Raw genomic sequence first — 57,132 nt, forward strand, 5'->3', positions numbered from 1 at the left:
TTTCGACTGCGCCGGAAGTGGGGCGAATTATAGAGATCTGAAATCTGCCGTCAACCATTAATTACGCTTTTCTGGCAGAAATGCCTTTTTAGGCACTAAACGAGGGATTCGCCGCGCTACAGGTGGTAGCCGCAGCACTAATAATAAGGCGCCAATAGCTGCGTAGATTGACCACTCTTTCAAATCGGCCCGCACAATCCAAAGCATGTGCAACAGCCCAAGCCCCAGAACCACATAGACCAGGCGATGAAGCTTCTTCCAGCGCGCCCCCAAACGTCGCTGGCTGTATCGATTGGAAGTCACTGCGAGCGCCAACAAACACAGAAGCCCCAACACGCCGACAATAATGTAGGGACGCTTGCGCAGCTCAACGCCCAGCTGCGACCAGTCGAATCCAAGGATAAATGCGAGATAAGCACTCAGATGCAGGACCACATAGGCAAAACACCACAACCCCAACTGACGCCGGACAGATATCCACCCTGCCCAGCCGCTCAACTTCTGCAGTGGCGTCATGCTTAATGTAATAAGCAACAAAACAAGCGTTCCCAGCCCCAACCGATCAACCAGTACCTTGCCAGGGTCCGGACCCAATGCATCCCCCCAAGCCTGATACAGCCAAAGCAGTGGCCACACCAATGCAGCCGCGAAAACGCCCACGCGCCAGAGCGGATATCGCATCAGTAGTTCTTCCGCAGATCGAGCCCTGCATATAAAGAAGCAACTTCATCCGCATAGCCGTTGAACATTTGCGTATCACGCACGTTCGGCTTGAACAGGCCACTTGGAAGGCGACGCTCGCGGGCCTGCGTCCAGCGTGGATGATCGACCGTCGGGTTCACATTCGCGTAGAAGCCATACTCGTCCGAAGCAATGCTCTGCCACGTGGTTTTAGGCTGCTCACTGACCAGACTGATACGAACGATGGATTTGATGCTTTTAAAACCGTATTTCCACGGCACAACCAAGCGCAGCGGCGCACCGTTCTGATTCGGCAACTCCCGCCCGTACATACCCACTGCCAGGATCGCCAACGGGTTCATCGCCTCGTCCAGTCGTAATCCTTCTACATACGGCCAGTCGATCAAGGCAAAGCCGGAACGCTGACCCGGCATACTCTTGGGATCCTGCAAGGTTTCGAAGCGAATGTACTTGGCGCCGGAGGCGGGCTCAACCTGCTTGAGCAACGCCGATATAGGGAAACCTATCCACGGGATGACCATCGACCAGGCCTCGACACAGCGCAGGCGATAGATGCGTTCCTCCAGCTGATAAGGCTTCATGAAGTCTTCCAGGGCATACCGCCCCGGCTTACCCACCTCACCGTCGATAACCACCGTCCAGGGTTCGGTCTTCAGCGACCCGGCATTGGCAGCCGGGTCGCCCTTGTCGGCACCGAACTCGTAGAAGTTGTTGTAGTGGGTCGCATCCTTGAAGGGCGTGATCGCTTCGTCGCGAACATTGACCGCACCCCATTTGGTCGAGGGAAGCTTTTCGCTGAACCACGACGGCGCCTTGCCAGGCTCCACATCCGCGTAACGTGCAGAATCTTCGGCAACAGCCCACCGAGGCAGTCCGCCAACGGCCAAACCACCAACGGCTGCGCTCAATAAATGGCGCCTGGAAAGATAGAAAGATTCAGGCGTGACATCCGACTCATGGCAGTCGGACGCTTTGGGGACTTTGATCAGCATGGCTACTCCGCAGCATTAGAACAGACGCACCAACAGACTGCGGAGTATGAGGGAAAACTACATCACTCGACGCTTTTGCGCCGACGAAGATGTAACAGATACTGCACCGGACCCGATGCGGCGTAGGCAAGGAAAACCAGCAGCAGAATGCGCGGCGGATCACTGAACACCACCGCGAACACCAGCACCACGGCAAGGATCGCCACGAATGGCACACGGCCCTTCAGGTCCAGCTCCTTGAAGCTGTTGTACTTGATGTTACTGACCATCAGCATACCCGCGGCCGCGACCAGCAGAGCCACCAGGAACGACATCTTGGATCCTTGAATGCCGTAATCGCTGAACGCCCAGACGATACCTGCGACAACGCCAGCGGCTGCCGGGCTCGCCAGACCAATGAAGTAACGTTTGTCAGCCGTACCGACCTGGGTATTGAAGCGCGCCAGGCGCAACGCCGCGCCAGCCACATAAATGAAGGCGACCATCCAGCCGACCTTGCCCATATCACCCAGGGCCCAGCCAAACGCCAACAACGCTGGCGCCACACCAAAGGCGACCATATCCGAGAGCGAGTCGTACTCGGCACCAAACGCACTCTGGGTATTGGTCATGCGGGCAACGCGGCCGTCGAGACCATCGAGCACCATGGCGACAAAGATGGCGATGGCGGCGAAGGCAAAATACTTGCTCGCACCAATCGAATCACCCGCGCTCAAGGCACTTTGGGCACTCATGGAGCTGATGATGGAGTAGAACCCTGCGAACAGGTTCGCAGTGGTGAAAAGATTCGGCAGAAGATAGATACCACGATGCCGGACTTTACGGCCTTCAGCATCATGCCCTTCCTCGACATGTTCATCGATGGGCAGCAGGCTTTCGGCGTCAGAGACCTTGCCTGGCTCTTCGGGACGTTCGCTCATGAACAATACCTTGCAACGGGGTGGAAAGTTTCGACAAGTGCCTGCGACGCCAGTTCGCCTCGCAAACGATGCAGCTTTATACCAGAACCGACCATCCAAACGAAAAAACGCGGCCTAAGCCGCGTTTTTCGTACAAGCGTCAGACTTAGTTTTTGGCTTTGTCGACGATCTTGTTGGCGCTGATCCACGGCATCATGGAGCGCAGTTGCTCACCGATGATTTCGATACCGTGAGCAGCGTTGTTACGACGCTTGGCGGTCATCGAAGGATAGCCGGTAGCACCTTCGCTGATGAACATCTTGGCGTATTCGCCATCCTGAATACGTTTCAGGGCGTTGCGCATGGCCTGACGGGATTCGGCGTTGATCACTTCCGGACCAGTCACGTACTCGCCGTATTCAGCGTTGTTGGAGATCGAGTAGTTCATGTTGGCGATACCGCCTTCGTACATGAGGTCAACGATCAACTTCAGTTCGTGCAGGCATTCGAAGTAGGCCATTTCCGGCGCGTAGCCAGCTTCAACCAGCGTTTCGAAACCGGCCTTGACCAGCTCGACGGTACCGCCGCACAGAACGGCTTGTTCGCCGAACAGGTCGGTTTCAGTCTCGTCCTTGAAGGTGGTTTCGATGATGCCGGTACGACCGCCGCCCACGCCAGCTGCGTAGGACAGAGCTACGTTCTTGGCGTTGCCGGAAGCGTCCTGGTAGATCGCGATCAGGTCAGGGATACCGCCGCCTTTGACGAACTCGGAACGTACGGTGTGACCTGGAGCCTTCGGCGCGATCATGATCACGTCGAGGTCAGCGCGCGGCACAACCTGGTTGTAGTGGATCGAGAAGCCGTGGGAGAAGGCCAGGGTGGCGCCTTTCTTGATGTTCGGCTGGATTTCGTCGCGGTACAGCGCGCCCTGGAATTCGTCCGGGGTCAGGATCATGACCAGGTCGGCAGCAGCAACAGCGGTAGCCACGTCAGCCACTTTCAGGCCATGGGCTTCGGCTTTGGCAACAGTGGCCGAACCTTTACGCAGACCAACGGTAACGTCGACACCGGAGTCTTTCAGGTTGCACGCTTGAGCGTGGCCCTGGGAACCGTAACCGATGATGGCAACTTTCTTGCCCTGGATGATCGACAGGTCGCAGTCTTTATCGTAGAAAACTTTCATGAATTTCCCCTATATATCCAGGCCGTTCAGGCCATTCGCTAATTTGGTTAGATGCTGAGTACTTTGTCGCCGCGAGCAATGCCGGTTACGCCGCTGCGGACGGTTTCCAGAATCGAGGCGGTGCCGATGGACTGAATGAAGCTGTCGAGCTTGTCGCTGGTACCGGTCAATTGAACGGTATACACGCTGGCGCTGACGTCGACGATCTGTCCACGGTAAATATCGGTGGTTCGTTTGATCTCGGCGCGCTGGGCACCGGTGGCCTTGACCTTGACCAGCATCAGTTCGCGCTCGATATGAGCACTTTCCGACAAGTCGACCAATTTGACCACTTCGATCAGTTTGTTCAGGTTCTTGGTGATCTGCTCGATGATCTCATCGTGACCAACGGTGGTCAGCGTCAGACGCGACAGGGTCGGGTCTTCGGTTGGGGCCACGGTCAGGCTTTCGATGTTGTAGTTGCGCTGCGAGAACAGGCCGACTACGCGAGACAAAGCGCCGGGTTCGTTTTCCAGAAGCAAGGAAATAATGTGACGCATGATTAGGTACGCTCCGTCTTGCTCAGCCACATATCGCGCATGGAGCCGTCTTTGATCTGCATCGGATAGACGTGCTCGTTGGCATCGACCTGGATATCGAGGAATACCAGGCGATCCTTCATGGCGAATGCTTTTTCCATCATCGGCTTCAGATCCTTCAAGTCGGTGATGCGCATACCCACGTGACCATAGGCCTCGGCCAATTTGACGAAGTCAGGCAGCGATTCCATATAGGAATGCGAGTGACGCGCGCCGTAGCTCATGTCCTGCCACTGACGAACCATGCCCAATACACCGTTGTTGAGCAGAATGATCTTCAACGGCAAGTCGTGTTGCAGGCAGGTCGACAGTTCCTGGATGTTCATCTGGATGCTGCCTTCACCGGTCACGCAGGCGACGTCGGCATCCGGGAAGCTCATCTTCACGCCCATGGCCGCCGGCAAGCCGAAGCCCATGGTGCCCAGGCCACCGGAGTTGATCCAGCGGTTCGGCTTGTTGAAGCGGTAGTACTGCGCGGCATACATCTGGTGCTGACCTACGTCGGAGGACACATAGGCATCGCCATGGGTCACTTCGCAGAGAGTCTCGATCACGGTCTGAGGCTTGATGATGCTGCCGTCGCCCTTGTTGTAAGGGAACATGTCGCGATCACCGCGCCACTCTTCGATCTGCTTCCACCAGTTGGCAACCGATTCCTTGCCAGGAACTTCACCGATCTCCTTGAAGGTAGCGACCATTTCGGTCAATACGCTTTCCACCGGACCCACGATCGGCACGTCGGCCTTGATGGTCTTGGAGATGGATGCCGGGTCGATGTCGATGTGAATGATCTTGGCGTTCGGGCAGAACTTCGACGGACCGTTGATAACGCGGTCATCGAAACGTGCACCGGCTGCCAGGATCACATCGGCGTTGTGCATGGCCAGGTTGGCGGTGTAGCTGCCGTGCATGCCGAGCATGCCGAGGAACTGGCGGTCAGTGCCCGGATAGGCGCCAAGACCCATCAGAGTGTTGGTAACCGGTGCATTGAGCAACTGAGCCAGTTCGGTCAACGGTGCGGAACCGTTGCCCATGATCACGCCGCCGCCGGCGTAGATGATCGGACGTTTGGCCGCCAGCAGCATTTCCACGGCTTTGCGGATCTGGCCGGAGTGGCCACGGACCGCCGGGCTGTAGGAACGCAGCTTGGCTTTTTTCGGGAAAATGTATTCGAACTTCTCGGCCGGGTTGGTCATGTCTTTCGGGATATCGACAACGACCGGACCTGGACGACCGGATTGAGCCAGATAGAAGGCTTTCTTCATGACTTCCGGGATTTCCGACGGATGCTTGATCATGAAGCTGTGTTTCACGATCGGCCGGGAGATACCGATCATGTCGGTTTCCTGGAATGCATCGGTGCCGACCATGGTGCTCGGCACCTGGGCGGTCAGAATCACCATCGGAATGGAGTCCATGTACGCAGTGGCGATACCGGTAATGACGTTGGTTGCGCCGGGACCGGAGGTCACCAGTACAACGCCGGCCTTGCCGGTGGCACGCGCATAGCCGTCAGCCATGTGAGTGGCTGCCTGCTCATGACGGACGAGAATATGTTGAACGGATTGTTCTTTGAACAGTGCATCGTAGATATGCAATGCGGCACCACCCGGGTACCCATAGATATACTTGACGCCTTCGTCACGCAAGAAGCGGACGATCATTTCACCGCCAGATAAAAGCTCCACGTTGTCCACCTCTAAAACGCCAGAATACCGCCCACGGGAAATGGGACGGGTCTTAATAGGTTTACTTCTCAGCAGAGCATGAGCGACGGTGGTCGCCGACTACGTCAGCACTGACTGAGCAAGTATTGGGATCGTCCCAAGTGTTGCGGGCCTCTCCCACCCAGCGCGAGGTAACGCGTTGCGGGTGTAGCAGGTCGGCGCGGATGTGCGCCTCATGTTCTACCGAGCGGGTCTGCTTCTGGCAGTCCCTCTACAGCGGACTTTGGATTCTTCTGTTTCGTCCCCTGCAAGTCAAGTCGTGTCTGTGCTTTATTGAAGTAAGCGCATGAGAAAGCAAGAAAAAACCGCGAAACCGCAAGTGTGTTAACTTCAATTGCGCATCCGGATATAAGGAAATGACATGCGAGCGCTCTTCCTGACCGCCAGTCTGCTGATTTGCACCAGCCCTTTGAGCATTGCCGCGCCGATTTACAAGTGGGTCGATGCTCAGGGCGTTACCCATTTCGATGCCCAGCCACCCCAGGGCCAGCCATCAACCGTTGTCTCGACGCCCTCCCAACCTGTCCCGCCTCCCCCTCCGAGCAAGAGCGGCGCAGCGATAGGCGATCAACAGGCCATAGACAAGGATGTGAAAAGGCAAGTGGCCGAGCAGCAGGCGGAGCTGAAGGTGTTTTGCGATCAGGCACGAACGAACCTGGCGCAGTTGCAGAACAACCCGCGGCTCAGAGAGGAAGTGGATGGACAGTTGCGTCGCCTGGACGACGCTCAACGGCAGGAACGCCTGAGTGAAACGCAGAAGCAGATCGCAGATAACTGCCAATAGCACCCGCAGGAGCCGAACGGCTCCCCGAGTGCTCGAGGTCAGCGAGAAGCGGTGATCATCTGATCGAACTCTTTGAGCAGCACTTGCAACTGCCGGTCCTTGCCCTGGACGTTGCGGGAAGCGAAGACCATTTCAGCCATCTCCTGAATCCCCGACGCATTTGGCAGAGGCAGATCCTGCTCGAGGATCGCCTTCATGCGCGGCAGGAAGATCCATTGCAGCCATTGCTCGAAGTCCAACGTGTCGACCGAAAAGGGTTCAACACTGGACAGTGCTTCTGCCGAGGGTGCGATTTCATCCCACCAGCCTTGCAGCCGCAGCTCACGCTCGATCAACAGCAAATGATCGGCAATATCCGGAAAACGCGAATCCATCACGAAGTAACCTTGGCTTTCTGACGAGCCAAAGCCGCGCCCGCAGAATCACCCTGCTTTTCGCGGGCCTGGGCGATCAACTCCCACAGGCTGGCCTGAAGCGCCGGGCGACCGTTGGCGAAGGTCAGGCCGCGACGGGCGAACTGCTCGGCCTGCGGCGCATCGCCTTGGGCCATGCGCACTTGCGCCAGGCGATAAAGCACTTGCGGCTCGCGCGGAGCGACACGCTGGGCACGCTCAAGACTGGAAGATGCACCATTGAGATCGCCGCTGGATTGCTGCTGTTGAGCCGTGGTCAATAGCGCCAGTACCGGACCGTCCAGTTGTTCGTCGGCGGACAGGCCACCGGCGCTGGCCGACGGAATCCCGCTCGGGGTCGACGGCATGCTGTAGCTGCCCTGATTGATCGGCGCCGACTGCACCGGCGATGTATCGATCGGACCCGGCGTAATTGGCCCCGAGCTGACCGGGCCAGGAGTGATCGGCGTAGTACTGATCGGAGTCGACGTCGTTGCGCCACCACCTGGCACCATGACCACAACGCCGGTATCACCCTGTGGAATTTCCTGAACCTGAGCTTGCGCAGGGCGTTTTACCGTCGTCTGGCGATAACCGCCGTTCGCCGAAACCCGCTCGCTGTTGGAAACAGCGGTACCGGAGTCGACAACCGGAATCGAGCCACGTTGAACGGTGGAGCAACCGCTGAGCAAAGCTACGGCGGTAACCGCTGGAATCAACCACTTGTTCACTTGAAACCCTCTTTGCTTAATTCATCCAGCCTTTGACCCAATCCATCACCGTTTCGGCGGGATTAGGATTTTCGCTGCCGCAAGCGGCACCGGGAGGCGGCTCGCTGCCGCGAATATACGGCATCTGCACAGCGCCTGGGCAATTGGCATCCGAGCCCTGGCCGGTGCGCGAATCAACCCAGGCCTGAACGACATTATCCGGCTGCGGCATGTCCAGCGGCAACGGGTCGGCCTTGCGCATGAAGCTGGTCCAGACCTGCAGCGCACCGGTCGCCCCGGTAAACGGCGTCTTGCCGTTGTCATCGCGCCCCAGCCAGACAACCGCCAGCAGATCCTGGCTGAAGCCGGCGAACCAGCTGTCCCGGGAATCGTTACTGGTGCCGGTCTTGCCCGCCAGCGTCAAGGTTTTCGGCAACACGTTGTAAACGGAGCTACCGGTACCCTCGCGCATCACTCGCTGCATGGCGCTCTGGATCAGGTAAATGGAAGCCGGATCAAAACGCTGCTGAATCTGGAACGGATAACGCTTGAGTGGCTCACCTTCGGCCGTCAGCACGCTGCGAATACCGCGCATCGGTGTATTGAAACCGCCGTTGGCCAGGGTCTGGTACATGGTCGCCACTTCGATCGGTGTCATGCCACCGGCACCCAAGAGCATCGACGGGAAGGCCGGGAACTCGCGATTCACCCCCAGACGCCCGAGGGTCTTGAGTACGTTCGGCACACCCACCGCCAGACCAAGACGCGCGGTCGACAGGTTGTAGGAATGCGCCAGCCCCTGATAAAGGAAGACCGTGCCGTGGGAGCGTCGATCGTAGTTCTGCGGCTTCCACACCTGACCGTCCGCCCCCTTGACCGAGAACGACTCGTCCGACAGCCAACTGGTCAATGTGTATTGGCCAGGTTTCTCCAGCGCCGTCAGATAGACCGCCGGCTTGATCAGCGAGCCGATCGGTCGCACCGCATCCAGCGCCCGGTTGAAGCCGGCGAAACTGGCCTGACGACTGCCGATCATGGCCTGGACCTCACCGGTTTCCGGATTGGTCACGACCATCGCCGCTTCGACATCATCGGAACCTTTACGCCCGGCGAGGCGTTTGAAGGTGTCGTTGACCGAGGCTTCGGCCTTCATTTGCAGAATCGGGTCGAAGCTGGTGAAGATCCGCAGACCTTCTTCGGTCAAGTCTTCATCGCGATAGTCTTCACGCAGCTGACGCTTGACCAGATCGAGGAAGCCGGGGAATGAGCTGTCGGCCAGGCTGCCGCGCTTGGTCACGCCCAACGGCATTTTCTTCGCGGCTTCGACTTGCTCAGCCGTCGCGACACCCTGCTCCTGCAACACGTCGAGCACCAGGTTGCGCCGCTCAAGGGCACGCTCCGGGTAACGACGCGGGTTATAGGAAGACGGGCCCTTGACCATGCCCACCAGCAAGGCCACCTGGTGCAGCTTGAGTTCAGCCAATGGCTGGCTGAAGAAGAACTGGCTGGCCAGACCGAAACCGTGCACCGCGCGCTGGCCGTCCTGACCGATGAACACCTCGTTGAGGTAGGCCTCGAGGATTTCGCGCTTGTCGTAATGCATCTCAAGCAGCAAAGCCATCATCGCTTCGGTGAGCTTGCGGGTCAGACTGCGCTCGTTGGTCAGATAGAAGTTCTTTACCAGCTGTTGCGTCAGGGTACTGCCGCCCTGGCGCATCCGCCCGGACGAGCCGTTGACCCAGATCGCACGGGCAATCGACTTCGGCGAGACACCGAAGTGGTGGTAGAAGTCGCGGTCTTCGACAGCCACCAGGGTTTCGAGCAGATAAGGCGGCACCTGATCGATCTTGATCAGGATCCGGTCTTCAAGGTTTTTCGGGTACAAGCCACCGATCAGCAGCGGCTCCAGGCGCACCACGGACAACTTCGAACCGCTGGCACCCGACAACTCGGCCACGTAGTCGCCAGAGAACCGCACCCGCACCGGTTGTGCCTGTTCCATGCCTTCATAGAATTGGAAGCCACGGGTATTCAGATCGACGGTATTGCCGCTGACCGAGGCCGCGCCCGGACCGTTGGCCACGCTTTCACGGCGATAGCCCAAGGCATCGAGTTCGGTCAGAAAGTCGTCCCGGCTGAGCTTTTGTCCGACGAACAGCTCGAGCGGACGCGCGTATACCTTGGCCGGAATCGTCCAGCGCTTGCCGGAAAACTTCTCCTGCACGATGGCATCGAGGTAAACCGCGAATCCGGCCAGCACCACAAGGCCGACCAGACTGAGTTTAAGGGCCCAGCCCAGCCAGGGCCGCAGGCCTTTGGAGGGTGGTTTTTTGGGGGTACGGGGAGTTCGAGTACGTGTCATGGCGGCGGATTATACGCACTTTATTCATACTCAACAGGAGCCCTCCGAGTTTGCGTTGAGCTGGCTAGCCGCCATAATGACGACCTGAATTTTTCCCGACTCTGAAGGATCACCCCGTGAGCCAGTCCCTGATCGCCGCGCTGCAAAACCCGGCCCTCTATCCGCATCCGGTAGACGGCTTCAAGGTCATCGAGACCCATATCTCCTGGGTCCTGCTCACCGGCCCCTATGCCTATAAAGTGAAGAAGCCGGTCAACTTCGGCTTCCTCGACTTCACCACACTCGACGCTCGTGAGCATTTTTGCGGCGAAGAACTGCGCCTGAACCAGCGCCTGACCGATGACTTGTATCTGGAAGTGTTGCCGGTCACCGGCAGCGTCGAAGCCCCGCAACTGGGCGGCGACGGCCCGGCCATCGAGTACGTGTTGAAAATGCGCCAGTTCCCGCAGGGCGGCTTGCTCAGCACGCTCCAGGCCAATGGCGAACTGACGCCGGCGCACATCGATGCAATGGCAGCGCAAATCGCCCGGTTCCACCTCAACGCGCCGAAAGTGCCCGCCGAACACGAAGCCGGCACTCCCGACAGCGTCATGGCACCGGTGCGGCAGAACTTCGATCAGATTCGCCCGTTCCTCAGCGACAAGGCCGACCTGCTGCAACTCGACGCCCTGCAAGCCTGGGCCGAAAGCAGTTTCGACCGCCTCAAGCCCGTTCTCAGCCAGCGCAAGGCTGACGGCTTCATCCGCGAATGCCATGGCGACATTCATTTGGGCAACGCCACAATCATCGACGGCAACGTGGTGATTTTCGACTGCATCGAATTCAACGAGCCTTTCCGCTTCACCGACGTCTATGCCGATGCAGGCTTCCTGGCGATGGACCTGGAAGACCGCGGCCTGAAATGCCTGGCCCGCCGCTTCATCAGCCAGTACCTGGAACTGACCGGCGACTACCATGGTCTGGAGTTGCTCAACTTCTATAAAGCATATCGCGCGCTGGTTCGCGCCAAGGTCAGCCTGTTCAGCATGCCGGCCGATGCCACCCCGGTGCAGCGCTCCACCACCCTGCGCCAATACCGCACCTACGCTAACCTGGCGGAAAGCTACAGCACCATTCCTTCGCGCTTCATGGCGATTACCCACGGCGTTTCCGCGGTCGGCAAAAGCCATGTAGCCATGCGACTGGTAGAAGCACTGGGAGCGATTCGCCTGCGCTCCGACGTTGAACGCAAGCGCCTGTTCGGCGAGCAAACCGCCGCCAACGATGTGCAATCGGGCATCTATAGCGCCGACGCCAGCACCGCGACCTACAATCGCCTGCACGAAATTGCCGCCGTCATCCTGCACGCCGGCTTCCCGGCGGTGATCGACGCCACTTACCTCAAGCACGACCAGCGCGTCAGCGCGGCGAAAATCGCAGAAGCCACAGGCACTCCGTTCCTGATTCTGGACTGCGAAGCACCGCAAGCGGTCATCGAGAGCTGGTTGGCGCAACGCCAGGCTGACAAGAACGATCCATCCGACGCCACGCTGGAGGTCATCCAGGCCCAGCAAGCCAATCGTGAAGCCCTGACGCCAGCGGAAATTCTCTACAGCAAACACGTCAAGACCAACGAGAGCGGAACGCTCGACACAGTCGTGGCGCAAATCCGCCAGCGCCTGCCAGGCTTGTAAAAACTATTTTCAGCCGTGAAGCGTCTGCTCGCTTCACGGCTGCCAAATAGTGGCATTATACTGGCGTCATAAAACCAACAGGTGATATGCCATGAGCCAGCCGAAGCTTCTCGACACTCCGCTTTACGCCTTGCTGCACAAAGACGACATCGCAGGCTTCAACAAAGAACGCCCGGCTGATGGCCCGATTGATATGGTCGGTGGCGACTTCCGTGGCCTGGATTTGCGGGAGTTGAATGCCGACGGCATCGACTTCAGCGATGCGTACTTTCGCTCCGCCGATTTGCGCGGCATCGACTTCAGCAAAGCGAAGCTTGAAGGCGCGAGCCTGGCCCATGCGCAGATCTCGGGCGCGTACTTCCCGGTTGAGCTCAGCGCCGACGAAATCCTGATGTCGATGAACTTCGGAACCCGCCTGCGCTACCGTACACGCTGAGCCCTAGCGTGAATTGACAAGTCTGGCGCCCCTGCCCTTGCGTCAGACTTCGGGACGTTTTGCCCCTGAATCCCGCTCATTCCGATCCTTTCGCCAGTCATTCGCCGACGTTCTTCCCCTCGCAAGGCCCCACCGCTTAGAAGCGTTTGCGTCGAAAACGACCAAAGAATCACGCTTTTCCTACTGATGGCTACACTCCTGAGAGGCTTGCCCACGCACCATTCGGCCATCGCAAGGAGGCTTGATGAATGATGAACTGCAACACCTGAAGAATCTTGGCAAGACGTCGGCGCAGTGGCTGCATGCCGTGGGCATTCACAGCGCCTCGGACTTGCGTCGCCTGGGGGCGGTGGACGCCTACCGGGCCGTGCGCACGCGCGGGTTCCGGGCGTCCAAGGTGTTGTTGTACGCGATTGAAGGCGCGTTGATGGATGTGCACTGGAATGACATTCCGGCGGAACGCAAAGAAGCGCTGAATAAGCAGCTGGAAGCGATCTCGTCACGTCACAAGAATTGACGTCTCTAAAAACGACCCTTCGATAATCAATGAATACAAGGACTTACCAGAATCGTGCGACACCCATCGAGCCAATCGGAAATCAGCTGTTGACTTGGTAATGAGAATCGATATGATTATCACAACTGGTCGCGAGACTGGTCGATATTCTGGAAAGCCCTTGGTTCGGACTCTCAGATTATCTCCTCATCAGGCTAATCACGGTTATTTGACCCGGCTCTGCCGGGTCTTTTTTTGCCCATGAAAAAGCCGTCGCCCCCTTCTACACAGCGACGGCCCCGGTTTATTGGCCAACAGTATCGGGATAGAAACCCTCTGACAGCTTCTTCAGACTCTCCGGCAATCGCGGCCCCAGGCCGCCTACCAGCAAGGTCGGGTCAAGTTCGAGAACACGATCGTTCCTGGCGGCGCGAGTCGAGGCCAGAATCGGATTCTCCTTGAACAGCGCCGCGCGAGCTTCACTGCCGGACAGCGCGCGGTCGGCGAACACCAGCACATCAGGGTCCAGGCTCACCAGCGATTCATTGGAAAACGGCTTGTAACCGCTATGGGTTGCCAGATTGTGCGCACCGGCCTGTTGCAGCAGCCAATCTGCCGCAGTGTCCTTGCCGGCGATCAGTGGTTTACCACCCGCATGCCCTAGCACCAGCAGCACACCCGGAGACGGCTGTTTCAACTGCGCACGCGTCACCCACACCTTCTGCTGCCCCAGCGCCTGTTGATAAGTGGCCAGCGCCTGTTCCGCCTTTTCTTCAGCGCCGAGCAATTTGCCCAATTGCCGAAGGTTGATCTGGAGCGTCGCCATATTCGGCTGCGCCGAGAACATCTTGACCGTTACTCCCGAACTGCGAATCTGCGAAATCACCGGTGGCGGCCCCATCTCTTCGGTGCCGACCAGAATTTGCGGCTGCAAACTCAGCACCCCTTCCGCCGACAACTGGCGCTGATAACCGATACTGGGCAGGGCCTTGAGCGAAGCAGGATGCTGACTGGTGGTATCGACCCCCACCAGTTTCGCTTCGCCGCCCAACACACAGACCCACTCCGAAAGCGCCCCACCGGCACTGACCCAGCGTTGCGGCAGTTCATCTGCAGCGGCGTGATGACTGGCGAAAAGTCCGACACAAAGCGCAGCGACGCGGATACTCAGGCGCATAGACAGCTTCCTTCAAGGGTTAACCGGGCATCAAAGCGGCAGGCCAAGTATCCTGTGCACCTGGCTACTGCATCTGTTGGGCAAGTCCGCCATTTGATAATCGCTTGCATTTGCGAGTCAAGCTCGGATGCCTGACAGCACACCCTGAGGATAGGCATGAAATTTCTGTGTAAGGGCATTGAACTGGCCGATGCCAGCAGCCGCGGATTCGAGATTGAAGGGCAAAAGCTTTTCGCCGTGCGCCGGGCCGGTCAGGTTTACGTCTATATCAACCGTTGTCCGCATCGGGGTGTCGGGCTCGAATGGACACCCGACCAATTCCTCGACCCCAGTAACAGCCTGATCCAGTGCGCGACCCATGGCGCCCTGTTTCTGATCGAGGACGGCGAATGTGTCGCCGGCCCTTGCGCGGGGCAATCGCTGATCCAGGTTGAATGCCGCGAGGATGCTCACGGCATCTGGATCAACCCTTAAACGCCCAGTATCACTTCCAGGCGCCGATCCACCACCATCTCCTCGTGGCTCAGGCGCACACCGTAGGCCAACACTTCCACGCCGCAGGCTACGGCCTCACGCAAGGCTTGAGAGTACGCCGCATCGATTTCGTCCGCCGGACGCACCGCATCGATTCCCGTCAAATTCACGCAATACAACTGCACCGCGCGAATGCCGTCCCGGGCCAGATGGGCCAGTTCACGCAGGTGCTTGGCGCCGCGCTGGGTCACCGCATCAGGAAATGCCGCCACCGCATCACCTTCAAAACCGAGGGTGACGCTTTTGACTTCCACGTAAGCCGGCCCGTCGGGGTATTCGAGACGAAAATCGATGCGGCTCTTTTCCTGCCCATACGCCACTTCGCGCTTGAGTTCGGTAAAGCCGTTCAACTCGGCAATCAGCCCGGCACGCAACGCTTCTTCAATCAGCGTGTTCGCGCGACCGGTATTGACGCAAAAATGCCGGCCGTGCGGGGTTTCACCGATTTCCCAGGTCCCGGGCAACTTGCGTTTGGGATCATTGGAGCGGCTGAACCAGACCTGCCCGCCCTCGACCTGGCAATTGAGCATCGAGCCCGTGTTGGGGCAGTGAATGGTCAGCAACTCGCCGCTAACGGTTTCGATATCGGCGAGAAATCGCTTGTATCGGCGAATCAGGCGACCTTCTTCCAACGGAGGATGAAAGCGCATCAGCCTTGCCAGCTCTGCAGGCCACGGGCGATACGCCCTACCGCTTCCTGCAAGCGCTCCAGGCTTTGCGTGTAGGCAAACCTGACGTGATGCCCCGCCTGATAGCGCCCGAAGTCCAGCCCTGGGGTGAATGCCACGTGCTCGGTTTCGAGGAAGTGTCGGCAGAACGAGAAGGCATCGCCGCCGAACTTGCTGATATCGGCGTACAAATAGAACGCGCCCTCTGGCTCCACGGCGATGCCGAAGCCCAATTCACGCAGGGCCGGCAACAGGAAGTCCCGGCGGCGACCGAATTCGGCGCGGCGCTCTTCGAGAATGCTGATGGTGGACGGTTCGAAACAGGCCAGCGCGGCGTGTTGAGCCACGCTCGGTGCACTGATGTAGAGGTTCTGGGCGAGTTTCTCCAGTTCACTGACCGCCGCGTCGGGCGCCACCAGCCAACCGAGCCGCCAACCGGTCATGCCGAAATATTTGGAAAAACTGTTCAGCACGAAAGCACTGTCGTCGACTTCCAGCACGCTGGCCGCATCGGTGCCGTAGGTCAGGCCGTGGTAGATCTCGTCCACCACCAGATGACCGTGGCGCTGCTTGATGGCGGTGGAGAGGCCTGCCAGCTCATCGCGAGTGAGGATGGTCCCGGTCGGGTTGGCCGGCGAGGCCACCAGCGCACCGACGCTGTCATGATCCCAGTGGCGCTGGATCAGGTCCGGGGTCAGTTGATAACGCACTTCCGGCCCTACCGGCACCAACTGTGCGGCACCTTCCACCAGTCTCAGGAAATGCCGGTTGCAGGGATAGCCCGGGTCCGCCAGCAGCCAATGCTTGCCCGGATCCACCAGCAAGGCGCTGGCCAGCAGCAGCGCGCCGGAACCACCCGGGGTGATCAGGATGCGCCGCGGATCGATGTCCAGGCCGTAGCTCTGCTGATAAAAGCCCGAAATCGCCTCGCGCAGCTCGGGAATGCCCCGGGCGGCGGTGTAACGGGTCTTGCCCGATTCCAGCGCGGCCTGGCCTGCACGGATGATCGGCTCGGCGGTGGTGAAGTCCGGCTCGCCGATTTCCAGGTGAATCACATCCTGGCCGGCGGCCTGCAACTCATTGGCCCGCGCCAGCAGCGCCATGACATGAAACGGTTCGATCGCGCGACTGCGAGCACTGTAGGACTGAGCCATTGGCCTTCCTTCAACGAAAGAAAAGAATCGATTCTACCCAAGCGCAGGAACGAGCGAGAACCTAAAGCGGTCAGAGCCGTATAACCCAGGCCCGAAACGACTCAAGCGAGCGCTCAAGGTTTGACTAAAATCAATAATTGATCAGGGCTCCAGAGCCGCCAGACAGCGCTTTGCCACCATCGGCAAGCGCCACAGGCCACGGCCTCGACATCCGGGAGTAGCGCGGCCCGATTTGATCTGGTAAGTTCGCCCGCTTGCAGCCGCAGGGCCGGCGGGTGTCGGTGATGGAGCAATCCTGCGCAGATGGATTACAAGAGTAGAGGCGGTCTATTTCATGTCCACCCAAGCAAAGCAACAGCCAATCAGTGGCTTCGAACCCTACGTTGAATCTCCTGGCGAGGAGTACATGGGCAAGCCCATGCGCGCTCACTTCACCAAGGTCCTGAACAAGTGGAAGCAGGACTTGATGCAGGAAGTCGACCGTACGGTTGATCACATGAAGGACGAAGCGGCCAACTTCCCGGACCCGGCAGACCGTGCCAGCCAGGAAGAAGAGTTCGCCCTCGAACTGCGAGCCCGCGATCGCGAGCGCAAGCTGATCAAGAAGATCGACAAGACCCTGCAACTGATCGAAGACGAAGAATACGGCTGGTGCGAATCCTGCGGCGTCGAGATTGGCGTCAAGCGTCTGGAAGCCCGCCCTACCGCCGACATGTGCGTTGACTGCAAGACCCTGGCGGAAATCAAGGAAAAACAAGTCGGCAAGTAATGACGACTTGAATGAAGAACGGAGCGTGCGAACGCTCCGTTTTTGTTTCTGATGTTTTTTTGGCTTTAAATGCATTCATGACTGCCACCCCCCAATCCTCCTACATCGGGCGCTTCGCCCCAACGCCCAGCGGTCACCTGCATTTTGGTTCGCTGGTCGCCGCGCTGGCTTCCTATCTTGACGCACGTTCGGTCGGCGGCCGCTGGCTGGTGCGCATGGAAGACCTCGATCCACCCCGCGAAGAACCCGGTGCCCAGACCGCGATTCTCAAGGCGCTGGAGAATTATGGTTTCGAGTGGGATGGCGAAATGGTCCGTCAGAGTGACCGTCATGAGGCCTACGCCGAAGTCCTCAATCGCCTGTTCAGTCACGGTCTGGCCTACGCTTGCACCTGCTCGCGCAAACAACTGGAGCCATACCACGGGATCTACCCGGGGCTGTGCCGCAATGCCGGGCATGGTGCCGAAGACGCGGCGATCCGCATCCGCGTACCCGAACTGGACTACCACTTCATCGACCGGGTGCAAGGCGAATTCCATCAGCACCTGGGGCGGGATGTCGGCGATTTCGTGATCCGTCGCCGCGACGGGCTCTACGCCTATCAATTGGCGGTGGTGCTCGACGATGCCTGGCAAGGCATCACCGACATCGTGCGCGGCGCCGACCTGCTCGACTCCACACCACGCCAGCTGTATCTGCAGGAGTTGCTCGGCCTGCGCCAACCTCGTTACCTGCACATTCCGCTGATCACCCAGCCCGATGGCAACAAGCTCGGCAAGTCCTACCGCTCGCCGCCATTGACCGAAGATCAGGCCACACCCTTGCTGCTGCGAGCCTTGCGTGCCCTGGGGCAAACGCCCGGCGCCGAACTGGCCTGCGCCACGCCAAAAGAAGTGCTGGCCTGGGGCATCGCCCACTGGGATGCAAGCAGGATCCCGCGCACATTGAGCCTGCCCGAGACGCAACTACAGTGAACAGACTTGCAGTGGCGCCCCCATCCGTTACCATCGCCGCACGTTTTCGGGCACAGGCATAAAAAAGAGAGGCCGGGATGTACATCTATCGCTTGGTCCTGCTCCTGGTAGTGGGGATTTATCTGTTCTCCCCGGCCATCATGGATTGGTGGATCGACGCCACTGGCGCCTGGTATCGCCCTTATCTGCTCTGGCTGATCCTGATCGTCGTGACCTTCATCCTGCAGAGCCAAAAAGATGCCGATGAGCTTTAGCCTGACCCAGATGATCCTGATCAGCGCCGCCTACCTGGCGGTGCTGTTCGGCGTGGCCTGGATCAGTGAACGGGGCATGATCCCCCGGGCGATCATTCGCCACCCGCTCACCTACACCCTGTCGCTGGGCGTCTACGCCAGCGCCTGGGCGTTTTATGGCACGGTGGGCCTGGCCTATCAGTACGGCTATGGGTTCCTGTCCAGCTACCTGGGTGTCTCCGGGGCATTCCTGCTGGCGCCGGTGTTGCTCTATCCGATCCTGAAGATCACCCGCACCTATCAGCTGTCGTCCCTGGCGGACCTGTTCGCGTTCCGCTTCCGCAGCACCTGGGCCGGCGCGCTGACCACGATCTTCATGCTGATCGGCGTCCTGCCGTTGCTGGCCTTGCAGATTCAGGCGGTGGCCGACTCGATCGGCATCCTCACCCGCGAGCCCGTTCAGCATCGCGTCGCCCTGAGCTTCTGCGCCCTGATCACCCTGTTCACGATTTTCTTCGGCTCCCGACATATCGCCACCCGTGAAAAGCATGAAGGGCTGGTGTTCGCGATCGCCTTCGAATCGGTGATCAAGCTGGTCGCCCTCGGCGGCGTCGGCCTGTATGCGCTCTATGGCGTCTTCGACGGCCCGCAACAGCTGGAACTGTGGCTGCTGCAGAACCAGACCGCCCTCGCCGCCCTGCACACGCCGCTGCAGGAAGGTCCGTGGCGCACACTGCTGCTGGTGTTTTTCGCCTCGGCGATCGTGATGCCGCACATGTATCACATGACCTTTACCGAGAACCTCAATCCGCGCGCGCTGGTCAGCGCCAGCTGGGGTCTGCCGCTGTTCCTGCTGTTGATGAGCCTGGCAGTGCCGCTGATTCTCTGGGCCGGGCTGAAACTGGGCGCCACCACCAATCCGGAATATTTCACCCTCGGCATCGGCATCGCCGCCAACAGCCAGGCGCTGGCTTTGCTGGCCTATGTCGGCGGATTGTCCGCCGCCAGCGGCCTGATCATCGTCACCACCCTCGCCTTGTCGGGCATGGCCCTGAACCACCTGGTCCTGCCGCTGTACCAGCCACCGGCTGAAGGCAACATCTACCGCTGGCTGAAGTGGACGCGTCGGGCGCTGATCGTCGCGATCATCATGGCCGGTTACGGTTTCTACCTGCTGCTGGGCGCGGAGCAGGACCTGGCCAACCTCGGCATCGTCGCGTTCGTGGCCACACTGCAATTCCTGCCGGGCGTGCTCTCGGTCCTGTACTGGCCGACCGCCAACCGCCGCGGCTTCATCGCGGGTCTCCTGGCGGGGATCCTGGTCTGGCTGGTGACCATGCTGCTGCCGCTGGTAGGCAATCTGCAGGGTTTCTACATTCCGCTGCTGAACATGATTTACGTGCTGGACGACACCAGCTGGCACATGGCGGCTATCGCCTCACTGGCCGCCAACGTGCTGATGTTCACCCTGATCTCGCTGTTCACCAACGCCAGCACCGAAGAGGCCAGCGCCGCCGAAGCCTGTGCCGTAGACAACGTGCGCCGCCCGCAACGCCGCGAACTGCACGCCGCCTCCCCTCAGGAGTTCGCCACTCAACTGGCAAAACCCCTGGGCGCGAAGGCTGCGCAGAAGGAAGTCGAACAGGCCCTGCGCGACCTTTACCTGCCATTCGATGAGCGTCGGCCGTATGCCCTGCGCCGTTTGCGTGACCGTATCGAGGCCAACCTCTCAGGCCTGATGGGCCCGAGCGTGGCCCAGGACATGGTCGAAACCTTCCTGCCCTACAAGGCCGGCGGCGAAAACTATGTCACCGAGGACATCCACTTCATCGAAAGTCGCCTCGAGGATTACCACTCGCGCCTGACCGGCCTGGCCGCCGAACTCGACGCCCTGCGCCGTTACCACCGCCAGACTCTGCAGGAACTGCCGATGGGCGTCTGCTCGCTGGCCAAGGATCAGGAAATCCTCATGTGGAACAAGGCCATGGAGGAACTGACCGGAATCGCCGCGCAGCGCGTGGTCGGTTCGCGGCTGAGCACCATCGCCGATCCATGGAGAGCGCTGCTGCAAGGTTTCATCAACGTCCCGGACGAGCACTTGCACAAGCAGCACCTGGCCCTCGACGGCCAGACCCGCTGGCTGAACCTGCACAAGGCAGCGATCGACGAACCGCTCGCCCCCGGCAACAGCGGCCTGGTATTGCTGGTGGAAGACCTGACCGAAACCCAGATGCTCGAAGACAAACTGGTGCATTCCGAGCGTCTGGCCAGCATCGGCCGCCTCGCCGCCGGCGTGGCCCATGAAATCGGCAACCCGATCACCGGTATCGCCTGCCTGGCGCAGAACCTGCGCGAAGAGCGTGAAGAGGATGGCGAACTGACGGAAATCAGTGGGCAGATCCTCGAACAGACCAAACGCGTCTCGCGCATCGTGCAATCGCTGATGAGCTTCGCCCATGCCGGCAGTCACCAGCACAGCGATGAAGCCGTTTGTCTGGCGGAAGTGGCCCAGGACGCCATCGGCCTGCTGGCCCTGAACCGACGCAATTTCGAAGTGCAGTTCTATAACCTGTGCGACCCCGAACACTGGGTCGAAGGTGACCCGCAACGGCTCGCCCAGGTACTGATCAATCTGCTCTCAAACGCCCGTGACGCCTCGCCTGCGGGCAGTGCCGTGCGGGTCAAGAGCGAAGCCGGCGAACACACGGTCGACCTGATCGTGGAGGACGAAGGCAGCGGGATTCCAGCGAGCATCATGGACCGATTGTTCGAACCCTTCTTTACCACCAAGGACCCTGGCGAAGGCACCGGTCTGGGCCTTGCACTGGTCTATTCCATCGTTGAAGAGCATTATGGACAAATCACCATCGACAGCCCGGCTGATGTTCAGAGCCAGCGCGGCACCCGAATCCGGGTGACATTACCGCGTCATGTCGAAGCGACGTCCGCTGTGAACTGAGACCGTCGAGAGTATCGAATCAATGCCGCACATTTTGATCGTCGAAGACGAAACCATTATCCGCTCTGCCTTGCGACGCCTCCTGGAACGCAATCAGTACCAGGTCAGCGAAGCCGGATCCGTGCAGGAAGCACAAGAACGCTTCACCATTACCACGTTCGACCTGATTGTCAGTGACCTGCGTCTGCCGGGCGCACCGGGCACCGAATTGATCAAACTCGGCCAAGGTACGCCTGTACTGATCATGACCAGCTACGCCAGCCTGCGCTCGGCAGTGGATTCGATGAAGATGGGCGCGGTGGACTACATCGCCAAGCCTTTCGACCACGATGAAATGCTCCAGGCTGTCGCGCGCATCCTGCGCGATCGCCAGACGCTGCAAGCCAGCGGCGAACCCGTGGCAGCCGGCAAAGCCGCTAATGGTGCGGCCAAATCGGGCACCGACAACAGCAACGGCGAGATCGGCATCATTGGTTCCTGCCCACCGATGCAGGACCTTTACGGCAAGATCCGCAAAGTTGCTCCCACCGATTCCAACGTGCTGATCCAGGGCGAGTCCGGTACCGGTAAAGAACTGGTGGCCCGCGCCCTGCACAACCTGTCCAAACGCGCCAAGGCGCCGATGATTTCGGTGAACTGCGCGGCCATTCCGGAAAGCCTGATCGAGTCCGAGCTGTTCGGTCACGAAAAAGGTGCGTTCACCGGCGCCAGCGCCGGGCGTGCTGGCCTTGTGGAAGCGGCGGACGGCGGCACCCTGTTCCTCGACGAAATCGGCGAACTGCCACTGGAAGCCCAGGCGCGTCTGCTGCGCGTACTGCAGGAAGGCGAGATTCGCCGGGTCGGCTCGGTCCAGTCGCAAAAGGTCGATGTGCGCCTGATCGCCGCGACCCACCGTGACCTCAAGAACCTGGCGAAGATCGGCCAGTTCCGTGAAGACTTGTACTACCGCCTCCACGTGATCGCCCTGAAACTGCCGGCCCTGCGCGAGCGTGGTGCCGACGTCAACGAAATCGCCAATGCGTTCCTGGCGCGTCAGAGCGCGCGGATCAACCGCACCGACCTGAAATTCGCCCCCGACGCCGAACAAGCCATTCGCCATTACTCATGGCCGGGTAACGTTCGTGAACTGGAAAACGCCGTCGAGCGCGCGGTGATCCTGTGCGAGAGCCCGGAGATTTCCGCCGAGCTTTTGGGCATCGACATCGAACTGGGCGATCTGGAAGACGACGAGTTCATCGGCCTGGCCCCGCAACAGGGCGCCAGCACTGCCGCCAACAGCAATCATGAGCCGACCGAGGACCTGTCGCTGGAAGACTATTTCCAGCACTTCGTACTCGAGCATCAGGATCACATGACCGAAACCGAACTGGCCCGCAAGCTGGGGGTCAGCCGCAAATGCCTGTGGGAACGCCGCCAGCGCCTGGGCATTCCACGGCGCAAGACCGGTGTGGCCAGCGAGAGCTGAACCACAGCTGTCTGATGTGCGGGTAACACCGTGATTTTGTGAAAAAACTGTTACCTCAGATTTTTCACGTAACAGAAGCCGGGGTTTACGGTAACGAAACCCCGGCTTTTTTTCGTCCTCAAAAACCTGCCACACACGTCCAACCCCTTGTTTTATTGGGGTTTGCAAAAGTTGGCACGCACCCTGCTATATGTTTGGTACAAGAACAATAACAAGCAACGTACAAGACAATAAAAATAAGACGAATCGACTCACGCACAATAAAAACAAGACGGCGAGAGGCGCAGCTAACTGATTCTTTTGGAGAGGCGTTGTATTTGGGGCTTGCCCCACGACCAGGCCGAGAACAACAAAAAACTGTCTTAAGACAGAGCCTGTACTGGTTGGATCGAAAGATCACTGCAATTCAGCGACCAAAGCAATCCGTTTGCTCTTGGCTCCCGATTGGGAGGGTCATGAAGGAAAGCTTCATGGCATGGGCACTTAACAAAAACAAAAAGCCCGAAACCAATAACAAAAATAGAGCATGCAACTACTTCTTGGGGAGCTTCGGCTCCCCTTGTAGTTTCTGTCTTGCCGACAAATCCGGTTCCCCGCGTCATCGTTCGCATCCATTGCGAGCACGCTCGCTCCTACACAGGGGCAGCTCATATTTTCTGCGTCCTACACCATCCCCCGACTAAATGCTAGAATCCCGGCCCATCATGCGGTCAATTCTTCGTTTTGGCCGAACATTCCTTCAAACAGTGCATCCCATGCTGAAGAAGCTGTTCCAGTCATTCCGTCCCCCCGTGCGTCGCACGCAACACATTCGCAGCACGCCTGAAGTGCTCAACAGCGGCCAACATTCGCTGCAGAAGGCGCAATTCAGCCGTTACGCGGTGAATATCGTCGAACGCCTGCAAAGTGCCGGTTACCAGGCCTATCTGGTCGGCGGTTGCGTGCGCGACATGCTGCTGGGCATTACCCCGAAAGATTTCGACGTCGCCACCAGCGCCACTCCCGAGCAGGTCCGCGCCGAGTTTCGCAATGCGCGCATCATCGGCCGCCGTTTCAAGCTGGTGCACATCCACTTTGGCCGCGAAATCATCGAAGTCGCGACCTTCCGGGCCAATCACCCGCAAAACGAAGAGGACGAAGACAGCAACCAGTCTTCGCGCAACGAGAGCGGGCGCATCCTGCGCGACAACGTCTACGGCACCCTGGAGGAAGACGCGCAACGTCGCGATTTCACCATCAACGCCCTGTATTACGATCCGGTCAGCGAGCGCATCCTCGACTACGCCAATGGCGTGCACGACATTCGCAATCACCTGATCCGCCTGATCGGCGATCCGAAGCAACGCTACCAGGAAGATCCGGTGCGCATGCTGCGGGCCGTGCGTTTTGCGGCCAAGCTGAATTTCGGGATCGAGAAGCACAGCGCCCTGCCGATTCGCGAGCTGGCGCCGATGCTGCGGGAAATCCCGGCGGCGCGCCTGTTCGAGGAAGTGCTCAAGCTGTTCCTGTCCGGTTACGCAGCGGACGCCTTCGAGATGCTGGTCGACCTGCAACTGTTCGATCCGCTGTTCCCGGCCAGCACCGAGGCCCTGGAACACAACCCGACCTACACCCACACCCTGATCAGTGAAGCGCTGATCAACACTGACCTGCGCATCAAGCAGAACAAGCCGGTCACACCGGCGTTCCTGTTTGCCGCCCTGCTGTGGCCTGCCCTGCCGGCGCGCGTACTGCGCCTGCAGGAACGCGGCATGCCGCCGATTCCGGCGATGCAGGAAGCGGCGCACGAGCTGATTGCCGAACAGTGCCAACGCATCGCGATTCCAAAACGCTTCACCATGCCGATCCGCGAGATCTGGGACATGCAGGAGCGCCTGCCACGCCGCAGCGGCAAACGCGCCGACCTGTTGCTGGACAACCCGCGCTTCCGTGCCGGCTACGACTTCCTGCTGCTGCGCGAGAGCGCGGGCGAACAGACCGATGGTCTGGGCGACTGGTGGACGGACTATCAGGACGCCAATGAAAGCGAGCGCCGCGACATGATTCGCGACCTCAGCGGCAAGGATGAAGGCACCGGCGGGCCACGCAAGCGTCGCCGCAGCGGCGGGTCCAAGCGCAAACACGCAGCGGGCGTATCGGGTAGCGGCGAGTAATCCATGGAACGCATCTACATCGGCATGGGCAGCAACCTGGCTGAACCTGCCGAACAGCTGCGCAGCGCTGTTACCGCGCTGGCGCAGCTGCCGCAAACGCAACTGGTGGGGGTCTCGGCCTTCTATCAAAGCGACTCGTTGCTGCCCGGCCAACCGCGTTACACCAACGCCGTCGCCGCCCTCGACAGCCGCCTCGCGCCGCTGGAGCTTCTCGATGCGCTGCAAGCCATCGAGAACGGACAGGGCCGCGAGCGCCTCGAGCGCTGGGGCCCGCGCACCCTGGACCTGGACATCCTGCTGTTCGGCGATCGCCTGATCGACGAGCCACGGCTCAAGGTCCCGCACTATCACATGCAGGAACGGGCCTTCGTACTGTACCCACTGGCCGAACTGGCACCTGCGGATCTGCGCCTGGCCGATGGCCGCACCCTCGCGGACCTGCTCGCGGCCTGCCCGTTCGTCGGCCTGGAACGCTTGCCCCAAGCCTGATCGAAATCCCCTGTGGGAGCGGGCTTGCTCTCGAATGCGGTGTGTTATCCGACATCATTGCCAGCAGACACACCGCATTCGCGAGCAAGCCCGCTCCCACATTGGTTTGCGCCATTTCCTACAGAATCTGCTGAATCGCATCAGTCCCCTTCGGTAACAACCCTGACGTAACAATGCGGTAACACATGCAATTGACTTCCCGGGTTCTCCTCACGACTATAGGCGTCCCGCTGCCGTCAACACGGCACTAAAAGGGCGCAATCCAGGCCTTATAAGCACGACAAAAGACCGTGCGCCTGAGTAGATGACGAATCACGCGCGTTACTCGCAGTAGTTTCCAGAGCGCCTGAACGAGGATTTTTTGACATGCCAGCCATCACCCTGACCACGCTCCAGAGCCTCAAGCAGAAAGGTGAAAAGATCACCATGCTGACCTGCTATGACGCGACCTTCGCCCACGCCTGCAATCAGGCTGGCGTCGAAGTGCTGCTGGTGGGCGACTCCCTGGGCATGGTTCTGCAGGGCCACGACAGCACCCTGCCGGTCACCACCGCCGAAATGGCGTACCACGTAGCGGCGGTCAAGCGCGGTAACACCGATGCGCTGATCCTCGCCGACCTGCCTTTCATGGCCTATGCCACCACCGAACAAGCCATGACCAACAGCGCCCTGTTGATGCAGGCCGGTGCGCACATGATCAAGGTCGAAGGTGCGTTGTGGCTGGCCGATTCGATTCGCCTGCTGGCCGAGCGCGGTGTGCCGGTGTGCGCGCACCTGGGCCTGACGCCGCAAGCGGTGAACATCCTCGGCGGCTACAAGGTCCAGGGCCGTAACGAAAACCAGGCCCGCCAGATGCGCGCCGACGCCATTTCCCTGGAACAGGCCGGGGCCGCCATGCTGCTGCTCGAGTGCGTGCCGAGCGAACTGGCCGAAGAAATCACCCAGGCGGTGAGCATTCCGGTGATCGGCATCGGTGCCGGCCATCGCACCGATGGCCAGGTATTGGTCCTGCACGACATGCTGGGTCTGTCCATTACCGGTCGCGTGCCCAAGTTCGTGAAGAACTTCATGGCCGGCCAGGAAAGCATCCACGGCGCCCTGAGCGCCTACGTCACTGAAGTCAAAGCGGCGACCTTCCCTGGCATCGAACATGGATTCTCTGCATGAACACCGTAAAGACCGTACGCGAACTGCGGGCCGCCGTTGCCCGCGCCCGTAGCGAAGGCAAGCGCATCGGCTTCGTGCCGACCATGGGCAACCTGCACAGCGGGCACGTCGCGCTGATCACCAAGGCGACCCAGCGGGTCGATTTCGTGGTCGCGAGCATTTTCGTCAACCCGCTGCAATTCGGCGCCGGCGAAGACCTCGACAAATACCCGCGCACCCTCGCCGCGGACCAGGAAAAGCTGCTCGAAGCCGGTTGCGACCTGCTGTTCGCGCCAACGGTCGAAGAAATGTACCCCGACGGCATGACCGGCCAGACCCGCGTCAGCGTCCCGCAATTGTCCGAAGGCCTGTGCGGCGCCAGCCGTCCGGGGCACTTCGAAGGCGTGGCGACCGTGGTCAGCAAGCTGTTCAACATGGTCCAGCCGGACCTGGCGATTTTCGGCCAGAAAGACTTCCAGCAACTGGCGGTCATCCGCGCCCTGGTGCATGACCTGAACATGCCGATCCAGATCATCGGCGAGCCGACCGTGCGTGCCGCCGACGGCCTGGCGCTGTCGTCGCGCAACGGTTTCCTCAGCGAAGAGCAGCGCGCCACCGCGCCCGTGGTCTATCGCACCCTGAGCCAGATTGCCGAAGCGATCAAACAGGGCGAGCGGGATTTCCCGGCGCTGATCGCCGCGCAGATCAAACAGCTCGAAGCGGCTGGTTTGCGCCCTGACTATCTGGAAATCCGTCACGCCCTGACGTTGCGTCCGGCGACGGCGGAAGATCGCGACCTGGTGATCCTGGTGGCCGCTTTCCTCGGCACCACGCGGTTGATCGACAACCTGCATCTGAACCTCGATACACCCGCCTGAACAAAACCCACTGTGGGAGCCGGCTTGCTCGCGAACGCGGAGTGTCATTCAACCTCACCGTTGACTGACACCCTGCATTCGCGAGCAAGCCCGCTCCCACATAGGGATCTGCTGCGCCTCAAACCCACCGGGCCAACCGCCCACTGTTCGATACCGACCTGGGAAACACTCATGCACGCCATCATGCTCAAAGCCAAGCTGCATCGCGCCGAAGTCACCCACGCTGTACTCGATTACGAAGGTTCCTGCGCCATTGATGGCGAGTGGCTGGACTTGTCCGGCATCCGTGAATACGAACAGATCCAGATCTACAACGTCGACAATGGCGAGCGTTTCACCACCTATGCCATTCGTGGCGAAGAAGGCTCGCGCATGATTTCGGTCAACGGCGCGGCCGCGCACAAGGCTAAAGTGGGTGATCGCGTGATCATCTGTGCCTACGCCCACTACAGCGAAGCCGAATTGCTCAACTTCAAGCCACGCATGCTGTACATGGCGCCCGGCAACGAATTGAGCCACACCAGCAACGCCATTCCGGTCCAGGTCGCCTGATTCGAGCCTGCCTTGGCCGTTTGTCGGACGGTTTCTAACTGGATGTTAAAAAAGTACCGGAAACGGGTCAGACAAAGTCAAGACAGATCATTGCGCGGGGTTTACTGTAGTCGCCCTGCGCCATGAAATCGTGTCGACGCAGGCGACCGGAACGCCCACCCATAGCGCTCCGGGATTTTTTGTGTTCAAAAGGCCGTTCAAGTAATAAGGAAACCCGCAGCGATGGCGTACTACCGCACTCCTCATGACGTTACCGCTCTGCCCGCCTGGCAGGCGTTGAATGACCACCGCCAAGCCATGCAGGATTTCAGCATGCGCGAGGCCTTCAATGCCGATCCGCAGCGTTTCACTCAATTCACCCTCAGCAGCTGCGGCCTGTTTCTCGACTATTCGAAGAACCTGATCAACGCCCAGACCCGCGACCTGCTGGTGGGTCTGGCCAACGAAGTCGACCTCAAGGGTGCGATCAAATCGCTGTTCGACGGCGAGATCGTCAACGCCTCCGAAGGTCGTCCTGCCCTGCACACCGCGCTGCGTCGTCCGGTCGGCGACAAGTTGTCGGTCAACGGCGTCAACGTGATGCCGGAAGTGCACAAAGTGCTGAACCAGATGACCGACCTGGTGGGCCGCATCCACGACGGTCTGTGGCGCGGTTACACCGAGAAGCCGATCACCGACGTGGTGAACATCGGCATCGGTGGCTCCTTCCTTGGCCCCGAGCTGGTGTCCGAAGCCCTGCTGGCCTACGCCCATAAGGGCGTGCGCTGCCACTATCTGGCGAACATCGACGGCAGCGAATTCCACGAGCTGGCCATGAAACTGCGCGCCGAGACCACGCTGTTCATCGTCTCGTCGAAATCCTTCAACACCCTCGAAACCCTGAAGAACGCCCAGGCCGCCCGTGCCTGGTACCTGGCCCAGGGTGGTTCGGAAGCCGAGCTGCACCGTCACTTCATCGCGGTCTCGAGCAACAACGCCGCGGCTGTGGCGTTCGGTATCCGTGAAGAGAACATCTTCCCGATGTGGGACTGGGTCGGCGGGCGTTACTCGCTGTGGTCGGCCATCGGTCTGCCGATTGCCCTGGCCATCGGCATGTCGAACTTCAAGGAGCTGCTGTCCGGTGCCTACACCATGGACCAGCATTTCCAGAGCGCACCGTTCGAACAGAACATGCCGGTGCTGCTGGCGCTGCTCGGCGTCTGGTACGGCAACTTCTGGGGTGCGCAAAGCCACGCGATCCTGCCGTACGACCACTACCTGCGTAACATCACCAAGCACCTGCAACAGCTGGACATGGAATCCAACGGCAAGAGCGTGCGTCAGGACGGCAAGCCGGTTTCGACCGATACCGGTCCAGTGATCTGGGGCGGCGTGGGCTGCAATGGTCAGCACGCCTACCACCAGTTGCTGCACCAGGGCACCCAACTGATCCCGGCCGACTTCATCGTGCCGATCGTCAGCTTCAACCCGGTGGCCGACCACCACCAGTGGCTGTACGCCAACTGCCTGTCGCAGAGCCAGGCGCTGATGCTGGGCAAGACCCTGGCCGAAGCCGAGACAGAACTGCGCGACAAGGGCATGGACGAAGCCGATGTGCAGAAACTCGCACCGCACAAGGTGATTCCGGGCAACCGTCCGAGCAACACCCTGGTGGTCGAGCGCATCAGCCCGCGTCGTCTGGGCGCGCTGGTGGCCATGTACGAGCACAAGGTCTTCGTGCAAAGCGTGATCTGGGGCATCAACGCCTTCGATCAGTGGGGCGTGGAGCTGGGCAAGGAACTGGGCAAGGGCGTCTACAACCGCCTGGTCGGCAAAGAGGAAACCGAGGCTGAAGATCCGTCCACTCAAGGGCTGATCAACTACTTCCGCGGGCGTCATCGCGGGTAATCCTCCAACCCCGTCCCCGTAGGAGCGAAGCTTGCTCGCGAATCAGACGATTCGGTGTATCAGGTACACCGCGACATCGTTCTTCGCGAGCAAGCTTCGCTCCTACAGGGGGTGTTTAGCGCATGACTTGAACCAGCCGGGCACTCGGCGCATCTTTATTACCTGTTGACCACAACAAGAATAAGGAACCGTCATGTTCGATATCAGCACGTTCCCCAAAGCCGATGCCGTCCGCCGGGCTGCACAACTGAGTCAAGACGACTACCACCGCCTCTACCGCGAATCCATCGAACACCCCAGCCAGTTCTGGTCCGAACAGGCCAACCGATTCCTCGACTGGATCGCCCCCTGGAACACCGTCCAGCGCTATGACCTGAAAACCGGCGAGGCCAGCTGGTTTGCCGGGGCCAAGTTGAATGTCAGCTACAACTGCATCGACCGGCACCTGGAGACACGTGGCGATCAGGTCGCGATCATCTGGGAAGGCGACGATCCCGCCGATTCCACCCAAATCACCTACAAACAACTGCATCAGAACGTCTGCCGCCTGGCCAACGTGCTCAAGAGCCGTGGCGTGAAAAAAGGCGATCGGGTGTGCATCTACATGCCGATGATTCCCGAAGCGGCCTACGCCATGCTCGCCTGCTCGCGCGTCGGCGCGGTGCATTCGGTGGTGTTCGGTGGTTTCTCTCCTGATTCCCTGCGCGACCGCATTCTCGATGCCGATTGCCGCACCGTGATCACCGCCGATGAAGGCGTGCGCGGCGGCAAGCTCGTGCCACTCAAGCAGAACGTCGACAAGGCCCTGCAAAGTTGTCCGAACGTCAGCACCGTGGTCGTGGTCGAGCGCACCAAAAATCAGGTGAACTGGGTCGAAGGCCGGGACATCTGGTATCACCAGGCCCTGCGCGAGGTCAGCGACGACTGCCCACCCGAACCGATGGACGCTGAAGACCCGCTGTTCATCCTCTACACCTCCGGCAGCACCGGTAAACCCAAGGGCGTGCTGCACACCACCGCCGGTTATCTGCTGCAAGCGACGATGACCTTCAAATACTGGCTGGACTACCGCGACGGTGAAGTCTTCTGGTGCACCGCCGATGTCGGCTGGGTCACCGGCCACAGTTACATCGTCTACGGCCCATTGGCCAACGGCGCCACGACCCTGATCTTCGAAGGCGTGCCGAGTTACCCGAGCGTCTCGCGTTTCTGGCAGGTCATCGACAAGCACAAGGTGAATATTTTCTACACCGCCCCCACTGCCCTGCGCGCCCTGATGCGTGAAGGCCCGGAGCCGCTGAAGGGCACCTCCCGCGCCAGCGTCAGACTGCTCGGCACCGTCGGTGAGCCGATCAACCCGGAAGCCTGGGAATGGTATTTCCACACCGTTGGCGAAGAGCGTTGCCCGATTGTCGATACCTGGTGGCAGACCGAAACCGGCGGCATCATGCTCAGCCCCCTGGTCAGCGCCCAACGGATCAAGCCCGGCTGCGCGACTAAGCCCATGTTTGGCGTGCAACCGGTGTTGCTCGATGAACAAGGCAAGGAAATCAAGGGCGCCGGCAGCGGCGTGCTGGCGATCAAATCCAGCTGGCCGGCGCAGATCCGCACGGTCTATGGCGATCCGAAACGGATGGTCGACACCTATTTCAAACCCTATCCCGGCTACTACTTCACCGGCGACGGCGCACGCCGCGATGAAGACGGCGACTACTGGATCACCGGGCGTATCGACGATGTGATCAACGTCTCCGGGCACCGCATCGGTACCGCCGAAGTGGAAAGCGCCCTGGTGCTGCACGACAGCGTGGCCGAGGCGGCGGTGGTCGGTTATCCCCACGACGTCAAAGGCCAGGGCATCTATGCCTTCGTCACGCCCATGAACGGTGTGGAATTCGGTGACGATCTGAAGAAAGAACTGCTCTCGCTGGTCAGCAAGGAAATCGGCAGCTTTGCCAAGCCGGACCTGATCCAGTGGGCGCCGGCCTTGCCGAAAACCCGTTCCGGCAAGATCATGCGCCGCATCCTGCGCAAGATCGCCTGTAACGAGCTGGACAGCCTGGGGGACACTTCGACCCTGGCCGACCCGAGCGTCGTGCAGGGCCTGATCGACAAGCGCCTGAACCAGTAAAACCCTGAACCAGAAAAGCATGCGCGGCCTTCACCGGCCGCGCCGTCCTTACACAACCGAGTCGCCATGGAATTCATCCGCAGCCGCATCGAAACCCAAATTATGAGTCTGACCGGCCTGTCCCTGGGCAAGCTGGACCTGGAAAACCCCAAAGGCGATCCCGGTCTGTTCGGGCCTGATTCGATCAGTTGGCAGGTGCATGGCGATTTCAGCAGCATGCTCATCGGCGGCATCAGTGCCTTGATGCTGCAGGCACTGCACCCGCTGGCCCTGGCGGGCGTGTGGGACCACTCGAATTTTCGCGAGGACATGCTCGGCCGGTTGCGGCGCACCGGGCAGTTCATTTCCGGGACCACTTTTGGCTCAAGCAGGGATGCCGACTGGCTGATCGAGAAAGTGCGGACCATTCACCTGCAGATCACCGGCATCGCGCCCGATGGCCGGCCTTACGCCGCCAGCGATCCGCAGCTGTTGACCTGGGTGCATGTGGCCGAGGTCAACAACTTTCTGGCTGCGCATCTGCGGTATCGCAATCCGCATTTATCGCTTGCCGATCAGGATCGCTATTACGCGGAGATCGCGTTGGTCGCGGAACGTTTGGGGGCTCGAGATGTTCCACGCTCGCGGCAGGAAATTGCCGAGTACCTGGAGCGCATCAGGCCGCAACTGCTGTGTGACGAGCGCAGTCGTGAAGTGCTGCGGCTGTTGCTGAACGCGCCCTCGCCGAGTCGACTGGCCAAGCCTTTCGGCGGGTTGATGATGCAGGCCGGGATTGATCTGTTGCCGGATTGGGCCAGTGACTTGCTCGGCGTCAGCCAGAGTCCGCTGCAACGCAAGCTGATCCGCGCCAGCGTCAACCGCAGCGCACCGATGCTGCGCTGGGCGGTGCGCAATGGCTCGGTGCAGCGGGCGAAGCGGCGGATGGGGCTTTTGACCTGATTGAAAGCATCGCGAGCAGGCTCGCTCCCACAGGGTTCTGTGTCGGATATTGGATTTGTATTCAACCCCCTGCTCGCGATGGCAGCCCCTCGGTCCCGCGCCAAGCTGCTAAACTCCCGCGCCAAATTCCCACCTGCAAGGCGCCCAGCATGTCTTCCTTGAATCAGGCGCTGCGCGCCGCCCTTGAACGTCGCCAGGACCTGTTGGCTGAACTGCACAGCCAGGGCACCGACTGCTATCGGCTGTTCCATGGCAGCCAGGAAGGCGCCGGCGGCCTGACCATCGACCGCTACGGTCCGCAATTGATGGTGCAGAGTTTCCACCAGACGCTGGAGCGCGACGCGCTGCTGCAACTGCACGAGATCGTCAATCGGCACCTGGGCATCGACAGCCTGCTGGTCTACAACGACCGCTCCCGGGGCAACTCGCGCATCGACCGCGAAGACAGCGTCTACCGCGCCGAGGAAGCCGCCCTGCAGGACCTGGTCGGTCACGAATGGGGCCTCAACTACCGGGTGCGCGGGCGTCATGCCGGGCAGGATCCGCTGCTGTTCCTCGACCTGCGCAACGCCCGCGGCTGGGTCAAGGCCCACAGCCAGAACAAAAGCGTGCTCAACCTGTTCGCCTACACCTGTGGTGTCGGCCTCAGCGCCGCGGCCGGTGGCGCTCGCGAGGTGTGCAATCTGGATTTCGCCGAAGGCAACCTGGCGGTCGGTCGTGAGAACGGCCAGCTCAACCCGCAACTGCCGACCATGGAATTCATCCAGTGCGACTATTTCCCTGCCATTCGCCAACTGGCCGGACTGCCGATCAGTCAGCGTCGCGGGCAAAAACTGCCGAGCTATCCGCGCCTGGAGCAACGCCAATATGATCTGGTGCTGCTCGATCCGCCGGCCTGGGCCAAAAGTGCTTTCGGCACCGTCGACCTGTTGCGCGACTACCAGAGCTTGCTGAAACCGGCACTGCTGGCCACCGCCGACAACGGCGTGCTGATCTGCTGCAACAACCTGGCAAAGGTCAGCATGGACGACTGGCGCGAACAGGTTTTGCGTTGCGCGGAAAAAGCCGGGCGGCCGGTGCGGGAGTGGAGCGTGATGAAACCGGCGGATGACTTCCCGTCGATGGACCAGCAGCCACCACTGAAAACCCTGATCCTGCAGCTTTGATTTGCGTCAGACTTATCTGAATCTGCATTGCGGGGCGATTGTTTCGGAACCGCAAACGCGTGCCATACTCCAAGGCACTCCGATTCAGACAGATGAAGCCACGCATGTACAAAGGATTGATTCGCGCCGTCGGCGCATTGTTGACTGCTCTGGCCCTCTACAGCCTGCTGGGCTTTCTGATTTTGCCGGGCGTCGCCCTGCGTATCGCCAATCAGCAATTGGCCAACTACGCCACGACGCCCGCGTCCTTGCAGCGAATCGAACTCAATCCGTTCAGCCTTGAAGTGACCCTTTGGGGCCTGAACATCGGCGAGCCGGGCAAGGAACAGATCGGTTTCGAACGCCTGTACGCGAATCTGAGCCTGGACAGCCTGTGGACCAAAGCCGTGCATCTGTCGGCTATCGAACTGGACAAATCCAAGACCGAGGTCGTGTTTGGCAAGGACGGCAAACTCAATCTGCTCGGATTGTTCAAACTGCCACCCAGCGACCCCACCCCGGCCGATCCCGAGGCCAAGCCTTTTCCACTGCGCATAGACAGCATCAAGCTGGCGGGTGGCGGCGTACATTTTCTGGATGAACGCCCCAGCGAGCCCATCGAATTCGTCTACGACCAACTCGACTTCGAGCTGAAGAACCTCAGCACCCTGCCCGAGGACAGCGCCGACATGACCCTGGTGGCGGTCGGTCCCAACGGCGGGCAGATCGACTGGACCGGCAATTTCAGCCTCATTCCGCTGTCCTCCGAGGGCAAGTTGAAACTCACCGAAGGCAAGATGAAAGCCTTCTGGCCCTATGTGCGCGATGCGGTGCCGCTGGTGCTGGAGAACGGCGTGGTCAGCCTGAGCACCGACTACAAGCTCAACCTGTCCAAGGAAACCGAACTGCTGCTGAGCAATGTCTCGGCCACCATCGCACCCTTCGCCATCAAGGCGCCTGACGGTCGGCCACTGGTGAAACTGGAACGACTGGACGTCAGTGAAACCACGGTCGACCTGGCGAAACAGCAAGTCGTCGTCGGCAAGATCCGCAGCAACAAACTGGAAACCTGGGCAGCCCTGGAAGCCGATGGCCAACTCGACTGGCAGAAGCTGTTCGCCAGCCAGCCGTCCAAGCCCGCGGCCAAAGCCAAGGCTGACGAGGAGCCGGCCAGCGCTCCGGCGGCGGCAGACTCACCGAAACCCCCAGCGCAACCTTCCAAACCCTGGCAGGTACTGCTCAACGATGTGCAACTGCGCAATTACCAGGTGCATCTTGCTGACCGCAAAGCCCAACCCGCCGTGGCTCTGGAACTGGGTCCGCTTAATCTCGACCTGCAGAAGTTCGACAGCCTCAACGGCTCGCCCTTCCAGCTCAAGCTCGATACCGGCGTGGGCAAGCAAGGCAAGCTCAGCGCCGAAGGCGAGGTCAACCTGGCGCCAGTGACTGCCAGGCTCAATGTGAAAACCAGCGACATCGACCTGCGTGTCGCGCAGTCCTACATCAACCCGTTCATTCGCCTGGAACTGCGCAGCGGCATGCTCGGCAGCGATCTGGCGGTCAATCTGAAAAGCACCGAGCCGCTGGCCCTCGGCGTTACCGGCCGCGCGCAGATCGATCAGCTGCACACCCTCGACACCCTGAAAACCCGCGACTTCCTCAAGTGGCAGCAGGTGGTGGTCGACGGTCTTAACTATCAGCATGGCGACAGCCTCTCGATCGACAAGATCAACCTGCTGCAGCCCTATGCGCGGTTCATGATCAACGATGATCGCACCACCAACATCGACGACCTGCTGATTCCGCAACCGGCGGATTCCGCTGCCAAGCCCGCGGCCAGCAAGCCTGCGACCAAGGAAAAACCGCTGGGCATCCATATCGGCGGCATCGTCATCAATGACGGCTCGGCCAACTTCGCCGACTTCAGCCTGACGCCGAATTTCGCCACCGCCGTTCAGGAACTCAATGGCCAGATCGGCACCATCGACAGCCGGCAGGCCAAACCGGCCAGCGTCGACGTCAAGGGCAAAGTCGACCGCTACGCACCGGTGACCATCAAAGGCTCGCTCAACCCGTTCGACCCGATGGCCAGCCTCGACATCGCCACCAGCTTCAAACGCGTTGAGCTGACCACGCTGACACCCTACTCCGGCAAGTTCGCCGGCTATCGCATCCGCAAGGGCAGGCTCAATCTGGACCTGCACTACAAGATCACCAAGGGCCAGCTCCAGGCCGAAAACAAAGTGGTGGTCGAGCAGCTGCAGCTGGGTGAGAAGGTCGACAGTCCGGACGCGGTCAGCCTGCCACTGAAGCTGGCGATTGCCTTGCTCAAGGACGTCGATGGCAAGATTTCCATCGAACTGCCGGTGTCCGGCGACTTGAACAACCCGCAGTTCAGCGTCATGCCGATTGTCTGGCAGACCCTGCGTAACCTGATCGTCAAGGCGGCCGCCGCGCCGTTCAAACTCATCGGTGGCCTGGTGGCCGGTGGCGGTTCGCAGGATCTGGGTACGGTCGCGTTCGAGCCGGGCTCCAGCGACCTGAGCAAGGACTCCGAAGCGGCGCTGGTCAAACTCTCCAATGCCCTGAAAGAGCGCCCTGCCCTGCGCCTGGAAATCGAAGGCACCGCGGCCAAGAGCAGCGACGGTCCGCTGATCGCCGAGCAGCGCCTGGAGCGTGAGTATCAATACAACTACTACAAAATGCTCCAGCGTCGCGGCGACAAGGTCCCGGCCCAGGCATCCATGCTGCAAGTGCCGGAGAGCGAGAAAGGCCCGCTGCTGGAAGGGATCTATCGCACGCGCCTGAAGGCTCAGCCGCCGGCCGAATGGACGGATCTGGGCAAGGAAGAACGCACGGCGAAGATGCGCGAAGGCGTGATCCAGTTCTGGAGTTCCAGCGAAGTGCTGCTGCGCCAGCTGGGCCAGGACCGCGCCAGCAGCATCAAGGATTACCTGGTGGACAAGGGCCAGCTGGCTGACGATCGCGTGTACTTTATCGATGCGCAGTTGGGCGAGGCGGAGAAAGACGGCAAGGTCATCACCCCCATGCATCTGGATGCCGAATGATGGGCCGGCGATTGTTATTCGCGCTGGTGCTGGCGACATCTGCCAGCCCGGCACTCGCGGCGGATACGCTGCGCTGTGGCAGCCAGTTGATCAGCGTCGGCGACCGCGCGGGGGAAGTGCTGCAGAAATGCGGCGAGCCGGTCAGCCGCGATCTGCTGGGCTACAAGCGCAGTGCCAATCGGCGGGAAGAGTTTCCGGTCGAGGAATGGACCTACGGGCCGAAAAGCGGGATGTATCAGTTCCTGCGGTTCGAGGGGAATCGGCTGACGCAGATCACCAGCAAACGCGGCAATTAAGCCTGACACAAAACCAAAATGTGGGAGCGGGCTTGCCCGCTCCCACATTGGTGATGTATCGCCCCCGAAATAAAACAGGCCCCGACATCCATATCGGGGCCTGTAATGGCCACTTCCCTGTGGCCGTTCGCATGAACCTTCAGAGGCGACAGACGTATTGCTCGGCCCGCCTGCCGCGTCTTCTCCCAGTCCAGGCGAGAAGCTTGCCTTACTCGGCTTTCAGGCCGTCAGCGGAGACCGCCTTGACGCCTTTGATTTTCTTGGTGATCGCCACGGCGGTGGCTTTCTGGGACTCGGTCACGGCAGTGGTGGACGACAGGGACACAACGCCTTTGTTGGTCTCTACCTTGATGTCGGTGCCAGGAATGCCTTTTTCGGTGACCAGGTCACTTTTGACTTTGGTGGTAATCCAGGTATCGGAAGTAGCTTCCTTGGCTTTGGTCATTTCACCGGCTGCCAGCGTCATTGGCGCCTGAGTGGCTTGAGTCTGTGCGAACGCAGCATTGGCCATGGTCAGGGTCAGCGCGGTAGCAGTAGCGGCAGCGATAGCGAACTTCTTCATACGAGTAACTCCTGTTTTTCTGGAAATTCTGCTGGATGTCTTTTTCAGCAGGGTTGCCAGAGATATTGCGAACGCTGTGCCAAGTTTGAGACAGACAATAAAACGTTAAAAATCAATAAGTTATGAAAACAGGGTTTTTTCGGAATCATGCAAATTGCATGACTTGGAATTTCTCGACTTGCAAGTTGCCAGTTTTAAAGAAGGCTTAAGGCCATGAAATATGGGAAGTTTTCTCTTTTACTCTGGCGCTGGAATAAAAAATGCCCCGTACGGTGAAGTACGGGGCATTTTTTGTTCAGGAAAAGTAGTGGGTTAGCCGCCGCAACCCTTCGGCGCATATTCTGCGGCAACACTTGTAGTGCAAGTCCAGCCTTTTGTAGCGTCCCGAGCCAGTGTAACGGTCGCACCTGAAATGACCGACGGAGCACCTACCAGTGTGCAGACCATCCCGGTTGTCGTGCCTGTCGCAGCGGTAAACTTGCAGTTCTGTGTGTCGCCACCCGGGGCAAATACTGTAACGGCGGGGGCAGCCGTGCCCGAATTGACCGCATCCTCATAGTTGACCTTCAACGTCGAAAGCTCCGCAACACCCGCCGTCACCTTCGCCCGCGCCTGATACTTCGAATAAGCCGGAATCGCAAACGTCGCCAGAATCCCGATGATCGCCACCACGATCAGCAGCTCGATCAGGGTAAAACCTTTTTGAGTCTTCATAGACAGCCTCCGTGCATGAGTAGGAATCTCATGATCTGAACCTGTCTCAGCACAGCCCATGCCAAGGCCCGCAAGCCCAATTGGCGGGGGCGTGGAAAGGCGCCAGCCCACCGTCCAGCCCCCAGGATCCGCACTATCTGACACTTTTTGTCACCTGAGCGCCGCTGGTTTGGCTCCTTCGCTTGACTAGGCTATAAGTCATCCAACGGTCTTCCCCCGGATTCCCAATGAATGACATCGCCTTAAGCGGTCTGGCCAAACAGTTGGTGCTGGCCGAACTGCTCACTGACAAAAGCGCGCAACAGGCGTCGCAGCAGGCCCAGCGCAACCGCATCTCGCTGGTCAGTTATCTGGTGCAGAACAAACTGGTGAAAAGCCGTCAGGTCGCCGAGATTGCCTCGGAACACTTTGGCATGGCCTTCCTGGACCTCAATCACCTCGACAAGGAAACCCAGCCCAAGGGACTGGTCAGCGAGAAACTCGTGCGCCAGCACCACGCCTTGCCACTCTGGCGGCGTGGCAACAAGTTGTTCGTGGGGATTTCCGACCCGACCAATCACCAGGCCATCAACGACATTCAATTCAGCACCGGCTTGAGCACCGAAGCGATCCTGGTCGAAGAAGACAAGCTCAGCGACGCCATCGAGAAATTCTTCGACACTCATTCCAGCGGTCTGGAAGAGATGGGAGACGTTGACCTCGATGGCGTGGACATCGAATCGGACGACGACCGCCAGGACACCATCGTCGGCCAGGATGCCGATGACGCGCCAGTGGTGCGCTTCGTTCACAAGATGCTGCTCGATGCGATCAGGAGCGGCTCCTCGGACCTTCATTTCGAGCCCTACGAGAAGAACTACCGTGTGCGCGTGCGTACCGACGGCATCCTGCATGAGGTCGCCAAGCCGCCGATCCAGTTGTCCAGCCGCATCGCGGCAAGGCTCAAGGTCATGGCCAGCCTCGACATCTCCGAGCGCCGCAAGCCTCAGGACGGCCGGATCAAGATGCGCCTGTCGAAAAGCCGATCCATCGATTTCCGGGTCAACACCCTGCCCACCCTGTGGGGTGAAAAGGTGGTGATCCGGATCCTCGATCCGTCCAGCGCGCAGATGGGCATCGACGCACTAGGATACGAACCCGAGCAACAAGCGTTGTACATGGAGGCGCTCAAGCAGCCACAAGGGATGATTCTGGTGACCGGCCCCACCGGTTCCGGCAAGACCGTTTCGCTCTACACCGGCCTGAATATTCTCAACACCGTGGACATCAATATCTCCACCGCCGAAGACCCGGTGGAGATCAACATGGAAGGCATCAACCAGGTCAACGTCAATCCCAAACAGGGTATGGACTTCGCCCAGGCGCTGCGCTCGTTCCTGCGTCAGGACCCGGACGTGATCATGGTCGGCGAGATCCGCGACCTGGAAACCGCGGAAATCGCCATCAAGGCCGCCCAGACCGGGCACCTTGTGCTGTCGACCCTGCACACCAACAGCGCCGCGCAAACCCTGACCCGCCTGCACAATATGGGCATCCAGGGCTTCAACATCGCCACCTCCGTGAGCCTGATCATCGCCCAGCGCCTGGCGCGCAAGCTGTGCAGCCATTGCCGGGTGCCCCTCGACATTCCCCGGGAGGCCTTGCTCAAGGAAGGGTTCCCCGAGGAACGCATCGGTACTTTCACGATCTATGGGCCGGCGGGTTGCGATCACTGCAACGGCGGTTACCGGGGGCGCGTGGGGATCTATGAAGTGGTGAAGAACACGCAGGACCTGCAGCGGCTGATCATGGCCGAGGGCAACGCACTGCAAATCGATGAGCAGATGCGCAAGGACGGCTTCGATGACCTGCGCACCTCGGGCCTGCACAAGGCCATGCAAGGCATCACCAGCCTTGAAGAAATCAACCGGGTCACCAAGGACTGAACATGGCGGTCAAAGCAGCAAAAGTCAGCACCTACGCCTGGGAAGGCACCGACCGTAAAGGCACCAAAGTCACGGGCGAATTGAGCGGCGTGAACCCTGCGCTCATCAAGGCGCAACTGCGCAAGCAAGGCATCAACCCCGGCAAGGTTCGCAAAAAATCGCCTTCGCTGCTCAAACTGGGCAAAGGCATCAAGGCCAAGGACATCGCCCTGTTCACCCGGCAGATGGCGACCATGATGCGTGCCGGCGTGCCGCTGTTGCAGTCGTTCGACATCATCGGCGAAGGCTTTGAAAACCCGGCCATGCGCGCGCTGGTGGACGAGGTCAAACAGGAGGTTGCGGCCGGCAACAGCTTCGCCGCGGCCCTGCGCAAAAAGCCCAAGTACTTCGATGAGCTTTACTGCAACCTGGTGGATGCCGGTGAGCAGGCCGGTGCCCTGGATACCCTGCTCGAGCGGGTGGCGACCTACAAGGAAAAAAGCGAAAGCCTCAAGGCCAAGATCAAGAAAGCCATGACCTACCCGCTGGCAGTCATCTTCGTTGCTGCCATCGTGACCGGGATTCTGCTGGTCAAAGTGGTGCCGCAATTCGAATCGGTGTTTCATAACTTTGGCGCTGAATTGCCGACATTCACCCTGATGGTCATCAGCCTTTCGAAGTTCATGCAGCAATGGTGGTGGATGACGCTTGGCGGCTTGATCGCGGCGATCTTTGCGGTTCGTCACGCCCTCAAGACCTCCCAGGGCTTTCGTAATCGAACGGATGCCTGGCTGCTGAAAGTGCCTCTGGTTGGCACTCTGTTGTACAAATCCGCCGTGGCCCGTTTCGCCCGCACCCTGTCGACCACCTTCGCTGCTGGCGTGCCCCTGGTCGAGGCGCTGGACTCCGTGGCCGGTGCCGCCGGCAACGTGGTGTTCAAGCGCGCGGTGCTGCGCATCAAACAGGACGTGTCCACCGGCATGCAGTTGAATTTCTCCATGCGTGCCTCCGGCATTTTTCCGACCATGGCGATCCAGATGACCGCCATCGGCGAAGAGTCCGGCGCGCTGGATGACATGCTGGAAAAGGTCGCGGGCTTCTATGAAGACGAGGTCGACAATATGGTCGACAGTCTCACCAGCCTCATGGAACCGTTCATCATGGTGGTGTTGGGTGTTATCGTCGGCGGCCTGGTGGTTGCGATGTACCTGCCCATCTTCCAACTCGGCTCAACGATCTGACATGCCCCTGAACGAAATCATGACGCTCTACCCGCTGGCATTCGTGGTGATCACCGGGCTGGTGGGGCTGCTGGTCGGCAGCTTTCTCAACGTGGTGATCTGGCGCCTGCCGAAGATGCTCGAACGCGAATGGCGGGTGCAGGCCCATGAGATCCTCGGGATGCCGGAGCAAACACCGCAGCCCACCTACAATCTGCTGCTGCCCCACTCCCAGTGCCCGCGCTGCGAACACCGGATCCGCGCCTGGGAAAACATTCCCGTCATCAGCTTTCTGTTTCTGCGCGGGCGCTGTTCCGCCTGCGCCACCCCCATCAGCAAACGCTACCCTCTTACGGAGCTGGCCTGCGGCCTGTTGTCGGCGTTCGTCGCCTGGCATTTCGGTTTCGGCTGGCAGGCCGGCATGGTGTTACTGCTGACCTGGGGCCTGTTGGCCATGAGCCAGATCGATGCCGAGCATCAACTGCTGCCGGATGTGCTGGTGCTGCCACTGCTGTGGCTGGGACTGATCGTCAACAGCCTCGAACTGTTCGTCTCGCTGCACGACGCATTGTGGGGAGCCATTGCCGGCTACCTGATGCTCTGGTCGGTGTTCTGGGTGTTCAAGCTGATCACCGGCAAGGACGGCATGGGTCATGGCGACTTCAAGCTGCTGGCGATGTTCGGAGCCTGGGGTGGCTGGCAGATTCTGCCGCTGACCATCCTGCTGTCGTCCTTCGTCGGAGCGATCGTCGGCGTGATTTACCTGCGCCTGAGCCAGGCAAAAACCTCCACACCCATCCCCTTCGGCCCCTATCTGGCGATTGCCGGCTGGATTGCCATGCTCTGGGGTGGTCAAATAACCGACTTCTATTGGCAGTTTGTCGGTTTGAAATGAATACCCCTGCGCAAAAACCCTGGATTCTTGGCCTCACCGGTGGCATCGGCAGCGGCAAAAGCGCCGCTGCCCAGCACTTCATCGACCTGGGTGTGCACGTGGTCGATGCCGATCATGCTGCGCGCTGGGTCGTGGAGCCGGGCCGTCCGGCGCTGGCGAAAATCGCCGAACATTTCGGCCCCGGCGTGTTGCAGGCCGACGGTCAGCTGGATCGCGCGGCCCTGCGTAAACTGATCTTCGAAGTAGCGGATGAACGCCGCTGGCTCGAAGCCCTGCTGCATCCGTTGATCGCCGAGGAAATCGCTCATCACCTGGCGCTGGCAAAATCACCTTACGCCATTCTGGTTTCACCGCTGCTGATCGAATCCGGCCAGTACGCCATGACCCGGCGGGTGCTGGTGATCGATGCTCCCGAACAGCTGCAGATCGAACGCACCTTGCAGCGGGACCAGACCAGCGAAGAGCAGGTCCAGGCGATCCTCAAGGTCCAGTCCAGTCGCCAGGATCGCGTCAGCCATGCCGACGATGTGGTGGTCAACGACCGCGACCTCGCCTGGCTGCACAGCGAAGTCGAGCGCCTGCATCACTTTTACCTAACTTTGTGTGGAGGCCAGTCATGAGCCAGTACCCGACCGTCGAATGCCCGACCTGCGGCGCCCCCGTGGAATGGAGCCCCGAAAGCCTGTTCCGGCCCTTCTGCTCCGACCGTTGCAAGCTGATCGACCTGGGCGCGTGGGCCTCGGAAGAGCACAAGATTCCAGTGGCCCCGGATGCCGAAGACGAAATGTTCAGCGGCGACTTCGAACCGCGCCATCACTGATATCGGGAGCACACTGTCGATCCCGGGCCTGGACAGACTCAGGACCCGGGATCGTCGTCCTTCCACGGCGCCGACAGATAGCGCGTGCGATTGAAAGTCTCCAGCCATTCCGGGCAGAACACCACCAGCGCGCTGACCACCATGCCGTTGATGAACGCCTCGGGAAAAATGATCAGCCACAAATAGCCGATGAAATCCTCGAGCCAGTACGGCATCGCAAAACGCTCGTCGAACCACAGCACCGTAAGCGCCAGCAACAGGCACAGCAACGCCGACAACGCCGCGGCGAAGAAACCGGAAACGAAGATGTACACGAAGAGATTGCGCGGCTGCGCGCGCTCGACCGCAATCGCACAGCACTCGGTGACCAGCACCGGCAGCAGAATGAACAGTGCGCCATTGACCCCCATCGCCGTCAGGTCCTGACGCCCCAGCAGCACCAGCCCTGTTTGCGCAATCAGCCCACCGACGATCGCCAGCGGCCAGTCGAGCAGCAGCGTTACCGCGGTCATGCCGATGAAGTGATAGGACACGCCGGTATCGAAATCCCGCCGCACCAGCCACAGCAGAAACAGCGCGAACACCGTGCCGAGGACCTGATGCTGACGACGGCTGTCGGTGAACAGCTCGACCCAGGAAGCACGGCAGATCGCCCAGATCAGCACCGGTACGTAGATCAGCCAACCCAGCGTGAGGGTTTCGGGTGACAGCAACTCGACGCCGATCATGCAGGGCTCACTCCTTGGAAGAGATCCCAGTCTACACCGCGCCCACAACCCCTGTAGGAGCGAGCAGGCTCGCTCCCACAATTGAATCAGCATGTTTGCAGTGACAGCGTGATTGTTACGCATTTCGCAAGACTGAATCGGATCCAGCCATCTTTATCGCGCAAGGCCAATACCTAAAAATTCAGACATCAGGATCAACCCGGAATGCAGAAAAATGAAAACATTGACCAGCCTGTTTCTGACCCTCGTCGCTACCACGGCCATGGCCGCCGACAACCAGCCTTCCGCCGTCCCTTACAACCCCGCGCAACCGCTGGACATTGCCAAGGTGGTTTCCGTATCGGATACCGCAAACGCCTGCGGCGTGGTGCCGGCGACCATGGTGTATGTGGATCATCAGGGTCAGACCCATCGCGTGACCTACGAGGTCATGGGCAACTGCACCAGCAATCTGTGATCAGCCGTTCATAGCAGGGTCCAGGTGTACATCAGGATCAAGCGGTTCTCATCGATATCACTGCGGTAGTTGGAGCGCGCCATGGCATTGCGCACACGGATGCCGAGGCCCTTGAGGCTGCCGCTCTGCAAGACGTAACCAATATCCAGATCGCGCTCGCGATCCTTGCCCTCAAAACCCTTGCCGGTGTCGACGTTATTGCCCGAGATATAACGCACGGTACTGGTCAGGCCCGGTATGCCGAGGGCGGCAAAATCGTAGTCATAACGTGCCTGCCATGAACGCTCGTCAGTGAAGGCGAACTCGTAGGTCGGCACCTCGTTGCCCAGTGGCGAGATGTTGGCAAAGACCCGCGGGAACGCCGTGTCGCCATACATCGCCTGATAGCCGACATAGAACGTGTGACCGCCACGCTTGGCCGACAGCAGGGAGAAGAACGCCTGGTTGTCGATATTGCCCAACAGCTTCTTGCCGTCCTCACGGGAATCGAAGTAGCCGAGGTTGGCGCCCAGAACCCAGTCGCCCATCGGCTCGCTGTGCTTGAGTCCGAGAAAGCGCTGGTTGTAGATATCTTCCAGTTGCCCGTACCAGGCACTCACCGACGTGCGTTTCTCATTGAAGGCGTAATCAGCGCCGGCAAAATTGAAGCCGTCGCTGCTGACCTGACGTTGCGGCACATGGCCGAGCATGGCCTGCATTTTTTCATCCCCCGCCTCGTTGCGCAGGCTGGTTGAACTCAGGTGGCCGGCCTGCAGGGTCAGACCCGCGATCTCGTTCGAGGTGATGCCCGCCCCCTGATAACTCAGCGGCAGCAGACGAATATCGCTGAACACCAGCACTGGCAGATTGGGTTGCAGCTCCCCCGCTTTCAGTTCGGTTTTCGAGAAACGCATTTTCAATGCGCCTTCCAGACGGCTGTAATTGCTCGGCGCACGCCCATCATCGCCCACCGGCAGCAAACCGGTGTTGACCCGATCCGGACTGCTGTCGAGCCTGAGCCCAAGCAGGCCGATCACGTCCACGCCGAAACCGACGGTGCCCTGGGTGTAACCCGATTTGACGTTGAGGATGAAACCCTGCGCCCACTCTTCGGCCTTCGATTGCAGGTTTGTCCCGACGATGTCCGAGTAGTCCCGGCTGAAGTAGTAATTGCGCGCTTGCAAGGTGGCGGTGGTGTCTTCGATGAAGCCTTTTTCGGCGGCTATCGCGCCGGTGGAAAAACTCGAGGCGACAGCCAAGGACAACACGGAACCGGTTGCTGGAAAAATCTGTTTCATCGTTTTGTCTCTTATTTTTATTGATCGACAGGAACAGCTTGTTTTTGTGCAGCGCTCTGGCTGCGGGTGGCGGGACGACGGGCGCTCAAAATCAGGTGAGTGACCATGCCGAAAATCAGCCCCCAAAAAGCCGCGGACAGCCCCAACAACGACATGCCCGAGGCCGTGGTCAGGAAGGTCACCAGCGCGGCTTCGCGATCGCTCGGTACGGCCATCGCACCCGTGAGTGCGCCGGCAATCGCGGCGAACAGCGCCAGCCCGGCCAGGGCCGCGATCAACTCCTTGGGAAACGCCGAGAACAGTGAAACCAGCGTCGCGCCGAAGATGCCCAGCACCAGGTAGCACAGACCGCCCACGACCCCGGCCACATAGCGTTTGCCGGGATCTTCGTGGGCCTCGCGGCCGGTGCAGATCGCCGCGGTGATCGCCGCCAGGTTCAGCCCGTGACATCCGAACGGCGCCAACAGCGCCGTGCCCAGGGCGCTGCTGGCGATGATCGGTCCGGAGGGCGTGCCGTAGCCGCTGGCGCGCAATACCGCCATGCCGGGCACGAACTGGCCGGTCAGCGCCACCATCACCAGCGGCAGCGCGATGTTCAGCGTCGCGCTCAGGCTGAATGCCGGGGTGATCCACACGGGCGTTGCGAAACCGATGACCAGTGCCTCGCGGTGCAGATCGCCGGCGAGCAACGCCATCGAACAGCCCACCAGCAAGACCATCAGCACCGCATAGCGCGGCACCAGCCGTTTGCAGATCAGGTAGGTGGCAAACATCGCCAGCACCAGCGCCGGTTTGCTCTGCAGCGAGACGAACAGCCCGGTGCCAAAGCTGAACAGAATTCCCGCCAGCATCGCGGCCGCAACCGCTGCCGGCAGTTTGCCGATGATCCGGTCGAACGCCCCGGACATCCCCACCAGGAACACGATCAGGCTGCTGATCAGATAGGCGCCCACTGCTTCGGGCATGGAAATCCCCGGCAGCAGCGCCACCAGCAACGCCGAGCCCGGCGCGGACCAGGCGATGATCACCGGCACCCGGTAACGCAGGCTCAAACCGATTCCCAGCACCGCGCTGCCGATGGAAATCGCCCAGACCCAGGACGACAACACCTCCCGCGACAGATGGGCGGCATCGGCAGCCTGGAAAATGATCACCAGCGGACCGGCGTAGGAAATCACCGTGGCGATGAATCCCGCCACGGCCGCCGACAGGGAAAAATCCCGAAGCAACGTATTCATGACACCTCGCCAACTGCGCTTTGAGGCGACGCCAGCGATTGCCGGACGCTACGCCGACTGCTGACGGCGAACACGGTCATGGCGATGGCGGCAACCGCACCCGGCAAGGCGAAGGCCATGAAGTTCAGTTGCAGCGGCAGGCTGATCCCGAGCAAGGCACCACCCAGCAATGGACCGACGATGGCGCCGTTGCGCCCGATGCCCGACGCCCAGCCAAGGCCGGTGGAGCGGATCGTCATGGAGTAGAACTGCGCGGCGCAGGCGTACAGCAGAATCTGCGAGCCGATGGTGGTGGCGCCGGCAATCGCGATCAGCAGGTACAGCACCGGCATCGGGCTGTTGAAACCGAGCAAGGTGATCGACACCGCGCCCACCGCGAAGAACGCTGCCAAGACCCGCGGCAGGTTGAGCTTGTCCCCCAGCACACCGCCGCCCACCGCGCCGAAGATCGCGCCGAAGTTCAGCACCAGCAGGAACGACAGGCTCGAGCCCAGGCTGTAGCCGGCATTGGCCATCAGCTTCGGCAACCAGGAACTCAGGGCGTACACCATCAACAGGCAGCAGAAGAACGCCAGCCACAGCATCAGCGTGCGCAGTGCCCGGCCCTCGCGAAACAGCTGCAACACCGGTGTGCCGGTGCCCTTCACTTCGCTCATGTGCAGTTGATCGTCGGCTTGCGCGGCGTAGGACGGCTCAATGCGCTGCAGTACGTTGCGCGCTTCCTCAAAGCGTCCCTGGCGCAGCATGAAGCCCACCGATTCGGGCAGGAAGTACATGATCAGCGGCAGCAACAACAGCGGCAGGACCGCCACGTAAAACACCGACTGCCAGCCGTAACCAGGAATCAGCACGATGCCCAGCCCGGCGGACAACATGCCGCCCACCGAATATCCGCTGAACATGATCGCAACCAGAGTGCTGCGGATTTTCTTCGGTGCGTATTCGTTCATCAGCGCCACGACGTTCGGCATCACTCCACCGATGCCCAGCCCGGCGATGAAACGACAGAGGCCGAACTCCGTGGGATTTCTGGCGAAACCGTTGAGCACGGTGAAACCGCTGAAGAGCATCACGCAGATGGTGATGGCTTTTTTGCGCCCGATCCTGTCCGACAGCGGCCCGAAGAACAGCGCGCCGAACATCATGCCGAACAACGCATAACTGCCAAGCGCCCCGGCTTGCAGAGGACTGAGCCCCCACTCCTTCATCAACATCGGCAGGACCACGCCGTAGATCACCAGATCGTAACCGTCGAAGATGATGATCAGGGCACACCAGAACAGCACCATCCAGTGAAAGCGGTTGAATCGAGCCTTGTCGATAACCTCGTGTACATCGATCTTGCGCATGGCATTTATCTCTTGTTGTTGTTTTTCAGATCGTCGGTAAGACGGCGAACGTCCGTACCGCCGATGCTAGAGAAGCCGAAGGCGAGTCAATATCCGCGCTGCGCAGATCGCTATCCGTTTTGTGCAGGGGGGGATGTCGAGCGAGGAATTGCACGGGCGAGGCAAACTGTTTTCTTTGCGATCACATTTGAGCGCTAAGCTTGGGCCTATGGATGATTCAGATTACTTACGCCTGCTGACCATCGCGGCCGAGCAGGCCAACGCCTTCCTGTCCAATGCCCGCAAATGGGAGCGTGAGCGTTGGGTCTGCCAGCGCCTGCTGCAAGGCTTGAACATTCCTTATCGCGCCGACGAATTCGCCCCGGCCGGGGAGCCGCCGGACGTGCTGTTTCGTGATGCCAGTTTCGAGGTGTTCTTCGTCCTGGACGAAGGCCGGCGCCTCAACGATGAGTGGCGCGATGAGCTGCAACGTCGGCGCAGTGCGTTTTCATTAAGCCAACTGGTGCGCCGGGAAGCCAAGCCCCGACGCATTCCGGCCAACGAGTTTCTGCTGCGACTGGCGCCGACCTTGCGCAAAAAAGCGCACAACTACAAGGAACGCGGCATGGATCTGGGGGAGCTGGACATCATTGCCTTCGCCAGTCTCAAGCGCGAAGTGCTGGACCTCAACAGCCACTTTCCACCGCCCACCGAATACCTGCGCCAGGGCTGGCGATCGCTGTCGCTGGTGGGGCCTACCTTTGCCCGCGTGCTGTTCGCGCATCCCGATGCGCCGGATTTTTTGCGCAGCAACCTTGGGCGCAGCATCGTGTTCGATGTCGGGATCAGTCTGTGAGCCCGCTGCGCCTGTTGTGAACATGGCGCAATCATTGCCCGAGTGTTACAAAGTGGCATCAATTGGCTGAGCATCGAGACGGTCTCGGCCTGTGTCCCGGCTATGCTCCGTTCATCGCTCGTTGAATCTGCCTGTAGCTTCAACACATTCAGCAACGTCTACCTGACGAGGCCTTTATGACCAGCCGCCTGAACCCCGACGACCAAAAGCATGTCGAAGAGTACCTGCAGTTGTCCCAGCACCGAGTCGAGCGCCGGCCATTCCGGCCGTGGATGCTCCTTGTGCTGGTGCTGGCAGTGACCATTGGCCTGGGCCTGTTGAGCCGATTTATCAGTTACCTGACGCTATGAGCTGCCTGGCGCTCGCTCGGGTAACCGCACCGATTTCTTTTAGCCTTGCGAGTTATCCCCATGTCCCATCGTATTGTTATTGTCGGCGGCGGCGCCGGCGGTCTGGAGTTGGCTACCCGTCTGGGTAAGACTCTGGGCAAGCGCGGCACGGCCAGCGTGATGCTGGTCGACGCGAACCTGACCCACATCTGGAAACCGCTGCTGCACGAAGTGGCCGCCGGCTCCCTGAACTCCTCCGAAGACGAACTCAACTATGTCGCCCAGGCGAAATGGAACCACTTCGAGTTCCAGCTGGGGCGCATGAGCGGGCTCGATCGCGCGCAGAAAAAAATCCAGCTGGCCGCCACCTATGACGAAGCCGGCCTGGAGCTGGTGCCTGCGCGTGAAGTGCCTTACGACACGCTGGTGATCTCCGTCGGCAGCACCACCAACGATTTCGGCACCCAGGGCGCGGCGCAGCATTGCCTGTTCCTCGACACCCGCAAACAGGCCGAACGCTTCCACCAGCAACTGCTCAACCACTACCTGCGCGCCCATGCCGGGCAGAACGTTCAGGACGAGCAAATCAGCGTGGCCATCGTCGGCGCCGGTGCCACCGGGGTCGAACTGGCCGCCGAGTTGCACAACGCTGCTCACGAACTGGCGGCTTACGGCCTGGACCGGATCAAGCCGGAAAACATGCACATCACCCTGATCGAAGCCGGGCCACGGGTGCTGCCGGCGCTGCCGGAGCGCATCGGCGGCCCTGTGCATAAAACCCTGGAGAAGCTCGGGGTCAACGTGATGACCAATGCGGCGGTCAGCGAAGTGACGGCCGATGCCCTGATTACCGCCGACGGCAAGACCATCAACGCCGGCCTGAAAGTCTGGGCGGCGGGGATTCGCGCACCGGGCTTCCTGAAGGAAATCGACGGCCTGGAAACCAACCGCATCAACCAGTTGCAAGTGCTGCCGACCCTGCAAACCACTCGCGACGAGAACATCTTCGCCTTCGGTGACTGCGCCGCCTGCCCGCAACCGGGCAGCGACCGCAACGTCCCGCCGCGCGCCCAGGCTGCGCATCAACAGGCGTCGCTGCTGGCCAAGTCGTTGAAGCTGTGGATCGAAGGCAAGGCACTGCCCGAGTACAAGTACACCGACTACGGCTCGCTGATTTCGCTGTCGCGTTTTTCCGCTGTGGGTAACTTGATGGGCAACCTGACCGGCAGCGTGATGCTGGAAGGGTGGCTGGCGCGGATGTTCTACGTGTCGCTGTACCGCATGCACCAGATGGCGCTGTACGGATGGTTCCGCACGGCCATGCTGATGCTGGGCAGCAAGATCGGGCGGGGGACTGAGCCGAGGCTCAAGCTGCACTGACACAGTCCGGTGTGAACAAGCTCTGATGGCAGTCAGTTAACAGGAGATGAGGACATTGTGGCGAGGGCGCAATCCCCCCTCGCCACAGGTGTGTGCTCAACTTAACTGACTGGTATCAGGACCTGACCTCTCCCACCGTTCTTTTTCACAGGGCCTATACCCGAAACCGCCGCACCATCCCCTGCAGTGCGTTGGCCAGTTGCGACAGCTCATGGCTTGAAGCACTGGTCTGATCCGCCCCGGCTGCCGAGCGCACCGACAAGTCGCGAATGTTCACCAGGTTGCGATCGACCTCCCGCGCCACTTGCGCCTGCTCTTCCGCCGCGCTGGCGATGACCAGGTTGCGCTCGTGGATCTGGTGCACCGACGCCGTGATGGTCTGCAGCGCCTGGCCTGCGCGTTCGGCGAGAACCAGGGTGCTGGCGGCACGGTTAGCGCTGGCATTCATGGCGTCCAGGGCCAGGCTCGAACCGCTGCGCATGCCCTGCACCATCTGCTCGATTTCCTGGGTCGATTGCTGCGTGCGATAGGCCAGGGCCCGCACTTCGTCAGCCACTACCGCGAATCCGCGACCGCTCTCCCCCGCCCGCGCCGCCTCGATGGCCGCGTTGAGCGCCAGCAGATTGGTCTGCTCGGCGATGGCGCGAATCACATCCAGTACCTTGCCGATATCCTGGGATTGATTGGCCAGGGACTGCACCAACTCGCTGGTGCTCTGCACATCGTCGGACAACGAACTGATGGCACTGGCCGTCTCACTGACCCGTTCCTGCCCCATTTGCGCCGATTCGCTGGACTGACGAGTGGCATCGGAGGTGGACACCGCATTGCGCGCGACTTCTTCCACGGCACTGGTCATTTCATTCACGGCGGTGGCCGCCTGCTCGATTTCGTTGTTCTGCTGTTGCAGGCCCTGGGTGCTGTCGAGGGTCACAGCGTTCAGTTCGTCAGCGGCGGTGGTCAACTGAGTCGCGGAACGGCTGATGCCCTGCAGCGTTTCCCGCAGGTTTTGCTGCATGGTGGCCAATGCCTTGAGCAAGCGGCTGACTTCGTCATTGCCCCGGGTTTCGATCGGACGAGTCAGATCGCCTTGAGCCACATGCTCCGCGGCGATCACCGCTTCGCTGAGCGGGCGCACGATGCTGCGGGTCAACAACAGGGCCAGGGCGACGGTCGCCAGGGCCGCGAGGCCGATAAACAGGCTGACGATCGTGCGCGAGGTGTCGTAGTGGTCCCGGGATTTTTCGCTTTCGGCTGCGACTTGTCGGGTGAAGAGCTCCGCCAGGTCGCTGAGTTGCTTGCCGGATCCGTCGACCACGGTTTTCATGTCGACCAGCAACAACTTGGTCAGCTCGTCGCGACGCCCCTGTTCGGCCAAGGTGAAAGACTGGGCAATGCCGGCGCGGTAAGCGGTGAAGGTACTTTTGAATTGGTCATACAACGCCCGGCCTTCAGCCGAGGTCACCAGCTTGTCGTAGGCGGCGATTTTCTCGCTCAGTTCCTTGTCCCGGGTATCCATCTGGCTACGGTATTGCGCGATGTTCTTCGGGTCCTGATCCAGGGCCATGCGCAGGGAAATGGTGCGGATGCGCAGCATGATTTCACGGATCTCGTCACCGCCGCGAATGCTCGGCAGCCATTGTTTCTCCACCGCCACTTCGCTCTCGCGGATGCTCGACATCTGCCCCAGGGCAAAAATCCCCAGCAGCGCCACCAGCAATGCGATCAAGGCAAACCCCAGCGCGGCACGAGGGGCAATATTCAACTGACGAAGAAACATAACGAGCGCCTTTGTTTTTATTGGCTTGAGTGAAGGGCTGAACCCCGACAGCTCGTTATCGGCAAGTTGTACGATGACTTGAAGCGATGTGCTTTTCTGCAGACAAAAAAAATCCCCGTATCTTTCGATACGGGGATCTCTTGTATGGTCGGGGTAAGGGGATTCGAACTCCTGACATCCTGCTCCCAAAGCAGGCGCGCTACCGGACTGCGCTATACCCCGGTAAAAAAAAGGCACCTTCAAGAGGCGCCTTCTGCGAACAGAGCTTTTGGCGTCTGATCTTAAGATTCGATTCCAGCGAACTGGTCTCAAAAATGGTGGGTCGTGCAGGATTCGAACCTGCGACCAATTGGTTAAAAGCCAACTGCTCTACCAACTGAGCTAACGACCCAAATATGGTCGGGGTAAGGGGATTCGAACTCCTGACATCCTGCTCCCAAAGCAGGCGCGCTACCGGACTGCGCTATACCCCGGCTTGAAATTGGCTCCGTGACCAGGACTCGAACCTGGGACCCAATGATTAACAGTCATTTGCTCTACCGACTGAGCTATCACGGAACTGCATATTTCAATTTACATCTACAACGTTGGTGCTTTACAGCGTTCTCTTCGACTCGTTCGCATCGCTGCGTTCGTGTGTCTGAGGCGCGCTATTCTACAATCTTAAGCACCTCTGTCAACCCCCTAAATCGCTTTCAAGTTAATGATTTGCAACTTATTTCAGATTTCTACTCAGTGAGCGGAAACCCTGGCGGGTGACTTACTGCGGGGCGCACTTTACAAGCCTTTTCCTTTAACTTCAATAACCTAATGAAAAAAAGGCCTCGCAATGCGAGGCCTCCTTTTTTGTACCGCCGTTTTGGCTCAGTTGAAAACGATTTCGTCGTTCTCCACGGTGCCCTTCGCCGTGTCTCCCGGCATGAAGCGACCGGAGAGGATCAGCTGCGCCAGCGGGTTCTCGATCCAACGCTGGATCGCGCGTTTCAGCGGCCGTGCGCCATACACCGGGTCGTACCCTACGGCGATCAGCTTATCCATCGCCTCGGGGCTCAACTCCAGCTTCAGCTCGCGCTCGGTGAGACGGCTGCGCAGACGGCTCAACTGGATCTCGGTGATACCGGCGATCTGATCCCGTGCCAATGGCTCGAAGATCACCACTTCGTCGACCCGGTTGATGAACTCCGGACGGAAGTGCGAAGAAATCGCGTCCATCACCGCCGCACGCTGGGCCTCACGGTCATCGACCAGGTCCTGGATCTGCGCCGAGCCCAGGTTGGAGGTCATGACGATCACGGTGTTCTTGAAATCCACCGTGCGGCCATGGCTGTCGGTCAGACGGCCATCTTCGAGCACTTGCAGCAGGATGTTGAACACATCCGGATGCGCCTTCTCGACCTCGTCCAGCAGGATCACCGAGTAAGGCTTGCGACGCACCGCCTCGGTCAGGTAACCGCCCTCTTCATAACCGACATAGCCCGGTGGCGCACCAATCAGACGAGCCACGGAATGTTTCTCCATGAACTCGGACATGTCGATACGCACCATCGCCTCTTCAGTATCGAAGAGGAACTCGGCCAGCGCCTTGCACAGCTCGGTTTTACCGACACCGGTGGGGCCCAGGAACATGAACGAGCCGCTTGGGCGATTCGGGTCGGCCAGCCCGGCACGGGAACGCCGCACCGCATTGGAGACCGCAACCACCGCTTCTTCCTGGCCAATCACACGCTGGTGCAACAGGCTTTCCATCTTCATCAGTTTTTCGCGCTCGCCTTCGAGCATCTTCGACACCGGAATACCGGTCCACTTCGACACGACTTCGGCGATCTCTTCTTCAGTCACCTTGCTGCGCAGCAACTGGTTTTCGCTCTTGCCATGCTGGTCGACCATTTGCAGGCTGCGCTCCAGGTCCGGGATCACCCCGTACTGCAACTCGGCCATGCGGTTCAGGTCGCCTTTGCGGCGTGCGGCTTCCAGCTCCTGCCGGGACTGTTCGATTTTCTGCTGGATCTGCGCGGAACCCTGCACCTCGGCTTTTTCCGAGTTCCAGATTTCTTCGAGATCCGAGTACTCACGCTCATGCCGAGCGATTTCTTCCTGCAGTTTTTCCAGACGCTTCTTCGCCGCGTCGTCGCTTTCTTTCTTCAGCGCCTGGGATTCCACCTTCAGTTGAATCAGACGGCGCTCCAGACGGTCCAGCACTTCCGGCTTGGAATCGATTTCCATGCGGATGCGGCTGGCGGCCTCGTCGATCAGGTCGATGGCCTTGTCGGGCAACTGACGGTCGGTGATGTAGCGATGGCTCAGCTTGGCCGCCGCGATGATCGCGCCATCGGTGATCGCCACCTTGTGGTGAACCTCGTAACGCTCCTTGAGGCCACGCAGGATGGCGATGGTGTCTTCCTCGCTCGGCTCATCCACCAAGACTTTCTGGAAACGCCGCTCGAGGGCCGCGTCCTTCTCTATATATTGGCGGTACTCGTTGAGCGTGGTCGCACCGACGCAATGCAGCTCGCCACGGGCCAGGGCCGGCTTGAGCATGTTGCCCGCGTCCATCGAGCCTTCGCCCTTGCCGGCGCCAACCATGGTGTGCAATTCGTCGATGAACAGAATGATCTGCCCTTCCTGCTTCGACAGCTCGTTGAGCAACGCCTTGAGCCGCTCTTCGAACTCGCCGCGGTACTTGGCACCGGCAATCAGCGCCCCCATGTCCAGGGACAGCAGACGCTTGCCCCGCAGGCCATCCGGCACTTCGCCATTGATGATGCGCTGGGCCAGGCCTTCGGCGATGGCGGTTTTACCCACGCCAGGCTCACCGATCAGGACCGGGTTGTTCTTGGTACGGCGCTGCAGAACCTGAATGGTGCGGCGAATTTCGTCGTCACGACCGATCACCGGATCGAGCTTGCCGTCTTCGGCGCGCTTGGTCAGGTCGACGGTGTATTTGTCCAGGGCCTGGCGTGCCTCCTCGTGGTTGGGGTCATTGACCGCCTCGCCACCACGCAGGTTGTTGATCGCGTTCTCCAGGGCTTTCTTGCTCACGCCCTGGCCGAGCAACAATTTGCCGAGCTTGCTGTTCTCGTCCATGGCGGCGAGCAGCACCAGCTCGCTGGAAATGAACTGGTCGCCCTTCTGCTGGGCCAGGCGATCGGCCTGGTTGAGCAGGCGCGCCAGATCCTGCGACATGTTCACGTCGCCGGTCGGATTCTGGATTTTCGGCAGCTGGTCGAGCTCTTTGGTCAGCTCTTTACGCAGGCTGTTGACGTCGAAGCCCACCTGCATCAGCAGGGGCTTGATCGAACCGCCCTGTTGTTCGAGCAGGGCCTGCATCAGATGCGCCGGCTCGATGGCGGGATGGTCATGACCGACGGCCAGGGATTGGGCGTCGGATAAAGCTAACTGCAACTTGCTGGTTAAACGGTCTATACGCATGGGTCACCTTCCTTTTGAGCAGGCCGGACCTATAGAACATCCTGAATGAAGAAACCTGCCAGATACCACAATAGATGTGGCCGATTCTGGAAGATTCAAGCGTCGTGACGTTGATGCAGGTCAGGCAAGTCTAGCGGTCGAGCCAGACCAGGGAGGCAAACCTGCCGGTGCGCGATGCACGGCGGTAAGAGAAGAAGCGCGGGTCGGTCACGGTGCAGAATCCGCCACCGTAAACAGCTGTGACCCCGCGAGCGGCCAGGCGCAAACGGGCCAACGCATAGATGTCTGCCATGAATTTTCCGGCATTTGCACTGGGTACAAAAGCCTCGGCGGCCTCAGGCAATTGTTCGATGAAGACTTCGCGCACTTCCGGACCGACTTCAAAGGCCTGCGGACCGATGGCCGGGCCCAGCCAGACCAGTACGTCCTCGGGCGCGACAGCCATGGCATCCAGCGTCGCCTCGAGCACACCGGCCGCCAGTCCGCGCCAGCCGGCATGAGCCGCCGCAACGCGAGTACCGGCACGGTCGCAAAACAATGCCGGCAGGCAATCGGCGGTCATCGCCGCGCAGGCGATACCTGGGGTCGACGTCCAGCTGGCGTCGGCAGTGACGACCTGGCTTGGGTCGGCATGTGCCACGTCAATGCCGTGAACCTGCTTCAA

At 60.2% G+C, this 57,132-nt stretch carries 51 protein-coding genes, 4 tRNA genes and 1 pseudogene (1 of these 56 only partly in view); 30 read left to right on the plus strand and 26 right to left on the minus strand.

Annotated elements, in window-relative coordinates; all coding sequences use genetic code 11:
- Positions 1–57: 57 nt before the first annotated feature.
- The 6 genes from msrQ to HNO86_RS20630 all read right to left on the minus strand — a co-directional run bounded on the left by msrQ (position 58) and on the right by HNO86_RS20630 (position 6,042).
- Positions 58–681 (minus strand): protein-methionine-sulfoxide reductase heme-binding subunit MsrQ, encoded by a 624-nt coding sequence (msrQ, locus tag HNO86_RS20605; RefSeq protein ID WP_175378778.1) that lies wholly within the window; start codon positions 679–681, stop codon positions 58–60.
- On the minus strand, positions 681–1,694 hold the full coding sequence (gene msrP, locus HNO86_RS20610) for a protein-methionine-sulfoxide reductase catalytic subunit MsrP (RefSeq protein WP_175378779.1): 1,014 nt from the start codon (positions 1,692–1,694) through the stop codon (positions 681–683). Before msrP ends, msrQ begins: the two co-directional genes overlap by 1 nt.
- A 62-nt stretch (positions 1,695–1,756) precedes the next feature.
- The gene (pssA, locus tag HNO86_RS20615; protein WP_175378780.1) at positions 1,757–2,614 is read right to left on the minus strand and encodes a CDP-diacylglycerol--serine O-phosphatidyltransferase; all 858 of its coding nucleotides are present in this window, start codon (positions 2,612–2,614) and stop codon (positions 1,757–1,759) included.
- Between the two features lie 145 nt (positions 2,615–2,759).
- A complete protein-coding gene (gene ilvC / locus HNO86_RS20620) occupies positions 2,760–3,776 on the minus strand; it encodes a ketol-acid reductoisomerase (RefSeq protein ID WP_085726188.1) in 1,017 nt (338 codons plus the stop codon).
- Between the two features lie 47 nt (positions 3,777–3,823).
- Positions 3,824–4,315, minus strand: coding sequence for an acetolactate synthase small subunit (ilvN, locus tag HNO86_RS20625; protein ID WP_003205610.1), 492 nt, complete (start codon positions 4,313–4,315; stop codon positions 3,824–3,826).
- A gap of 2 nt (positions 4,316–4,317) precedes the next feature.
- Positions 4,318–6,042, minus strand: coding sequence for an acetolactate synthase 3 large subunit (locus tag HNO86_RS20630; RefSeq protein ID WP_175378781.1), 1,725 nt, complete (start codon positions 6,040–6,042; stop codon positions 4,318–4,320).
- A 400-nt stretch (positions 6,043–6,442) separates the two neighbouring features.
- On the opposite strand from HNO86_RS20630, the gene HNO86_RS20635 reads away from it, so the two are divergent.
- Entirely contained in the window at positions 6,443–6,865 is a 423-nt protein-coding gene (locus HNO86_RS20635; RefSeq protein ID WP_175378782.1) for a DUF4124 domain-containing protein, read from the plus strand.
- 38 nt (positions 6,866–6,903) lie between these two features.
- Here the strand turns inward: HNO86_RS20635 and HNO86_RS20640 are convergent, their stop codons facing one another.
- Genes HNO86_RS20640 through mrcB form a run of 3 tightly spaced genes read right to left on the minus strand, consistent with a single transcriptional unit; the run spans position 6,904 to position 10,329 of the window.
- The gene (locus HNO86_RS20640) at positions 6,904–7,239 is read right to left on the minus strand and encodes a YqcC family protein (protein WP_175378783.1); all 336 of its coding nucleotides are present in this window, start codon (positions 7,237–7,239) and stop codon (positions 6,904–6,906) included.
- Positions 7,239–7,988, minus strand: coding sequence for a tetratricopeptide repeat protein (locus HNO86_RS20645; RefSeq protein ID WP_175378784.1), 750 nt, complete (start codon positions 7,986–7,988; stop codon positions 7,239–7,241). Before HNO86_RS20645 ends, HNO86_RS20640 begins: the two co-directional genes overlap by 1 nt.
- Before the next feature lie 16 nt (positions 7,989–8,004).
- Positions 8,005–10,329: a penicillin-binding protein 1B gene (gene mrcB, locus HNO86_RS20650; RefSeq protein ID WP_175378785.1), complete on the minus strand. Its 2,325-nt coding sequence runs from the start codon at positions 10,327–10,329 to the stop codon at positions 8,005–8,007.
- Between the two features lie 116 nt (positions 10,330–10,445).
- Between mrcB and HNO86_RS20655 the strand changes: the two genes are divergently transcribed.
- The 3 genes from HNO86_RS20655 to HNO86_RS20665 all read left to right on the plus strand — a co-directional run bounded on the left by HNO86_RS20655 (position 10,446) and on the right by HNO86_RS20665 (position 12,955).
- Positions 10,446–12,002: an AAA family ATPase gene (locus tag HNO86_RS20655; RefSeq protein WP_175378786.1), complete on the plus strand. Its 1,557-nt coding sequence runs from the start codon at positions 10,446–10,448 to the stop codon at positions 12,000–12,002.
- Positions 12,003–12,093: 91 nt separating this feature from the next.
- Entirely contained in the window at positions 12,094–12,438 is a 345-nt protein-coding gene (locus HNO86_RS20660) for a pentapeptide repeat-containing protein (RefSeq protein WP_175378787.1), read from the plus strand.
- Positions 12,439–12,682: 244 nt separating this feature from the next.
- The gene (locus HNO86_RS20665) at positions 12,683–12,955 is read left to right on the plus strand and encodes a TfoX/Sxy family protein (protein ID WP_007971093.1); all 273 of its coding nucleotides are present in this window, start codon (positions 12,683–12,685) and stop codon (positions 12,953–12,955) included.
- A gap of 283 nt (positions 12,956–13,238) precedes the next feature.
- Here HNO86_RS20665 and HNO86_RS20670 read toward each other — a convergent pair whose 3' ends face one another.
- Complete coding sequence (locus tag HNO86_RS20670) at positions 13,239–14,111, minus strand: hemin ABC transporter substrate-binding protein (protein ID WP_175378788.1); 873 nt, start codon at positions 14,109–14,111, stop codon at positions 13,239–13,241.
- A 156-nt stretch (positions 14,112–14,267) separates the two neighbouring features.
- On the opposite strand from HNO86_RS20670, the gene HNO86_RS20675 reads away from it, so the two are divergent.
- The gene (locus HNO86_RS20675) at positions 14,268–14,585 is read left to right on the plus strand and encodes a Rieske 2Fe-2S domain-containing protein (protein WP_175378789.1); all 318 of its coding nucleotides are present in this window, start codon (positions 14,268–14,270) and stop codon (positions 14,583–14,585) included.
- On the opposite strand, the gene sfsA is transcribed toward HNO86_RS20675, so the two are convergent.
- Complete coding sequence (sfsA, locus tag HNO86_RS20680) at positions 14,582–15,295, minus strand: DNA/RNA nuclease SfsA (RefSeq protein WP_175378790.1); 714 nt, start codon at positions 15,293–15,295, stop codon at positions 14,582–14,584. The two genes, HNO86_RS20675 and sfsA, sit on opposite strands and share 4 nt — an antisense overlap.
- Positions 15,295–16,467: a pyridoxal phosphate-dependent aminotransferase gene (locus HNO86_RS20685; RefSeq protein WP_175378791.1), complete on the minus strand. Its 1,173-nt coding sequence runs from the start codon at positions 16,465–16,467 to the stop codon at positions 15,295–15,297. The genes sfsA and HNO86_RS20685 overlap by 1 nt, the downstream gene beginning before the upstream one ends.
- A 334-nt stretch (positions 16,468–16,801) precedes the next feature.
- On the opposite strand from HNO86_RS20685, the gene dksA reads away from it, so the two are divergent.
- The 16 genes from dksA (at position 16,802) to HNO86_RS20765 (ending at position 37,551) form a co-directional block, all read left to right on the plus strand.
- Positions 16,802–17,236, plus strand: coding sequence for an RNA polymerase-binding protein DksA (gene dksA / locus HNO86_RS20690; protein WP_110964903.1), 435 nt, complete (start codon positions 16,802–16,804; stop codon positions 17,234–17,236).
- Positions 17,237–17,313: 77 nt separating this feature from the next.
- A complete protein-coding gene (gene gluQRS / locus HNO86_RS20695) occupies positions 17,314–18,210 on the plus strand; it encodes a tRNA glutamyl-Q(34) synthetase GluQRS (protein WP_175378792.1) in 897 nt (298 codons plus the stop codon).
- 77 nt (positions 18,211–18,287) lie between these two features.
- Positions 18,288–18,464 (plus strand): hypothetical protein, encoded by a 177-nt coding sequence (locus HNO86_RS20700; protein WP_003176118.1) that lies wholly within the window; start codon positions 18,288–18,290, stop codon positions 18,462–18,464.
- Positions 18,448–21,402: a sensor histidine kinase gene (locus HNO86_RS20705; RefSeq protein ID WP_175378793.1), complete on the plus strand. Its 2,955-nt coding sequence runs from the start codon at positions 18,448–18,450 to the stop codon at positions 21,400–21,402. The genes HNO86_RS20700 and HNO86_RS20705 overlap by 17 nt, the downstream gene beginning before the upstream one ends.
- Before the next feature lie 22 nt (positions 21,403–21,424).
- Positions 21,425–22,867 carry a sigma-54 dependent transcriptional regulator gene (locus tag HNO86_RS20710; protein ID WP_175378794.1) on the plus strand — a complete coding sequence of 481 codons (1,443 nt, stop codon included), beginning with the start codon at positions 21,425–21,427 and terminating at the stop codon, positions 22,865–22,867.
- Between the two features lie 755 nt (positions 22,868–23,622).
- Positions 23,623–25,020 carry a polynucleotide adenylyltransferase PcnB gene (locus tag HNO86_RS20715; RefSeq protein WP_175378795.1) on the plus strand — a complete coding sequence of 466 codons (1,398 nt, stop codon included), beginning with the start codon at positions 23,623–23,625 and terminating at the stop codon, positions 25,018–25,020.
- A gap of 3 nt (positions 25,021–25,023) precedes the next feature.
- Positions 25,024–25,509 (plus strand): 2-amino-4-hydroxy-6-hydroxymethyldihydropteridine diphosphokinase, encoded by a 486-nt coding sequence (gene folK, locus HNO86_RS20720; protein ID WP_175378796.1) that lies wholly within the window; start codon positions 25,024–25,026, stop codon positions 25,507–25,509.
- Between the two features lie 366 nt (positions 25,510–25,875).
- Positions 25,876–26,676, plus strand: coding sequence for a 3-methyl-2-oxobutanoate hydroxymethyltransferase (gene panB / locus HNO86_RS20725; protein ID WP_175378797.1), 801 nt, complete (start codon positions 25,876–25,878; stop codon positions 26,674–26,676).
- Positions 26,673–27,533: a pantoate--beta-alanine ligase gene (panC, locus tag HNO86_RS20730; protein ID WP_175378798.1), complete on the plus strand. Its 861-nt coding sequence runs from the start codon at positions 26,673–26,675 to the stop codon at positions 27,531–27,533. The genes panB and panC overlap by 4 nt, the downstream gene beginning before the upstream one ends.
- A gap of 171 nt (positions 27,534–27,704) precedes the next feature.
- Positions 27,705–28,085 carry an aspartate 1-decarboxylase gene (gene panD, locus HNO86_RS20735; protein ID WP_003228271.1) on the plus strand — a complete coding sequence of 127 codons (381 nt, stop codon included), beginning with the start codon at positions 27,705–27,707 and terminating at the stop codon, positions 28,083–28,085.
- A gap of 222 nt (positions 28,086–28,307) precedes the next feature.
- On the plus strand, positions 28,308–29,972 hold the full coding sequence (pgi, locus tag HNO86_RS20740; RefSeq protein WP_175378799.1) for a glucose-6-phosphate isomerase: 1,665 nt from the start codon (positions 28,308–28,310) through the stop codon (positions 29,970–29,972).
- 193 nt (positions 29,973–30,165) lie between these two features.
- The gene (gene acs, locus HNO86_RS20745; RefSeq protein WP_175378800.1) at positions 30,166–32,103 is read left to right on the plus strand and encodes an acetate--CoA ligase; all 1,938 of its coding nucleotides are present in this window, start codon (positions 30,166–30,168) and stop codon (positions 32,101–32,103) included.
- A 66-nt stretch (positions 32,104–32,169) separates the two neighbouring features.
- Entirely contained in the window at positions 32,170–33,042 is an 873-nt protein-coding gene (locus HNO86_RS20750) for an oxygenase MpaB family protein (protein WP_175378801.1), read from the plus strand.
- A gap of 149 nt (positions 33,043–33,191) precedes the next feature.
- Complete coding sequence (locus HNO86_RS20755; RefSeq protein WP_175378802.1) at positions 33,192–34,208, plus strand: class I SAM-dependent rRNA methyltransferase; 1,017 nt, start codon at positions 33,192–33,194, stop codon at positions 34,206–34,208.
- Positions 34,209–34,300: 92 nt separating this feature from the next.
- Complete coding sequence (locus tag HNO86_RS20760; RefSeq protein ID WP_175378803.1) at positions 34,301–37,255, plus strand: DUF748 domain-containing protein; 2,955 nt, start codon at positions 34,301–34,303, stop codon at positions 37,253–37,255.
- Positions 37,255–37,551, plus strand: coding sequence for a DUF2845 domain-containing protein (locus HNO86_RS20765; protein WP_175378804.1), 297 nt, complete (start codon positions 37,255–37,257; stop codon positions 37,549–37,551). The genes HNO86_RS20760 and HNO86_RS20765 overlap by 1 nt, the downstream gene beginning before the upstream one ends.
- 208 nt (positions 37,552–37,759) lie before the next feature.
- Here the strand turns inward: HNO86_RS20765 and HNO86_RS20770 are convergent, their stop codons facing one another.
- Both HNO86_RS20770 and HNO86_RS20775 read right to left on the minus strand, forming a co-directional pair.
- On the minus strand, positions 37,760–38,113 hold the full coding sequence (locus HNO86_RS20770) for a BON domain-containing protein (protein WP_175378805.1): 354 nt from the start codon (positions 38,111–38,113) through the stop codon (positions 37,760–37,762).
- Positions 38,114–38,425: 312 nt separating this feature from the next.
- Positions 38,426–38,827: a pilin gene (locus tag HNO86_RS20775; protein ID WP_175378806.1), complete on the minus strand. Its 402-nt coding sequence runs from the start codon at positions 38,825–38,827 to the stop codon at positions 38,426–38,428.
- 227 nt (positions 38,828–39,054) lie between these two features.
- Here HNO86_RS20775 and pilB point away from each other — a divergent pair, with 227 nt between their 5' ends.
- The 5 genes from pilB to yacG are packed head-to-tail and all read left to right on the plus strand — an operon-like array spanning position 39,055 to position 43,666.
- Entirely contained in the window at positions 39,055–40,752 is a 1,698-nt protein-coding gene (gene pilB, locus HNO86_RS20780; RefSeq protein ID WP_175378807.1) for a type IV-A pilus assembly ATPase PilB, read from the plus strand.
- Positions 40,753–40,754: 2 nt separating this feature from the next.
- The gene (locus tag HNO86_RS20785; protein WP_175378808.1) at positions 40,755–41,972 is read left to right on the plus strand and encodes a type II secretion system F family protein; all 1,218 of its coding nucleotides are present in this window, start codon (positions 40,755–40,757) and stop codon (positions 41,970–41,972) included.
- A 1-nt stretch (position 41,973) separates the two neighbouring features.
- Complete coding sequence (locus HNO86_RS20790) at positions 41,974–42,846, plus strand: A24 family peptidase (RefSeq protein ID WP_175378809.1); 873 nt, start codon at positions 41,974–41,976, stop codon at positions 42,844–42,846.
- Positions 42,843–43,466, plus strand: coding sequence for a dephospho-CoA kinase (gene coaE, locus HNO86_RS20795; protein ID WP_175378810.1), 624 nt, complete (start codon positions 42,843–42,845; stop codon positions 43,464–43,466). The genes HNO86_RS20790 and coaE overlap by 4 nt, the downstream gene beginning before the upstream one ends.
- Positions 43,463–43,666: a DNA gyrase inhibitor YacG gene (gene yacG / locus HNO86_RS20800; protein ID WP_175378811.1), complete on the plus strand. Its 204-nt coding sequence runs from the start codon at positions 43,463–43,465 to the stop codon at positions 43,664–43,666. Before coaE ends, yacG begins: the two co-directional genes overlap by 4 nt.
- Before the next feature lie 38 nt (positions 43,667–43,704).
- On the opposite strand, the gene HNO86_RS20805 is transcribed toward yacG, so the two are convergent.
- Positions 43,705–44,394, minus strand: a complete 690-nt coding sequence (locus tag HNO86_RS20805) for an energy-coupling factor ABC transporter permease (protein WP_175378812.1) — start codon at positions 44,392–44,394, stop codon at positions 43,705–43,707.
- Between the two features lie 214 nt (positions 44,395–44,608).
- Here HNO86_RS20805 and HNO86_RS20810 point away from each other — a divergent pair, with 214 nt between their 5' ends.
- Positions 44,609–44,851 (plus strand): DUF2790 domain-containing protein, encoded by a 243-nt coding sequence (locus tag HNO86_RS20810; protein WP_175378813.1) that lies wholly within the window; start codon positions 44,609–44,611, stop codon positions 44,849–44,851.
- A gap of 8 nt (positions 44,852–44,859) precedes the next feature.
- Here the strand turns inward: HNO86_RS20810 and HNO86_RS20815 are convergent, their stop codons facing one another.
- The 3 genes from HNO86_RS20815 to HNO86_RS20825 are packed head-to-tail and all read right to left on the minus strand — an operon-like array spanning position 44,860 to position 48,715.
- Complete coding sequence (locus tag HNO86_RS20815) at positions 44,860–46,128, minus strand: OprD family porin (protein WP_175378814.1); 1,269 nt, start codon at positions 46,126–46,128, stop codon at positions 44,860–44,862.
- A gap of 17 nt (positions 46,129–46,145) precedes the next feature.
- Entirely contained in the window at positions 46,146–47,366 is a 1,221-nt protein-coding gene (locus tag HNO86_RS20820) for a benzoate/H(+) symporter BenE family transporter (RefSeq protein WP_175378815.1), read from the minus strand.
- The gene (locus HNO86_RS20825; protein WP_175378816.1) at positions 47,363–48,715 is read right to left on the minus strand and encodes an aromatic acid/H+ symport family MFS transporter; all 1,353 of its coding nucleotides are present in this window, start codon (positions 48,713–48,715) and stop codon (positions 47,363–47,365) included. Before HNO86_RS20825 ends, HNO86_RS20820 begins: the two co-directional genes overlap by 4 nt.
- 208 nt (positions 48,716–48,923) lie before the next feature.
- On the opposite strand from HNO86_RS20825, the gene HNO86_RS20830 reads away from it, so the two are divergent.
- From HNO86_RS20830 to HNO86_RS20840, 3 genes are all read left to right on the plus strand, one after another.
- Positions 48,924–49,550: a DUF1780 domain-containing protein gene (locus HNO86_RS20830; RefSeq protein ID WP_007970534.1), complete on the plus strand. Its 627-nt coding sequence runs from the start codon at positions 48,924–48,926 to the stop codon at positions 49,548–49,550.
- 176 nt (positions 49,551–49,726) lie between these two features.
- On the plus strand, positions 49,727–49,900 hold the full coding sequence (locus HNO86_RS20835; RefSeq protein ID WP_128605912.1) for a DUF3094 domain-containing protein: 174 nt from the start codon (positions 49,727–49,729) through the stop codon (positions 49,898–49,900).
- Between the two features lie 60 nt (positions 49,901–49,960).
- Positions 49,961–51,259 carry an NAD(P)/FAD-dependent oxidoreductase gene (locus tag HNO86_RS20840; RefSeq protein ID WP_175378817.1) on the plus strand — a complete coding sequence of 433 codons (1,299 nt, stop codon included), beginning with the start codon at positions 49,961–49,963 and terminating at the stop codon, positions 51,257–51,259.
- Positions 51,260–51,413: 154 nt separating this feature from the next.
- On the opposite strand, the gene HNO86_RS30640 is transcribed toward HNO86_RS20840, so the two are convergent.
- The 8 genes and pseudogenes from HNO86_RS30640 to pgeF all read right to left on the minus strand — a co-directional run.
- Positions 51,414–52,277 (minus strand): methyl-accepting chemotaxis protein, encoded by an 864-nt coding sequence (locus HNO86_RS30640; RefSeq protein ID WP_372242549.1) that lies wholly within the window; start codon positions 52,275–52,277, stop codon positions 51,414–51,416.
- Positions 52,269–53,039 (minus strand): annotated as a pseudogene (locus tag HNO86_RS30645) (MCP four helix bundle domain-containing protein); the annotation flags it as partial. The pseudogene HNO86_RS30645 and the gene HNO86_RS30640, both read right to left, overlap by 9 nt.
- A 145-nt stretch (positions 53,040–53,184) precedes the next feature.
- Positions 53,185–53,261 (minus strand) — tRNA-Pro (locus HNO86_RS20850).
- A gap of 93 nt (positions 53,262–53,354) precedes the next feature.
- Positions 53,355–53,430 (minus strand) — tRNA-Lys (locus tag HNO86_RS20855).
- A gap of 5 nt (positions 53,431–53,435) precedes the next feature.
- Positions 53,436–53,512: transfer RNA gene (locus HNO86_RS20860), tRNA-Pro, on the minus strand.
- 9 nt (positions 53,513–53,521) lie between these two features.
- Positions 53,522–53,597 (minus strand) — tRNA-Asn (locus HNO86_RS20865).
- 306 nt (positions 53,598–53,903) lie between these two features.
- Entirely contained in the window at positions 53,904–56,468 is a 2,565-nt protein-coding gene (gene clpB, locus HNO86_RS20870) for an ATP-dependent chaperone ClpB (protein ID WP_175378819.1), read from the minus strand.
- A gap of 130 nt (positions 56,469–56,598) precedes the next feature.
- Positions 56,599–57,132: the 3' portion of a peptidoglycan editing factor PgeF gene (pgeF, locus tag HNO86_RS20875; protein WP_175378820.1), read on the minus strand. Its footprint extends 192 nt past the window's final position; the window shows 534 of its 726 coding nt (coding positions 193–726); the start codon falls outside the window, past its right edge; its stop codon occupies positions 56,599–56,601.

The organism is Pseudomonas sp. C1C7 (assembly GCF_013359595.1).
GTDB lineage: Bacteria > Pseudomonadota > Gammaproteobacteria > Pseudomonadales > Pseudomonadaceae > Aquipseudomonas.

Bases quoted from the DNA above. Each gene is read 5' to 3' on its own strand.
- pssA (WP_175378780.1), bottom strand. From the start codon at position 2,614: ATGAGCGAACGTCCCGAAGAGCCAGGCAAGGTCTCTGACGCCGAAAGC.
- HNO86_RS20635 (WP_175378782.1), top strand. From the start codon at position 6,443: ATGCGAGCGCTCTTCCTGACCGCCAGTCTGCTGATTTGCACCAGCCCT.
- HNO86_RS20785 (WP_175378808.1), top strand. From the start codon at position 40,755: ATGGCGGTCAAAGCAGCAAAAGTCAGCACCTACGCCTGGGAAGGCACC.
- coaE (WP_175378810.1), top strand. From the start codon at position 42,843: ATGAATACCCCTGCGCAAAAACCCTGGATTCTTGGCCTCACCGGTGGC.
- HNO86_RS20755 (WP_175378802.1), top strand. From the start codon at position 33,192: ATGTCTTCCTTGAATCAGGCGCTGCGCGCCGCCCTTGAACGTCGCCAG.
- HNO86_RS30640 (WP_372242549.1), bottom strand. From the start codon at position 52,277: ATGCAGCAAAACCTGCGGGAAACGCTGCAGGGCATCAGCCGTTCCGCG.
- HNO86_RS20810 (WP_175378813.1), top strand. From the start codon at position 44,609: ATGAAAACATTGACCAGCCTGTTTCTGACCCTCGTCGCTACCACGGCC.
- ilvC (WP_085726188.1), bottom strand. From the start codon at position 3,776: ATGAAAGTTTTCTACGATAAAGACTGCGACCTGTCGATCATCCAGGGC.
- HNO86_RS20685 (WP_175378791.1), bottom strand. From the start codon at position 16,467: ATGGCTCAGTCCTACAGTGCTCGCAGTCGCGCGATCGAACCGTTTCAT.
- HNO86_RS20805 (WP_175378812.1), bottom strand. From the start codon at position 44,394: ATGATCGGCGTCGAGTTGCTGTCACCCGAAACCCTCACGCTGGGTTGG.
- HNO86_RS20770 (WP_175378805.1), bottom strand. From the start codon at position 38,113: ATGAAGAAGTTCGCTATCGCTGCCGCTACTGCTACCGCGCTGACCCTG.
- folK (WP_175378796.1), top strand. From the start codon at position 25,024: ATGGAACGCATCTACATCGGCATGGGCAGCAACCTGGCTGAACCTGCC.
- yacG (WP_175378811.1), top strand. From the start codon at position 43,463: ATGAGCCAGTACCCGACCGTCGAATGCCCGACCTGCGGCGCCCCCGTG.
- HNO86_RS20775 (WP_175378806.1), bottom strand. From the start codon at position 38,827: ATGAAGACTCAAAAAGGTTTTACCCTGATCGAGCTGCTGATCGTGGTG.
- HNO86_RS20760 (WP_175378803.1), top strand. From the start codon at position 34,301: ATGAAGCCACGCATGTACAAAGGATTGATTCGCGCCGTCGGCGCATTG.
- msrQ (WP_175378778.1), bottom strand. From the start codon at position 681: ATGCGATATCCGCTCTGGCGCGTGGGCGTTTTCGCGGCTGCATTGGTG.
- gluQRS (WP_175378792.1), top strand. From the start codon at position 17,314: ATGACTGCCACCCCCCAATCCTCCTACATCGGGCGCTTCGCCCCAACG.
- panB (WP_175378797.1), top strand. From the start codon at position 25,876: ATGCCAGCCATCACCCTGACCACGCTCCAGAGCCTCAAGCAGAAAGGT.
- HNO86_RS20700 (WP_003176118.1), top strand. From the start codon at position 18,288: ATGTACATCTATCGCTTGGTCCTGCTCCTGGTAGTGGGGATTTATCTG.
- HNO86_RS20710 (WP_175378794.1), top strand. From the start codon at position 21,425: ATGCCGCACATTTTGATCGTCGAAGACGAAACCATTATCCGCTCTGCC.
- acs (WP_175378800.1), top strand. From the start codon at position 30,166: ATGTTCGATATCAGCACGTTCCCCAAAGCCGATGCCGTCCGCCGGGCT.
- panC (WP_175378798.1), top strand. From the start codon at position 26,673: ATGAACACCGTAAAGACCGTACGCGAACTGCGGGCCGCCGTTGCCCGC.
- pgi (WP_175378799.1), top strand. From the start codon at position 28,308: ATGGCGTACTACCGCACTCCTCATGACGTTACCGCTCTGCCCGCCTGG.
- HNO86_RS20660 (WP_175378787.1), top strand. From the start codon at position 12,094: ATGAGCCAGCCGAAGCTTCTCGACACTCCGCTTTACGCCTTGCTGCAC.
- sfsA (WP_175378790.1), bottom strand. From the start codon at position 15,295: ATGCGCTTTCATCCTCCGTTGGAAGAAGGTCGCCTGATTCGCCGATAC.
- panD (WP_003228271.1), top strand. From the start codon at position 27,705: ATGCACGCCATCATGCTCAAAGCCAAGCTGCATCGCGCCGAAGTCACC.
- HNO86_RS20820 (WP_175378815.1), bottom strand. From the start codon at position 47,366: ATGAATACGTTGCTTCGGGATTTTTCCCTGTCGGCGGCCGTGGCGGGA.
- HNO86_RS20840 (WP_175378817.1), top strand. From the start codon at position 49,961: ATGTCCCATCGTATTGTTATTGTCGGCGGCGGCGCCGGCGGTCTGGAG.
- pilB (WP_175378807.1), top strand. From the start codon at position 39,055: ATGAATGACATCGCCTTAAGCGGTCTGGCCAAACAGTTGGTGCTGGCC.
- HNO86_RS20825 (WP_175378816.1), bottom strand. From the start codon at position 48,715: ATGCGCAAGATCGATGTACACGAGGTTATCGACAAGGCTCGATTCAAC.
- HNO86_RS20665 (WP_007971093.1), top strand. From the start codon at position 12,683: ATGAATGATGAACTGCAACACCTGAAGAATCTTGGCAAGACGTCGGCG.
- HNO86_RS20765 (WP_175378804.1), top strand. From the start codon at position 37,255: ATGGGCCGGCGATTGTTATTCGCGCTGGTGCTGGCGACATCTGCCAGC.
- ilvN (WP_003205610.1), bottom strand. From the start codon at position 4,315: ATGCGTCACATTATTTCCTTGCTTCTGGAAAACGAACCCGGCGCTTTG.
- HNO86_RS20835 (WP_128605912.1), top strand. From the start codon at position 49,727: ATGACCAGCCGCCTGAACCCCGACGACCAAAAGCATGTCGAAGAGTAC.
- msrP (WP_175378779.1), bottom strand. From the start codon at position 1,694: ATGCTGATCAAAGTCCCCAAAGCGTCCGACTGCCATGAGTCGGATGTC.
- HNO86_RS20675 (WP_175378789.1), top strand. From the start codon at position 14,268: ATGAAATTTCTGTGTAAGGGCATTGAACTGGCCGATGCCAGCAGCCGC.
- HNO86_RS20670 (WP_175378788.1), bottom strand. From the start codon at position 14,111: ATGCGCCTGAGTATCCGCGTCGCTGCGCTTTGTGTCGGACTTTTCGCC.
- mrcB (WP_175378785.1), bottom strand. From the start codon at position 10,329: ATGACACGTACTCGAACTCCCCGTACCCCCAAAAAACCACCCTCCAAA.
- HNO86_RS20815 (WP_175378814.1), bottom strand. From the start codon at position 46,128: ATGAAACAGATTTTTCCAGCAACCGGTTCCGTGTTGTCCTTGGCTGTC.
- HNO86_RS20705 (WP_175378793.1), top strand. From the start codon at position 18,448: ATGCCGATGAGCTTTAGCCTGACCCAGATGATCCTGATCAGCGCCGCC.
- HNO86_RS20640 (WP_175378783.1), bottom strand. From the start codon at position 7,239: ATGGATTCGCGTTTTCCGGATATTGCCGATCATTTGCTGTTGATCGAG.
- HNO86_RS20830 (WP_007970534.1), top strand. From the start codon at position 48,924: ATGGATGATTCAGATTACTTACGCCTGCTGACCATCGCGGCCGAGCAG.
- dksA (WP_110964903.1), top strand. From the start codon at position 16,802: ATGTCCACCCAAGCAAAGCAACAGCCAATCAGTGGCTTCGAACCCTAC.
- clpB (WP_175378819.1), bottom strand. From the start codon at position 56,468: ATGCGTATAGACCGTTTAACCAGCAAGTTGCAGTTAGCTTTATCCGAC.
- HNO86_RS20750 (WP_175378801.1), top strand. From the start codon at position 32,170: ATGGAATTCATCCGCAGCCGCATCGAAACCCAAATTATGAGTCTGACC.
- HNO86_RS20790 (WP_175378809.1), top strand. From the start codon at position 41,974: ATGCCCCTGAACGAAATCATGACGCTCTACCCGCTGGCATTCGTGGTG.
- HNO86_RS20715 (WP_175378795.1), top strand. From the start codon at position 23,623: ATGCTGAAGAAGCTGTTCCAGTCATTCCGTCCCCCCGTGCGTCGCACG.